The following is a 56,895-nucleotide window of genomic DNA, read 5'->3' as shown; positions in this document are numbered from 1 at the left end:
GCACGCGCGGCCCGATCGGGACGGCGACCATGTCCTGCTCAAGCCGCTCCTCGTAGCGGATGCCTGCGTCGCAGCCGATGGCCAGCACGTCGACGAATCCATCCTCGACCACGAGCTCTACGCGGATGTCGGGGTAGGCCTCCAGGAACGGCGGGAGGATGGCTGGCAACACCGTCCACGCGGCGCTCGATGGCACGTTCAGCTTGAGCGTGCCGGAGGGCTTGTCGCGGAAGGCGTTCAGGACGTCCAGCGCGGACTCCAATTCGCTGAACAGCGGCGTGAGCCGCTCAAGCAGGCGCAGCCCCGCTTCGGTCGGGGCGACGCTGCGAGTGGTGCGGTTGAGCAGGCGCAGGCCCAGCTTCGCCTCCAGGCGGCGCACGGCGATGCTCAGGCTTGACGCCGACACGCCGCTGATCCGCGCCGCATCCCGAAAGCCCCCGGCGCGGGCCACCGACACGAATGCGGCCAGATCATTGAATTCCATACCAGTGTTCAAATTTTGAAACAGCCCATTCAATCTAGGCCGGATTATCAAACACTGCAACGCCAACCATACTGGCGCCACCTGTTCAGCCAAACCGAATCAAGGAGAGCGCCATGTCCAACACGCACCAACCTCACCGCCCCGCCACCACCTACACGCTTGCCGGCCGCACCGTGAACCGCATGGGCTACGGCGCCATGCAGCTCGCCGGGCCCGGCGTGTTCGGCCCGCCGAAGGATCGTGACGCAGCCATCGCCGTGCTGCGCGAAGCCGTCGCGTCCGGCGTCAACCACATCGATACGAGTGATTTCTACGGCCCGCATATCACCAACCAGCTCATCCGCGAAGCCCTCCATCCTTACCCGGATGACCTAGTGATTGTCACCAAGGTAGGCGCCCGCCGCGGCGAAGACGCCTCGTGGCAGCCGGCGCTTGAGCCTGAGGCCATCCGGCAAGCGGTCCATGACAACCTGCGCAATCTGGGTGTGGAGGTGCTGGATGTCGTGAACCTGCGGCTCATGGGGGATATCCATGCGCCGACGGAAGGCTCGATCGAAAGGGAAGTCACTGCGCTGGCCGAGCTGCAAAGGCAGGGGCTGGTCCGCCACATCGGGCTGAGCAACGTGACTTCGGCGCAGGTGGCGCAGGCGCAGAAGATTACGCCGGTTATCTGTGTGCAGAACCAGTACAACCTGGTGCAGCGTGGCGATGATGCGCTGGTGGATGAACTGGCGGAGCAGGGGATTGCGTTCGTGCCGTTCTTTCCGCTTGGCGGGTTCACGCCGATTCAGTCGGCGGGGTTGTCAAAGGTGGCGGAAGGGATCGGGGCGACGGCGATGCAGGTGGCGCTGGCCTGGTTGCTGCATCGGGCGCCGAATGTGTTGTTGATTCCGGGGACTTCGTCGGTGGGGCATTTGAGGGAGAACCTGAAGGCGGGGGAGATTGTGTTGACGGATACTGTGCTGGCGGAGTTGGATGCGATTGGCGGAGCAATGCGCGGGCATGCGGTTGCGTGAGTCACTTGTAGCGAGCAGCGGCTGGATCTTGAGGAGGTATTGAGGCTTCAGCTTGCGGCACTTCACAGTGCCAGAAGCAGAACGGCGCGAGGCCAGTTGGCTCGCGCCGTTTTGCTTTCAGGCCCGCGTTGCGTGGGCCTGTCCTTCGTCAGGCAAGTGCCTGCAGGCGATCAGCGCACCGGTCGATCTGCCGCTTGAGCGGCGAAATCAGGGCGTGGAGGCCGATGCTATCGGGGATATCGCCGGCCTGCAGATCCAGCAAGGTCAGGACGGATTGGAAACCGGCGCTGACGCGCAGAAGGTCGTCGCTGACTTCGAGGATGTGGTCCTCGAGGGTGACGGCTTTGCTGGGTTGCGGTGGGGCGGCTTTGGCGCGGCGGCGGAACTGGGCGCGGTCGGCTTTGGCCAGGTTTTCGGCTAGTTGGGCTTGTTTTTGGGCTAGGGTGGGCTCTTGGGGAGCGGGGGTGGTGCTAGTCATTGCGACCTCCGGTACGTAGATGGTGGAGGCTCGTCGTCCGCTGTCAATCGGGGGGGCGAGCACGAGGCAGGGTTGACAGACCGGCACGTACCACCGGCGAGCCCTAAGGCTCCCCCGCCGCGGCTCGCCCATTAAGGGCGTACGTAGGCGAAAGACGAGAGGATATCGCTTCGCTGCTCGTCCGGGGTACGTGGATCAGGCTGTCAAACCTGGTCGACCATTTCTGTGGTGACACTGCCAGTTTCCAACGGCGGTCCGCACGGAACAATGCAGCGAACTCTCAAAGCGGCCTTCCGCCCGTCAGGTGTAAAGCCCAAGTACGGTCCTTCACATCCTTGCCAGGACGCCTCGAACTACCGAGTTCCTTCCGTCGTTACAAGGAATTTTGACACCCTTGCTGAGTTTGACGCGGATTCTGACAAGAGAATCTGCAGCAAGGAAATGATGATTCCTCGGAAGCCAGTGGAAATTTCCGATTCTGCCATCGGATTTCGCTATATCCTTAAGCTTTCTACGATGTCAAAAGAAGGCTGATGCGATCCCTGTCTGTGGTCATGGAGAACTATCTGGCGACTAAGTCCGCTCTTCGCGGTAAAGCTCGAAGCGTTAATACGCCGGATCAGATAAGTATTAGCAAGACGCTACCTCAGTTCTTCATTGATATATTGGAGAGATTGGAGCGGCGTAGAGCTTTCCAGGTCGAAGGTTCCTATGGTCAAGGGAATATCGCCGGCGTTCCTTGGATTGGCGTATTCAACCTCGAAATCACAACATCGGCACAAAACGGGTACTACATCGTCCTTCTCTTTTCAGAGGACATGAAGTCGTGTTATCTGAGCCTCAATCAAGGGGTTACGACTCTGAAGAACACCTATGGGCTGGAGGTGGCACTTCACAAGCTTAGGGGGGCAGCCGAGCTAGCCTTAGAGGCCTTTGTACCAGCCGCTGGCACGGTCAAAGGACCAATCGACCTAAAGGCCAGCAGGGCTTTGGGTAAAGGCTACCAGCGGGGTGCAATTGAGAGCTTTCGATACGACTTCTCCGCACTGCCAACGCCCGACAGCTTAGAATCAGACTTCAGATCACTGCTGGAGCACTACGATACGCTGGCGAATAAGGTCGGTCCGAGTCTGCAGGCATTGGTGCCGGTCAATGAAACCCAGTTTCAGCAAGCAGTGCTTGGAAAAGCAACAGCAACCACAAGAAAAGATAGTCCGCCATTTGTCGAACCTCCGGGAGGTGTACCCGCCTCGCTGAAGCGGGTAAACGGTGGCTCCTGGAAATATCCACGGGATCCATTGGTAGCAGCTGAGGCAGTCAAGAGTGCAGGATACCGGTGCGAGCTGTTCCCCGAACACCAAACATTCAAATCCAGCTCGAAGAACGTACCGTACGTCGAGGCACATCACCTTATACCCTTAAGTAGGCAGGGCGATTTTCAATTCTCTCTCGACATTACAGCGAATATCATTGCACTTTGTCCGACCTGTCATCAGCGCTTGCATCACGGGCATGCTTCTGAAAAACGTAGTCCTTTACGGAAACTACTATCACAACGAAAGGGGCGCCTTCTAGAGAAACAAATCTCCATCGAAGAGCAAGCGTTGCTTCGTATGTATAGCAAGGATCTACTCGACAATGAAGCCTGAGTGCGAAACTGATTCTGTCGACGGGCTCTAGGTGCAGTGCTCGATCGCCATGCGTACGGCTTGGCCAGTCGGCACGCCGTTCGGGCTCGTTGTCATACTGACAGATAAGCAAATAGGCGGCCCGAGAGCTTCGGTACCCATTCATCGATGTCCGCCTTGCTCAGCACGCCATGGGGCGCTGGCGAGCGGCCTGAAAAGCTTAAAATGCGCATCTGCAACCATCGAGCAATCCACGTTGCAAGTAATCTCGATTTGATGTGTCACGCAGCATGCGGGAGACAGATTTGGACCGCACACCGAAATTGCAGGGGCCTAAGAGACAGCACTACCTCCCACGCATGTATCAGAAGGGCTTCGCTACGGAGGGAGGCGTGGCCGTGTTTGATCGTCATACCGGCGAAACCAGGCGTCAGACGGTGGAGAACACTGGCCTAGAGACGCACATCTACACTTTCGAGGATGACCAAGGACGTCGACGGTATGAGATTGAAGAGATGCTCTCCCAGGTCGAAGCCGGGCTGGCAGATGCGATTCCTCGATTCGAAGCCGCAAAGGGCTACACGGACACCGATGTCGAGTTCTTGATCAGCTTCATCGCCTTCGCGGAGTTACGAACACCTGGCGCAATGGCCGAGGCCAAGCGAGTGAAAGCCGGCTTCGTCGATGTCGTGGCACAAGTCGCAACGGAATCCGTGGAACGGACCATGAAGCTTCTCGCCGCTATGTATCGTGACAAGGGGGAGCGCCGGACGCATGAAGAGCTGCTGGCGGAGGCAGAGGGGATCGTGAAGTTCGTTCGTGGCGGCCAGTACGATATCGAAGTGGACCCACAATCTGCGCTAATGGACAACCTCCGCTTGTGGAAGGCGGTCGTAGACTCGCTGATACACAGAGATCTGCAGATTATCAGACCGACCGACCCTCAGTCGCGGTTCATGACCTCCGATTCGCCTGTGGTGTTGGAATCCCGCTTCGGTGAGGACCGCGTTGGCTTCGGCTCAGACGAGGCCATGATCCTTTTCCCCCTCACGGCGACATGCCTGATCTTGCTAAGCGGCAACAGAGGGCGGCAAGGCGTCGGCACTGCGGACGCACGGCGCGTGGACCACATGAACGAGGTGCTCGCGCTCAACGCGCATCGGTACGTTATCAGCGGCGATGACGACGGCCTGCGACGCTTGGTGGAACGGCTTCAGATCGCGAGAACGAAGCGCGCTCCGAAGCATGTCGTCGGCCGGTTCCCAACTGAAGACGGCGCCATTGCATTCGTCCAACGCGTTCTGCCCCACCGATCACCACCGGTGAAAATCGATCAGAACGACCCTGCGTGAGCCTTCGGCTCGTCGTCCGCGTCTGGCTGCGCCACTAGGAACTGTTGATCGTATCCACTCTCCGCACTGCTCCACCCATCGCGCTCTCGGGAGTAGTCTGCCCAGAACTGTTGCAGGTCAGGCAACGTCTTGCTGAGGGCGAGCGGCGCATCCAAGTGCTGCGTTACGTGGTACTGCGGCGTTGCGACTACTTGGGAGCGATCGCTGTCGTAGAAGATCGCGGTCGAGATAAAGTTGCTAACTTGGCAGAGCGTTCTCAGCGACTCGTCGATGTCGTTGTAGGTAGGTAGCTCAATGGCATCGGTGAGATGCTCAGCGTGCGCAATCACTTTATCCGTGTACGTCGTCACGCGGCGGATCGCATCGGACGTTAGCGCCGCAGACAGCTTGTCCAGCACCGACAGACTGATTAACTGCACAGGATCACGCCCTTCGCCGTCGCTTAGTTGGTCGAATCGCTTATGCTTGTATTGCGAGTGAACCCAATCGATGTGGCCGCGGGGAACCGCGTCCGTATCATCAACGCTGGCCTCGATGACATCGCGGAAGTACTTCTCCTTCTCCCCTTCGTAGTCATACGGATCGCCGCCAACCTCGACATAGTGCCGCCGCGTTAGAAGCTCTTGGCCGCCGCGCAAACGCGCAATGATTCCGGCCAGTGAACCCGCGCGCTTGTCTTTATCGACTAGCCGCCTGATTCCGGTAGCGAGCAACACTGCATGACCTGCGGCCGTCAGGCGCCACGCTACGCCACTGACAGCCCTCCCCTCCTCAATACGCCTCGCCTCATTCAACATCCGGAAGACGGCGTCAGAGAGAAAAAGGCTTCTTAGCTGGGACGCGACGGAGCTGGCCTGCTTGCCGGACAGTTGCTCCAGGCACGCAGACCGGAGTTCGACGTAGAGTTTCATGCGGGCCTGCGCCTTGCGGTCATTCGTCATTGGAGCATACAACGAGATATATAAGGGTTCGGGAATCTATCACGCGACGCCTCGATCTCCTCGGCGTACCTGTATTCGCTGTACATCTCGGCCCGGAGATCGGTGATGTAGCACACTTGGATCGATTGGAGGTACGGCTGCTTCTCGCCGCTCCAAAGTCGTGGGCATAGTAGGATCGCAGCCTATCAGCCGAAAGCTCTTCCTGGTTAGACCTCTTCAGCTAATTGCTCGACCAACTCTCTGTCGAATCCCGCGCCAGCCTTACAGGAAAAGTGTTTGCAGGCTGCGAGCCACAGCACGCCTGAGCCCATGCGACCAGCTTGCTACCGGGCCCCGATCACGGGCAGAGACCGGCCAAAAGCGGTCATTTGATGGTCAGTTAGCTAACAGACTGTTGCGGCAAAGAACGGACAACGAGATGATGGATAAATGGGTCGAGTTTCTCCATCATCGCGTCTACAAACGCGGGCCACACATCCGATGGGATGATGTCGCCCTCATCAATCCCTAAGGACTGCGCCGCATAGTCGAACGCCTCCCGTACAGCACAGCTCATATGCCTCTCATCGTTCCTTCGCAGCAGGAGTGGCATGGTGTGATTCATAGCCGCTAAGTATCCCTGCTTCGTGTAACCATCACCGTCAAGAGTCGCGCCAATTTCCTCACCGGAAACTGACCAATCAATGTCCAACTTCAGCGCAATTCCGGTTGCGGGGTCAATGGCATAAGTTTCCTGGACACTGGCGCCAGCATAGGCAGCGCTAAGGCGTACCAGCATTCGAAACAGCCCGAAATACTCAATGTAGGAAAGCAGAAGCCCTGTTTTAGGGTCTCCCATCAACGAGACGCAATGAAAGACCTTGTCCGCTGGTCGATTTGACACGAAGTCGGTTTTGTATGCGAACCCGTACGGAGGCGGATAGCCCTCATCCGTCAGGTACTTTTTGGCCTCCTCGCAACTCCAATTAGGCAGTCCCACGTCAGAGGCATGCGCCCAAGCCGTCTTGACAACCGATCTACCCGCCGACGGTCCGCCGAATCCCAATGTCATATGAATTGGCGAATCGAGGTAGGTATGCTGTACCTCAAGTTGGTTATGGGCTTTTTGCTCATTAAAGCCAGGATGCTTGCGCTTAACGCCCTCGATCATTCTTGCGGCCTCGCGCCTATCTCGCGCGGTAAAGCTGATCTCGGTCTGGCCATCTACAAGCCTCTCATTGTATGAAGGTTTCTCCGGCGTCATCGTACCGTCGTTATTGAGCCAGAGCCGCCTGCCATCGATGGTCTGGACAATCTGCTTGGGTACTTCCCCCCGCTCCCTGCAGACCCCAACCGAAAGCGCGCACCAGTTCAATTGCTTTGCAAGCTCGGCATCCCAAGTCTCACCTAATTTGTTGTTGCACGTCTTGCAGATGAACGCCCTGGCCTTTCGTCGCCCGCCGATTGAGTTCGGAATGATGTGTTCTTTGGACTGGCTCTTGTTGTTCAAGACAGCGAGACAGAGCGCGCAATTCGCATGACGGGGTTCTCCGCCCATCTTACTATCCTCCAATGCATGAAGATGCACTGGATTCTATCTGCTCGCTCCCTCGCGAAGTAGACTTGGCACTGCAGCATGCACCTGCGGTGCAACAGATTTGCTACCAAGACGGGACAAGCCTCCCGTCCACACCTTAACCAACGTTAGCCATCACAGGAGACGACGTGCGCGTCATCGACAACCAAGAGCTCGACATGGAAGAGCCACTATGGCGGTATTTCAGAACCGAGAGGTTCCTGGAACTACTGCAGTCCAGCCAACTTTACTTCGCGTCAGCGCGACAATTCGACGATCCGTTCGAAGGAGCTGTCGCCGTGCTCTCGCCAGGCTTTCCTGTTGACCCCCGCTATGCCGAGCTTGAATACGGTGAAAGGGCCTTCGAGGAACTGCGTCGTCTTACAAAGATCAGCTGCTGGCACCGCGCTAGCTTTGAAAGCGACGCGATGTGGAAGCTGTACGCGAATTCAGGAAAGGGGGTTGCCGTGCGTACGAGCCCCAACAGAATTCGCGCAGCTGCCAAACCGTTTCGTCTGAAGCCCGAGTACGGCCATGAAGATCTCTGGGCAGGAAACGTGAAATACGTCAACCTGTTAAAGGAGCGTCTTCGCGTAAGCATGACGGACCGCTTTTGGTACAAGCACATGGCGTTCGCATGGGAGCAGGAGTTCCGGTTGGCTGTATCTGTGCGTATGGCAGAAGAGTTTGGTGTTCAAGTTCCCGAGCACGGAGTCAAGGTTGAATTCGATGTTCCGCAGCTCATCGAACGTATCTACCTCGGCCCATTTCTTCCCGAGGCCGATGCTACGGCCATTCGGGTCGCTGCGAAGGCCCATCGCCTTGAAGACCGTATAAGAGTTTCGAGCATGCTTGGTACCCCAAGGTATACCTAGTGCAGGCTTACCCTTCCTTCCACCGCGACCGTCTGCCGCGGCCACGGAAGTCAATTTAGGTTCGCTTTGACGCTCTGACTTTCGGCATGAGGGATGACTACTTCGGGTCGGGTACGGGCGTCACCGTTCGATCACGTCCGTCGCCCGTCGGCCAGGAGCGGACGCTCGACAGATGTGACTAGATTGTTGACAATCCTGTTGCGCGGAGCCTTATGGGTACTTTGAACCAGAATCATTGGTACCCCACAACTAGCCGCAAAATCATCTCGCACTGAGGGGAAACATGCTGGATTTCCGCACCACGAAGACTGGCGTCGATTTCGACTACCAGCCGGAGTTTGGCACTCAACATCAGTGGGTCTGGGAGGAAATGAAGAGTGGGAAGTCTACAGAGGTATCTCGCGTATTCTCCTTTCGAAAAGCGGATCTCACGAATCCGCCAACCAACAAAACGGACTTTACTGAGTACGTCTATACATTTCGCTTTGGCAAGTTTGAAGACGAGTACTTGCGGATCCCCGGCCGTATCTTTTCTATCGAGCGAGATGTCCTCGTAAGCCGCGAGCTTCGGCTCAAACGTTCGGTCTTTGTCGCGGAACGAAATGTCTCAATTATGAAGCGACTCTCCGATCTTCTCGATAACGACGAGCCTATTGTTATCGGGGGCAGCCGCGCCGGGAACATCCCACTGCCCGTCTATCAGGAGTTGCTCAGGAAATTCCCGACCACATACGAGCTTAATCGCTACGCTGCTGCACGCGCTCACACGATCCTCTCGCAGTATGTGGACGGCATGAAGGATGCACGGGGGATTTATGAGTCGTACCTCGATAAGAGGTCAGCGCTGAACGAAAGCATTCCTGCTGAAACACCGCCGGAACTCAAGGCGTTGAAGGAGCAGGAGGTTCTCAAGTACCGCGTTATCCATAACGAGATTCAACAGAGTCTGCTGACCGGTAAGAACCTATCCGAGAAAGAATGGCAGCAGCGGATGGTTTCATTCCTTCTGCTGCTGTTTCCAAAGTACATCAGGGTGCTTCAAAACATCACAATTAACGACTACTACAGCAAGTCTGGTAAAACGTCCAAGCGATATATCGATATCGGCCTAGTGGACGCGAGCGGGAACCTCGACGTCATTGAGCTAAAAAAACCCTTCGAAGACAAAATTCTTCGCCAAGGACTGTACCGAGGCAACAGCATTCCGACTGCCGAGTTGACCGGTAGCGTCATGCAGGCAGAGAAGTATCTCTTCCACTTGTCGAAATGGGGTGTCGACGGAGAGCGCGCTCTTACGAAGGCCTACGCCTCCGAGCTTCCTCCTGGATTGGATATCCGGATATCAAATCCGAAGGCTATCATTATCGTTGGCCGCGGCCAGATTGGCGGCAAGAAGATGACTGATAGCCAGCAACTCGATTTCGAAATCATCAAGCGCAAGTACGCGAACATGATGGACATCATCACTTACGATGACTTGCTGGACCGGCTCCAAAACACCATCTACGCGCTCGAACACTGACACGCTACTCCAGCCGGTGGCGTAGGCTTCCGGTGCCGGAGGGGGCGTCTCGCTGCTGACTACATCCAGAACGTAGAGGCTATCTCTGCCCAGACGCCGTCGTCCGCTGTTCGCAGGCTCAACGCCAAGCGCGAAACCCAACCGAATCGCCACTCACCCCACGTTGCCCCCGCGAACGTCCGCTTCGGAGCATATTTAGTGACCGCTTTGGGGTCGGAGCCGGTCGCTCAGGAAGTGCGGTGCCGTTCGGAGTGCTTCGGCGCGAGCTTCGTTAGCCAGCTTTGGGGCTACATCATTCGACCAGCCGTATCGGCCCTTTCTACCCCGGAAAACGCTGCAACAGCCCCGAGAACGTCTCGCCTTTTCTAAGATGACGGTCGCTACTCGCGTCAGAACTCTCCAGCAGACCGCTCGCCAGCGTCTAATTACGAAAAAACCGCCCGAAGGCGGTCCTTTCATTTACTGCGTCACAAAGTTTTCAGTAACTTGGCACAATTTTCACTTTCTGTGTCATCCGACAAGGTTAAACATCAATATTCCGCGCCACCAACGCATTACTCTCAATAAAGTTCCTACGCGGCTCCACCTCATCCCCCATAAGAGTGGTAAAGATCTGGTCAGCAGCAATAGCATCCTCTATCTGCACCTTCAACAACCGCCGCTGCGTAACGTCCAGAGTGGTTTCGAAGAGCTGCTCAGGATTCATCTCCCCCAGCCCCTTATACCGCTGCCTCGAAACCCCACGCTCCGCTTCCGAAAGCAACCACTGCATCGCCCCATGGAAGTCATTGACAGTCTGATCCCTCAGCTTGTCTCCTTCCCCGCGCTGCACCTTGGTCCCCTCAGGCGTCAGCCCCTGGAACGTCTTGGCCGCATTGGACAGCGCCGCATAATCCGCCCCGTGGACAAAGTCCGCATCCAGATGCGACAGCCGCACGTTGCCATGATGACGCCGAGCGATCATCAACCGATGCTTGTCAGTCTTTTCGTCGAACTGCGCGTACACGTCCGCGGTGCCGTCATCATTGACGGCAGCCCCAATCAAAGTCTTGGCATGCATCTCCGCCAACTTAGCCTTCAGCGCCACCGCCGAAGCCTCCGCCGCCGCAGCACTATCCAGATCCAGCGTCACGCCATCCGCAATGGCACGCAGCGCGTCGGTATCCACAACACGCGACAGACGACCAATCACGCCTTCAGTCAGCTGGTACTGACGAGCCAGCTCAGTCAGCGCATCCCCATTGATCTCCGACCCATCCGGCCGCACCAGCACAGCCTTCTCCATCGCCAGCTTCAACAGATAAGCATTGAGCTCGACATCATCCTTGATATACCGCTCTTCCTTGCCATGCTTGATCTTGTACAGCGGCGGCTGCGCGATATACACATAACCGCGCTCGATAATGTCAGGCATCTGCCGGTAGAAGAACGTCAGCAGCAGCGTGCGGATGTGTGAGCCGTCCACGTCCGCGTCGGTCATGATGATGATGCGGTGGTAGCGCAGCTTGTCCAGGTTGTAGTCGTCCTTGCCGATGCCGGTGCCCAGCGCGGTGATCAGCGTCAGCACTTCCTGGCTGGACAGCATCTTGTCAAAGCGGGCGCGCTCTACATTCAGAATCTTGCCCTTCAGCGGCAGGATGGCCTGGAACTTACGGTCGCGGCCCTGCTTGGCAGAGCCGCCTGCGGAGTCGCCCTCCACCAGGAAGAGCTCTGACAGGGCGGGGTCTTTTTCCTGGCAGTCGGCCAGCTTGCCGGGCAGGCCCATGCCGTCCATCAGGCCCTTGCGGCGGGTCATTTCGCGGGCCTTGCGGGCGGCTTCGCGGGCGCGGGCGGCGTCTACGATCTTGCCGCAGATGATCTTGGCGTCGCCGGGGGTTTCCAGCAGGAAGTCGTTCAGGGCCTTGCCGACGAGTTCTTCCACCGGCAGGCGCACTTCGGACGAGACCAGCTTGTCTTTGGTCTGCGAGCTGAACTTGGGCTCTGGCACCTTTACGGAGAGCACGCAGGACAGGCCTTCGCGCATGTCGTCGCCGGTGGTTTCCACCTTGGCTTTCTTGGCGACTTCGTTTTCTTCGATGTACTTGTTGATGACGCGCGTCATCGCGGCGCGCAGGCCGGTCAGGTGGGTGCCGCCGTCACGCTGCGGGATGTTGTTGGTGAAGCAGAGCACCTGCTCGTTGTAGCCATCGTTCCACTGCATGGCCACTTCCACGGCGATACCGTCTTTTTCGGTGTTGGCGTAGAAGATATTGGGGTGCAGCACGCTCTTGGAGCGGTTGATGTACTCGACAAAACCCTTCACGCCGCCGGAGAAGGCAAAGTCTTCTTCCTTGCCGGTGCGCTGGTCGACCAGCTTGATGTGGACGCCGTTGTTCAGGAACGAGAGCTCGCGGATGCGCTTGGACAGGATCTCGTAGTGGAACTCGACGTTGGTGAAGATCTCTTCGTCGGCCAGGAAGTGGACTTCGGTGCCGCGCTTGTCGGTGGCGCCGATGATCTTCATCGGCGAGACTTCAACGGGCTGGCCGTCGGGGCCGTTCACGGTCTCGACGATGCGGTTCTGCACGTCGCCCTTGGCGAATTCAATCAGGTGGACCTGGCCATCGCGGCGCACGGTCAGGCGCAGCCACTTGGACAGTGCGTTCACGCAGGACACGCCCACGCCGTGCAGGCCGCCCGATACCTTGTAGCTGTTCTGGTTGAACTTGCCGCCGGCGTGCAGCTCGGTCATGGCGATTTCCGCCGCGCTGCGCTTGGGTTCGTGCTTGTCGTCGAACTTGACCAGGGGCGGGATGCCGCGGCCGTTGTCGACGATGGAGATCGAGTTGTCGCTGTGGATGGTGACCTGGATCTCGGTGCAGTAGCCGGCCAGCGCTTCATCGATGGAGTTGTCCAGCACCTCGAAGACCAGGTGGTGCAGGCCGGTGCCGTCGGAGGTGTCGCCGATATACATGCCCGGACGCTTGCGTACCGCCTCCAGGCCTTCCAGGATCTGGATCGAGGAGGCTCCGTAGGTGTTTTCCTGCTGCGGGTTCTGCTGGTCGGTCATGTCTTTCCTACTTACGGCGAATGCGGAATCGGGGCCGGGCGGGCATGGCTGGCATGCCGGCGGCGGGGCGCGATGGGTCCGCATGGCGGGTTACTAAAAACGGCAAAAGGGGCGGATCGTCGTAACGATCCTGCCCCCGCGGCGGGATGATCATCCCCTGGACGTTCCGGCCGGGGCCGGGTGTCGTAGCGTGCCGTTTGCTGCTCCGGTTGTTGTCTGCGCTGGTTGTGGCACAGGTCCTGTCACCGGATCATCAGATGCGCATCGGCATGACGACGTACTTGAAGTTGTCGTCGTCCGGCACGGTGATCAGCGCGCTCGAATTCGAGTCGCCGAGGCTGACCTGCACTTGCTCGGTCTTGAGGTTGGCAAGCACGTCGAGCAGGTAGGTCACGTTGAAGCCGATATCGAGCGCGTCGCCCGAGTAATCGAGTTCCAGCTCTTCCTGCGCCTCTTCCTGGTCGGCGTTGGTGGAGCTGATCTTGAGCATGTGCGTGTCGAGGATGCAGCGCACGCCCTTGAATTTGTCCGTCGTCAGGATCGCGGTGCGTTGCAGCGCTTGCTGCAGCTGCACGCGGTCGATCGCGAAGGCGTTCTTGTAGCCCTTGGGAATCACGCGCTGGAAGTCGGGGAACTTGCCTTCGACCAGCTTGGAGATCAGTTCGATATTGGCGAACGTGAACTTGACCTGGTTGGCGGCCAGCTGCACCGTCACCGGATCGTCGTTGTCTTCCAGCAGGCGCTGCAGTTCCAGGATGGTCTTGCGCGGGATGATGACTTCCTGGCGCGAGCCGACGCCGCTGGCTTCCTGCTCCAGCTCCACGCCGCAATACGCCAGGCGGTGGCCGTCGGTGGCCACGGCCATGACCTTCTTGCCTTCCACCACCAGCAGCATGCCGTTCAGGTAGTAGCGGATGTCCTGCTGCGCCATGGCGAAGTGGACCATCGCCAGCAGGTGCTTGAAGGTCTTCTGCGGCAGCGTCACGCTGGCGTTGAATTCGCTGGCTTCGGCAACGGTGGGGAATTCTTCGGCGGCCAGCGTCTGCAGGGCAAAGCGGCTCTTGCCGGATTGCACCGTCATGCGCTTGTCGTTGAGCGACAGGGCCACGTCGCCGTCAGGCATGGCGCGCAGGATGTCCAGCAGCTTGCGCGCGGCCACGGTGGTGGCGACGCTGTCGCTGCCGACGCCGCATTCCGCATGCGTGGTGATCTGGATTTCGATGTCGGTCGACAGGAAGGAAACGTTCGACCCGGACTTGCGAATCAGCAGGTTGGCCAGGATCGGGAGGGTGTGGCGGCGCTCCACGATGCCGCTCACGATTTGCAGCGGACGCAGCAGGTTGTCTCGCGAGGTTTTGACCAATTGCATTGAATTTATCCTTCGTCGTTTGTAGTCGGCGACCGCAGAACGCAAACAACTCCAAATTCACTTAGGAATCAAGGAGTTAATATGCCATTGTACCAAGGATAAGCCGCTGCGGTGAAGCGGGGCGAGACCGGCTGGCGGGCCAGCTGTGCACAAAAAGCCACGCTGGCACTGAACGCGCCTGCCATCCCGGCCCGACTCACCGCAAAGCCTTATCGGTGGCCACTTTCCGGACTGCTGCTCCGGCGATGCTGACGTTGATTCCCCAGGCGCTACGGGTTGTCCGTGGCGCGCACCCTACAGTATGCCAGCCCCGGGGGGCCGACCCTTCAAAACCGACTTCCAGCCAGGGCTGCGCCCATCAGCCCTTGAGCGTCTGCTCCAGCACGTGCAGCTCATGGTTGAGCTGCGCATCCTTGCTGCGTTCGTCGGCGATCTTGCGCACGGCGTGCAGCACGGTGGTGTGGTCGCGGCCGCCGAACAGCTCGCCGATCTCGGGCAGGCTCTTCTGCGTCAGCTCCTTGGCCAGGTACATCGCAATCTGGCGCGGACGTGCAATATTGGCAGGCCGCTTTTTCGAATACATGTCAGCGACCTTGATGTTGTAGAAATCCGCGCAGGTCTTCTGGATGTTCTCGACAGAGATCTGGCGGTTCTGCACCGTCAGCAGGTCCTTCAGCGCTTCGCGCGTCACCTCGATGGTGATGTCCTTGCCATGGAAGTTGCTGAACGCCAGGATCTTGCGCAGCGCGCCTTCCAGCTCGCGCACGTTGGAGCGCAGGTGCTTGGCGACGAAGAAGGCGACTTCTTCCGGAACGTTGACGTTCTCGGCGGCGGCCTTCTTCATCAGGATGGCCACGCGCATTTCCAGCTCGGGCGGCTCGATCGCCACGGTCAGGCCGGAGTCGAAGCGCGAGATCAGGCGGTCGTCGATGCCGGTGATTTCCTTGGGGTAGGTATCGCTGGTGATGATCACCTGCGCCCGGTTGGCAATCAGGGCCTCAAAGGCATAGAAGAACTCTTCCTGCGTGCGGTTCTTGCCGGAGAAGAACTGGATATCGTCGATCAGCAGCAGGTCCAGCGAGTGGTAGTAGCGCTTGAACTCGTCGAACGCCTTGCGCTGGTACGCCTTCACCACGTCGGACACGTATTGCTCGGCGTGGATGTAGCGGATGCGCGCGCGCGGGTTCTCCATCAGCATGTGGTTGCCGATGGAGTGGATCAGGTGGGTCTTGCCCAGGCCGACGCCGCCATAGAGATACAGCGGGTTGTACGACTTGCCCGGGTTGTTGGCGACCTGGATCGCGGCGGCCCGCGCCAGCTGGTTGGCTTTACCGGTGACGAAGTTGTCGAACGTCAGGATCGGGTTCAGGCGCGAGCGCTCATGCACCGTGTCGCTGGGCTGGTGGCCAGGCATCGGCGTGGCGCCGTGGCCCATCGCGGCATGCGGATGCTGGGCTTGCTGCGGCGCGCGGTAGGAGCGGGCGCTGGCTTCGGCGGGGTCCATGTGGACCACGTCGACCTCGCCCAGGTCGGCGTTGTGCTGCGGGTGGTGCTGGCCGGGATGCTGCCCGCCCATGCCGCGCGCGCCGGCCGGAACCGGGGCGGCGGACGGCATGCCGGCCGGGTTGCCGTACTGCGGCTGGCCCAGGCCATACGCGGCGGCAGGGTATTCGCCATAGCCGGGCTGGCCCGGCTGGCCAGGCATGGCAAACGGGGGCTGGCCACCTGACGATTGGTTAGGCTGGGCGCCGGGATAACCGCCCATGCCCGTACCCGGTGCTGCGTGATGCTCCATGCGGTCCATGCCGCCCGCGCCCATGCCGGGCTGGGCCGGCTGCATGTAGGCAGCGGCGCGCCCCGACGCGGCGGGATCGAGCACGAACTGGACGCTGACCTGCGCCTCCCAGTATTCGCAGGCGAGGGCGGTGATGCGCCCCGAAAACTGACTCTTGACCCAGTCGAGCTTGAAACGGTTGGGCGCGGCAATCCGCAGCGCATGCGTTTCTTCATCGAACGCAACGGGCGCCAGCGGCTTGATCCACGTTTTGAACTGTTGCGGCGTCAGCTCGCGCTCGAGTTGCGCGGCTGCCGCCTGCCAGAAATCTTGCATTGTTTGTTGTTGGGTAATCGCACCCGGCGCCGCTGGTTCAGCGGCGAAGGTACGCCACGGGCGGCGTATGCGCCGCGTTATCCGGGCCGCCTCGACCGAATTGGGAATCAATACCCTTGGTCCAGGCCTCCGCGACATGCCATGCCGCCGCCAGCGAACCTTCAGGTTCGCCGCACTGGCGTGCGTAAAGTCATGCGTTGCCGCGGTGGGAGCCCGGGTTGCGCCTGCGCCACGCAGCCCGTGTTGTGTTTGGACCCGGATTGTACCCCCGCCCCTGAGTTATCCACAAAGGATAAGTCTGTGGACAACTTGTGCAAATGCAGTGGATTGATGTGCACAACCCCTGCTGTGGCGCGGCTTTCCGGGGTGCGGAAACGGGCGAAAACTCAGGCAAAACAGGGACTTCGCCTGTGGATGAGTGCGCCAGAGGTGGCGTGCCGGACGCTTTCGGTTACCCACTGGCTGTTGTGGACAATGGCGCACCAGGGCCTCCGCGGCGGTGTGGCAATTGTGCCGTTGCACACAGAGTTCCGCCTTGACAGGGCCGCGGAAAATCGTTTAAATGGCGGGTTCTGCGATGCGGCAGGGGATCACGTATGCGCATCGCCGGTCTGGCCTGTTCGTGCCGTCCGCGCTAACAGGTTAGCTACCTGCACACGCGTCAGCACGGCCGGCAGCAAGACAGAACCAGAATCGTCGGATTCGCCGCTGCAGTTCCTCGCAAGCGGCAGCCCCATGCGAACCATACGCGGCGGCCACGGCACCCCGGCACCGGCCGGAAGCGGGCAAGCCAAGATCAACCAGAGAGTGCAACATGAAACGTACCTACCAACCTTCCGTTACCCGCCGCAAGCGTACCCACGGTTTCCGCGTGCGCATGAAGACCCGCGGCGGCCGTGCCGTCATCAACGCACGCCGCGCCAAGGGCCGCAAGCGCCTGGCCATCTGAGGCCCGGGCGACCGGCCTGACGGCGCGCCTGGCGCCGGCTGCAGCATACCGCAGCCGTGCCGCGCGCCTGTCAACGCCCACCGCCCCGGCTTCAGGTCGGCCAGGAGCTTGCCGCAGGGCGCCGCTTTGCGCCAGCAGTCTTATTTGCCAGCGCTTGCCAGTGTCCCCCAGCGTGTCAGCCCATGCCTTCCCCAAAGCCGCGAGGCTTACAAAGACGGATGAGTTTTCATCCGTTTTTGCTTTGCGGCCCCGGCGGCGCAGCCCCCATTTCGTGCTCTACGTGCGCGCCAATGACCGGCCGGAAGGCCGCCTTGGCGTGGTGGTGGGCAAGAAGTTCGCGCCGCGCGCGGCCGAGCGCAACCTGGTGAAGCGCATGGCGCGCGAGCTGTTCCGCCAGCGCCGTGAGCACCTGGCGGGGCGCGACGTGCTGCTGCGGCTGCAAGCCAAGTTTCCGCGCGCGGAATTTGCGACGCGCGCGGCGGTCCGAAGGGCATGCGCGGCGGAAATCGCCAGCCTGCTCGACGTAGCGGCGAAACCATTGCCGCCACCCGCGCCGCCTGCCTCGCCCCCGGCACCGCCCACCGCGGCGCCACCGGCGAGCCCCTCGCAAAGCCAGCCACCAGGCCAGCCAGCCTGACCACCCCGCCATGAAGCGCATCCTGCTAGCCCTGCTGCGAATCTACAAGATCGCCCTGAGTCCCTACCTGGGCTCGCAGTGCCGCTTCCTGCCGACCTGTTCCGACTACGCCCGCGACGCCGTCGTCCATCATGGCGCCGCGCGCGGCAGCTGGATGGCCGCCTGCCGGCTGTGCCGTTGCCATCCTTTCGCCCAAGGCGGGTATGATCCCGTGCCGGGCACGGAAGCTGACACATCCGTCCATGCCGCCACAGGCCATGCGCCCGTGGCGATCCGTCTGCCCAGACCCTGATTTCTCCGACCACAGCCAGACATGGATATCAAACGCACCATCCTCTGGGTCATCTTCTCGATGTCCCTCGTGCTGCTCTACGACAACTGGCAGCGCGCCAACGGCCATGCGTCGATGTTCTTCCCGAGCACGACGCAACAGGCCGCCTCGGCGCCGGCCGCCAGCGGCGCTGCCGCGCAGGGCGACGTGCCCAAGGCCAACGTCCAGCCGGGCGCAGCCGCACCGGCCGCCGGCCCGGGCGCCGCGCCGCAGGCCGCGGCCCAGCCCACCGGCGAGAAGATCGTGGTGACCACCGACACGGTGCGCGCCGAGATCGACACCGCCGGCGGCATCGTGTCGCGCCTGGAGCTGCTCAAGGAGCATGAGAAGGACGGCAAGCCGGTGGTGCTGTTCGAGCGCGACAACGTGCGCACCTACATGGCACGCTCGGGCCTGATCGGCGGCGACCTGCCCAACCACACCACGGTGTTCACCGCGGCCCCGGGCCCGCGCAACCTGGACGGCGCCGAGCAGGTGCAGGTGGTGCTGAGCGCCGAGAAGAGCGGCGTGAAGCTGGTCAAGACCTACACCTTCCGCAAGGGCAGCTACGTGGTCGACAGCAAGTTCGACGTGACCAACGCGGGCACCGCGCCGGTCTCGCCGACGCTGTACCTGGAACTGGCGCGCGATGGCAGCAAGGTGGAGCAGTCGCAGTTCTACAGCACCTTCACCGGCCCGGCCATCTACACCGACGCCGACAAGTACCACAAGATCAGCTTCGAAGACGTCGCCAAGGGCAAGGCCAGCGTGCCGGCCGCCACCAACAGTGGCTGGGTGGCGATGGTGCAGCACTACTTTGCCTCGGCCTGGATCCCGCAGACCGGCAAGGAGCACAGCTTCTACGTCCAGCAGATCGACCCGAACCTGTACCGCGTGGGCGTGCAGCAGCCGCTGGGCCAGCTGGCCCCGGGCGCCACGGTGAGCACCGATGCGCGCCTGTTCGCCGGCCCGCAGGAAGAGCACATGCTCGAGAAGATCGCGCCGGGCCTGGAGCTGGTGAAGGACTATGGCTGGCTGACCATCCTGGCCAAGCCGCTGTTCTGGCTGCTGGAGAAGCTGCACGGCTTCCTGGGCAACTGGGGCTGGTCGATCATCGCGCTGACGGTGCTGATCAAGCTGGTGTTCTTCCCGCTGTCGGCGGCGAGCTACAAGTCCATGGGCAAGATGAAGGACCTGCAGCCGCGCATGACCTCGATCCGCGAGCGCTACAAGGGCGACCCGCAGAAGATGAACCAGGAGATGATGGCGCTGTACAAGACCGAGAAGGTCAATCCGCTGGGCGGCTGCCTGCCCATCGTGATCCAGATCCCGGTGTTCATTGCGCTGTACTGGGTGCTGCTGTCGTCGGTGGAAATGCGCGGCGCACCGTGGCTGGGCTGGATCCATGACCTGTCGGTGCCGGATCCGTTCTACATCCTGCCGATCGTGATGGCCGTGTCGATGTTCGTGCAGACCAAGCTGAACCCGACCCCGCCGGACCCGGTGCAGGCCAAGGTGATGATGATCATGCCGCTGGTGTTCTCGTTCATGTTCTTCTTCTTCCCGGCCGGCCTGGTGCTGTACTGGGTGGTGAACAACATCCTGTCGATCGCCCAGCAGTGGCAGATCAACCGGATGCTGGGCAAGGGCAAGGCCGTGGCGGTGGCCAAGAGCTGAGCCTGTTGCAAGATGCGGTAATCGGGAAGCCCGGCAGCGATGCCGGGCTTTTTGTTTGGTGGAAGCCAGGTGCCGATGGCCTCAAACCCGCCAGCGGTTTGCTCCGCTCTCCCGCGCGCGGGAGAGGGGAGCCTCGTTCCCGCGGTGCTGGCTACGGCTGGCCTCTGCTTTCTGCGGCAGGCGTATCCTACTGGCCTGCCCTTACCGTCAGGAGATCCCCATGAGCTGGTCCGCCCACCAATACGTCGCCTTCGAAGACGAACGCACCCGCCCGGTCCGTGACCTGGTGGCTGCCATCCCCAACGAAATCGCGCGCAGCGCCGTGGATATCGGTTGCGGGCCGGGCAATTCCACCGAAGTGCTGCTGGCGCGCTACGCCGGTGCATCGGTGACCGGGCTGGACAGTTCGCAGGACATGATCGACGCCGCGCGCAAGCGCCTGCCCGACGTGCAGTTCCGCGTGGCCGACATCGGCGCCTGGGACGATGCCGGCCCGTACGACGTGATCCTCGCCAACGCGGTGCTGCAGTGGCTGCCCGACCACGCCAGCCTGTTCCCGGCGCTGGTGTCGAAGCTCACCACCGGCGGCACGCTGGCCGTGCAGATGCCCGACAACCTGGAAGAACCGGCGCACCAGCTGATGCGCCGGGTGGCGGCGGAAGGCCCCTGGGCCGACAAGCTCGCCGGCGCCAGCAAGGCCCGCGCCGAGCGCGCGCCGGCGCGCTGGTACTACGAACTGCTGCGTCCACTGTGCCAGCGCGTGGACGTGTGGCTGACCACCTACCACCATCCGCTCGCCGGCGGGCCGGCCGCGGTGGTGGAGTGGTTCAAGGGCAGCGGGCTGCGTCCGTTCCTGCAGCCGCTGGATGAGGCCGAGCGTGCCGCCTACCTGGCGCGCTACCAGACCGAAATTGCCAAGGCGTACCCGGCGCTGCCGGATGGGTCGGTACTGCTGCCATTCCCGCGCCTGTTCATCGTGGCGACGCGCTGAAGCCGCGCTGATGGGTCGTCAGGCGGGCTTGTGGCAGACCGCCTCGATGTTGTGCCCGTCCGGGTCCAGCACGAAGGCGCCGTAGTAGTCGGGGTGGTAGTGCGGGCGCAGGCCCGGGGCGCCGTTGTCACGCCCGCCGGCGGCCAGGGCCGCGCGATGGAACGCGTCGACGGTCGCGCGGCTGTCGACGCGGAACGCCACGCGCACTGGCGGCTGGTTGGGCGTGCCGCGGTGGATCCAGAAATCGGGATGGCCCGGCGTGCCGAAGCCGGCCACGTCGGTGCTGCCGGTGACGCTGGCCGGGAATTCCTTCTCCAGCACGTAGCCGATGGCGCCCAGTGCGGCCTGGTAGAACGCGCGGCTCTTGGCGTAATCGCTGACGCCGACGCCGGTGTGGTCGATCATGGATGGCTTCCTTTCAGGTTCAACGGAAAAGGTTTCAGGCCAGGTCCAGCACGCTCATGGTGGCGTTGAGCCGGCTGACCAGCACGGATTCGCCATGGACGTCGGCAAACACGTCGGCTTCGACCACGATGATGGAGCGGCCGGACTTGAGCACGTCGGCACGGCAGCGCAGCCGTTCGCTGCGCACGGCCCTGAGCAGGTTGATCTTGAATTCCGCGGTGACCACGTGCTGGCCCGCTTCAAGGATCGTGGTGGCGGCCGCGCCGGCGGTGTGGTCGGCCATGGTGGCCTGCACGCCCGCATGGACGAGGCCGCCATCCTGCAGGTGGCGCGCCGTGACCGCCAGCGTCGATTCGCACCAGCCCGGCCCGCAGTCCGCCAGGGCGATGCCGACATCGTTGACGAAGGCGGCCTGGCGGAAGCCGGCCTCGATGGTGTCGCGCAGCAGACGCCGTTCCTGTTCGGTGGTCATGGCGGTTCCTCGTGGGGCGGGGCGCTGGGCCCGGCGATCTGCGCATTCCAGCGTGAAGGGCCGGGCGTGTCAACCGTCTAAGCGGCTTTGGCGCCGCATTCCGCCCAGGCGCGTGCTGTCGCCTACACTGTAGCCATCTGCGTCCCGCGTGCGCGCCTGACCGCATGCAGACCGCCATGAACGCCGACGCCAATTCCCCCCGACTGCGCCGCAAGACACGGCCCGCCGCTGCCTTTGCCGCGCTGGCGCAAGCCAGCCTGGCGCGCATCGACGCGTGCCTGGACCCGCTGCAACACCGCGACGACCCGGAAGACCTCCACCAGCTGCGCGTCGCGCTGCGCCAGGCGCGCGCGGTCGTGTGGGCCATGGGTCCGGCCTTGCCCCGGGAGGAGCGCGACCGCTGGAAGCGCGACCTGCGCACGCTGGCGCGCGCCACCAGCGAAGTCCGCGACTGGGACGTGTTCCTGGCCGAGACCATCGGCGCGGCGCGCGAACGGGAGCCGCACGACCCGGTGCTGGCCGCCATCGCCGACACCGCCCGGGAGCGCCGCGACGACGCACGCGACACCATGCTGGCGGCGCTGGCCGCCTACCGCAACTGGCCGCTGCCGGCGTTGCATCGCGACCTGGCGCACCTGGCCCACCTGGCCGCCCGCGCCCGCAATGACAGCGCCCGCCTGGCGCCATTTGGGCGCAAGCGCGTGCGCCGTGGCCGCAAGCAATTACGTGCGCTCGCCAGTGCCGCACGCGGGGGCGACCCGCGCGCGGTGCATGCGCACCGCATCGCCAGCAAGCGGCTGCGCTATGTGATCGAGGCGCTGGCACCGGTGCTGCCGGCGCGCTATACCAAACGCCTGCATCGCAAGCTGGTCAAACGCCAGGGCAAGCTGGGCAGGCTGGTCGACGGCATCGTCGCGCGCCGCCTGCTGGCGGAATGCCTGGACGTGCAATCGATGCCGGACGATGTGCCGCTGCCCGGCGCCGGCTGACCCCCGCCCGCCAGCCCCGGCGGCCCGCTTACCGCGTACCACGGCGTGCCACGCCGAGCGCACCCGATCTGCGACAATACCGCCATGATTGCTCCCCAGCTTCCCATTGCCGCCATCGCCACCGCGCCCGGCCGCGGCGGCATCGGCGTGGTGCGCGTGTCCGGCCCCGATGTCGGCCCCGTGATGCGCGCCGTCTGTGGCCAGGCACTGAAGCCGCGCCACGCCACCTACCTGCCGTTTCTCGATGGCAACGGCAAGGTCATCGACCATGGCCTGGCGCTGTATTTCCCGGCGCCCAACTCCTATACCGGCGAGGAAGTGCTGGAGCTGCAGGGCCACGGCGGCCCGGTGGTGATGCAGATGCTGCTGACGCGTTGCCTGCAGGCGGGCGACGGCATCGGCCTGCGCCTGGCCGAGCCCGGCGAGTTCACGCGCCGCGCCTTCCTCAATGACAAGCTCGACCTGGCCCAGGCCGAGGCCGTGGCCGACCTGATCGAAGCCAGCACCGAGGCCGCGGCGCGCTCCGCCGCGCGCTCGATGGAGGGCGAGTTCTCCAACGCCATCCGCCAGCTGGTGGACAAGGTCATCCACCTGCGCATGCTGGTGGAAGCCACGCTCGACTTCCCCGAGGAAGAGATCGATTTCCTCGAGCAGTCCGACGCGCGCGGCCAGCTTGCCGCGATCCGCGCGGAACTGGGCGCGGTGCTGGCGCAGGCGCGCCAGGGCGCGCTGCTGCGCGAGGGGCTGTCGGTGGTGCTGGCGGGCCAGCCCAACGTGGGCAAGTCGTCGCTGCTGAACGCGCTGGCCGGCGCGGAGCTGGCCATCGTCACGCCGATTGCCGGCACCACGCGCGACCGCGTGCGCGAGACCATCCAGATCGACGGCATCCCGCTGCATATCATCGACACCGCCGGCCTGCGCGAGCACGCCGCCGACGAAGTCGAGCGCATCGGCATCGAACGCACCTGGGACGCCATCCGCCGCGCCGACATCGTGCTGCACCTGGTCGACGCCACCGACTACCTGCGCCACGGCCTGTCCGAGATCGACGACGCCATCGACGACAAGCTCAGCGGCCAGTTGCCGCCGGGCGCGCCGATCGTGCGCATCGTCAACAAGATCGACAAGGCCCCCGCGGTGGGCGAGCTCATGTTCGCCGGCAACCGCCCGCACGTGGTCGCCGCCAACGGCCCCAATCCGACCGAGATCTGGATCTCGGCCCGCACCGGCGCCGGCATCGAACTGCTGCGGCGCGAACTGCTGCGGCTGGTCGGCTGGCAGTCCGGCAACGAAGGTACCTTCCTCGCGCGCGAGCGGCACCTGACCGCGCTGCGGCAGGCGCAATCGCACCTCGACGTCGCCGCCGACCAGAGCGAACGCCAGGCGCAGGCGCTGGACCTGTTTGCCGAAGAGCTGCGGCTGGCGCAGGAGCACCTGAACAGCATTACCGGCGAGTTCACCAGCGATGATCTGCTGGGGACGATTTTTACGCGGTTTTGCATCGGGAAGTAGCGCAGGCGCCGTGTACGCGGACACACCTCTGACCAAGGCACCCGCCACGATGCGCCTGACCCTCATTACTTTCGGCACCCAGGGCGACTGCCGCCCCGTCGTCGCGTTGGCCGTGGGCCTGCGTGCCGCCGGCCACGATGTGCTGATGCTGGGCGAACGCTCGGCCGCGCCATTGGCTGCCGAGCACGACGTCCCGTTCGCGCCCATGGCCGGCGATATCCAGCAGACGCTGGCGCCCGGCGGCGCGCTGCACAAGCTGATGACCGAGGGCGGCAACGTGGCCGAGGCGACGCGCGCGTTCGGGCGCATTGCCGAGGACAACACCGAGGCGTGGATGGCGCAGCTGGCGCAGGCGGCGCGCGATGCGGACGGCATCGTGTTTTCGGGGCTGACGGCATACGTGGCGCTGTCGGTGGGCGAGCAGCTCGGCAAGCCGGTGATCGGCGCGGGCATGTTCCCGATCTCGCCGACGCGGGCGTTTCCGTCGGCGCTGCTGCCGCCGCTGAGCATGCCGGGATGGGCAAACCGTGCCAGCCATCACCTGGTCAACTTCGTGCTATGGCGGATGTTCCGCAACGCCACCAATGCGGCGCGCGCCAGGCTGTTCGGCGTGCCGGCGCGCAAGGCGATGTGGCCGGCGTTTCCGACGCTGTATGCGATGTCGCCGCACTTGGTGCCGCGTCCGCCCGACTGGCATGACGACTGGCTGGTGACCGGCGCGTGGACCGTGCCGCCGCAGCCGGACTGGCAGCCGGACCCGGCGCTGCGCGCGTTCCTGGCGGCGGGCGAGGCGCCGCTCTATATCGGCTTCGGCAGCATGGCGGGCTTTGACCGGCAGAAGGTGGTGTCGGCGCTGGTGCAGGCGGTCGATGGGCGGCGGGCGCTGTTCTATCCGGGCTGGAGCGGCATCGACGTGGCGGCGTTGCCGGCCAGCTTCCATGTGGTGGGCCCCACGCCGCATGACTGGCTGCTGCCGCGCGTGGCCGCGGCCATCCATCACGGCGGCGCGGGCACCACGCATGCGGCGGCGGCGGCGGGGGTGCCGTCGATTGTGCTGCCGTTCGCGGGCGACCAGTTCTTCTGGGCGGGCCGGCTGGCGTCGCTGGGGGTGGCGCCACGGCACGTGGCCGGGCACAAGATCGATGCGGCGCGGCTGGCCTCGATGATCGCCTTCACCGAGCGGCCGGACACGCGCGCACGGGCCGCCACGCTGGGCCGCGCGGTGGCGGCCGAGCACGGCGTCGACCATGCCGTGGCGGCGATCGAACGCTTTTGCCGGAAGCAGGGCGCATAATCCGCCTTTCGCCTTCCGCTTTCACTGACGCAGGACTTTCCCGATGTTGAACCGTACCCAGCAAATCCTTATTGCCATCGTCGCCGTGGCTGTCCTTGGCATGTTGTGGTTTGCCGGCAATGACCGCCGCGACGATGTCGGCGGGGCCGTGTCCGAAGCACCGGCCGAAGTGCCGGCTGAAGCGCAGGCGGCGGCCAGCGACGTGCGCGGCGTGCCGCGCGACGGCACGCTGGATCCGGTCAGCATCGACCCGCAACGCCCCGCCGACCGCCTGCCGCAGCTGCAGGCCGATGCGCTGCTGAATGCGTACCGCGACAATGCCGGCCAAGCCGACCGCGACTACCTGAACCAGTACCTGATCGTCGAAGGCGTTGCCAGCGGCATCCGCCGCGAGGGCGAGCAGGTCTTTGTCGATATCCGCACCAACGACCCGGGCGCCAATGTGCGCGCGCTGCTGCTGCCGCGCCAGATCTGCGGCCCGGCTGGACGCGAGTGCGGAGTGGAAGCCCGCGCCACCATGGTGCGGCGCGGCCAGAAGGTGGCGGTAGAGTGCAATGGCGCCGGCCTGGCCGACGGCATGCCGCTGCTGCGCGACTGCCTGCTGCGCGGCGGCGCCAACTGATCGCCCGCGACGATTCCGGAGTTTCCCGCCATGCAATCCGTGCTGTCCGTCCTTGCCATCCTGATCATGGTGGCCACCCTTGTCGGCGTGATCTCGCCCGCCTGGCTCAGCCAGACGCTGTTCGGCGGCAAACCCGTGACGCGCGTGCAGGTGGCGGTGGTCGGGGTCTGCCTGGCTGCGCTGTGCCTGGTGCTGGTGGGCCGGCTGGCGGGCGGCTGAGGCGCCATCCGCCGCGCCAGAAGCGGCCGTTTTGCGCTTCTGTTTGGCCGATTGGATCGGCATGCCGGCGCCTACAGTGTGACGGTATGCGGTGGCCACTGCGCCTTGCCTGGCACGCCGCCCAGCCATCCAGGACCTTCCATGCATAAAGCACTGCTGGCGGCCGGCCTCGGCCTGCTGCTGACCGGCTGCTCGACCTACCAGGCCGTGACGCCGGTCGACCGCCCCGACCGCACCGATCCCTTAGTCGCGTTCCAGGTGCCGGCCGGCGGCGGCCCGCTGGGCCACTACGGCGCCAACGGCACGCTGCTGTGCGTGGTGGTGAACCCGGTCACCGGCAATGACTTTGTCGAGAATTTCCTGTCGTCGCTGCGCCGGCGCAATTTCGAGGTGAAGGTGCTGCAGGCGCAGAGCTCGATCGCGGCGTGCCCGATGGTGGCGCTGTACACGGCGCGCGGCGCCTGGTACTGGACGGCGTACCTGAACAACGCCGACATCACCGTGTTCCGCAATGGCGACCGGGTCGGCAAGGCGGTCTACAACGCCAACCGCAGCGCGGGCGGGCTGAACCTGAGCAACTTCGTGCAGCCGTCGTCCAAGCTCGATGAACTGGTCGAGCAGCTGTTCCCCGGCATGCTGCCGCCGCCCCCGCCGCCCGCGGGCACGGGGCCCACGCCGGCCGCATAGCCGATCTGCAGTCAACCGTAGGGCCGCGCCATGTCCCTGTGCGCAGCATCCTGCCGGGCGCAACCGCGCCCGGCCCAGCGTACCCGGGTCAGCGTTCCAAGCGCCCCAGGCGCACCACGGTCACGCCCGGGCGCAACTGGCGCAGCGACGGCATCACCAGCACGCAATCCGGATACGGCGTCACCACCGGCTCGCCGTCGCGCCAGCCGATAACGGTCCCGGCCTCGGTGAAGGTCTCCAGCCCGGTGTAGGGGCCGGCAAAGCGGAAGTCCATGCTGGTGGCGACCACCGGCTCGGTCACGCGCACCACGCGCTGCGCGGCCGGCAGCGGCTGCAGCCAGCCGGCCGGCAGGTCGCTTTCCGCGACGATGCCGGCATGCAGCAGGAAGCGCGCGGTGCTGTCGCGCGCCACCGTCACGGCGGCCGGTTCCCAGTGCTGGCCGCATTCGACCAGCAGCGCGTTGCGCGGGCTGGCGGGATCGCCAAAGCCATCGTAGTCGCGCATGCGGCGGCCTTCGGGGTGGCCTTCGTCGACGATCACGTCGGCCGGCGCACCGAGCGCGCGCGACAGCGCGATGCCCTTGTCGAGCGGGCCGGAGACGATCAGCGGCCGGCTTTTTTCATGCATCGAATGCAGATCCAGCAGCAGGTCGACAGTGTCGATCACCGGCCGCATGGCGCGCGCGCGGCGCAGCTCCGATGAATCGAGCCTGGCGTCATCCAGCACCTTTGCGGTCCAGACGCGGTTGAAGTCCTGGTCGACAAAGCGCGACGCATCGGGCCTGGCGGGATCGAAGCGGTGATACGCGTCGACGTTGGCAAACGCCAGCGTCAGGCGGCCGCGGCGCGGGCGCAGGCCGTGGTCGAGCAGCGCCTTGACGGCGATGGCGCCGCAGACCTCGTTGCCGTGGGTCAGCGCGTTGACCATCACGTGCGGGCCGGGCTGGCCGCTGTCGAAGGTGTACAGGTAGGGGATGCCGGTGTTGCCGGCGGCGCAGGGGCGGATGTCGGGGAAGGCGACGTCGACGGGGTAGGCGTCGATCGGTGTGGGCTGGTGGGTCATGGGAGTCGGTGCGTTCAGGGTGCCTGGCGGGTCGGTGCCGGCCGGGTCGTGTGATGTGGACAAAGAGTGGGTGGGGCGGCGGCAGGCATGGCGGGCGCTGGCCCTCTCCCCCAACCCCTCTCCCGCTTGCAGGAGAGGGGCGGGGGAGAGGGCCGGGATGCAAGAGCGACGCCGCCTCGCCATCCCGCTTACTGCTGAATCCCCGCCGTCTGCACAATCGTGCGGTAGCGCCCGGTCTCGCGCTTGATAAAGCTGCCGAACTGCGCCGGGTTGGCGGGCGCCACTTCCACGCCGGCCTCGGCCAGCTTCTTCTTTACGTCAGGCATGGCCAGAACGGCCAGCATCTCGGTGTTCAGGCGCTCGACCACCGGCTTGGGCAAGCTGGCCGGACCCATCAGGCCGAACCACACGCCCATGTCCACGCCCTTGAGCGCGGGGGTCTCGGCCAGCGCGGGCACGTTGGGCGCCACCGGCGAGCGCTTGGCGCCGGTCACGCCGTAGGCCTGCACGCGGTTGGCCTGGATATGCGGCAGCGCCGACGACAGCACCATCACCGCCAGGTCGATCTGGCCGCCGAGCAGGTCGGTGGCCATTGCCGATGCGCCCTTGTACGGCACGTGCGTGATCTCGACCTTGCCCTGCTGCTTGATCAGCTCGCCGGCCAGGTTCAGCGGCGTGCCGACACCGGACGAGGCATACGACAGCTTGCCGGGCTGGGCCTTGGCCAGCGCGATCAGCTCGGCCGCGTTCTTCGCCGGCAGGCCGGGCTTGCCGACCAGCACCATCGGCTGGGTGCCGACAAAGGTCACCGGCGCCAGGTCCTTCTCGCCGTCATAGCGCACCGCCGGGTTGGTCAGGCGGGCGATCGACACTTCACTGCCCGAGCCCATCAGCAGCGTGTAGCCGTCGGCCTCGGCCTTGACCACCTTGGCCGCGCCGATGGTGCCGCCGGCGCCGCCCAGGTTTTCGATCACCACGCTCTGGCCCAGGCGCTTGCCCAGTTCCGGCGCGATGGTGCGGGCCACCAGGTCGACGCTGCCGCCGGCGGTGTAGCCCACCACCAGCGTGATCGGCTTGGTGGGCCAGGTGGCGGCCGCGGCCTCGGTGATGGCGCCGACGGATGCGGCAAGGCAAAGTGCGGCAGCGGCCGCGCGCAGGGTGGTCTTCATGGTCTTGGCTCTGGGTCCCGGAATAATGGTTGTGGACCGATGGTAGAAGCGCGGAACCGGGGCCGACGTGCGGCTTTGGCAACTGCGGTTGCCAATTCGGCAAGGGGCGCCGGCGCGGTTCAGCGTGGTGACTGCAGCGCCGCCTGCCAGAAGGCCTCGGCCAGCGGCCGCATCGGCGCGCGCGGGCGGTACAGGCGGATATCGAGCGCCAGGTCGCCGCCATCGTCCTCGCGCGCGGCGGCGATGGCGCGCACCAGCCGGCCGTCGCGCAGGTCGTCGGCAATCAGCCGCGCGGGCAGCCAGGCCAGGCCCATGCGCTGGCGCACCATCTCGTGCACGGACTCGGCAAAGTCGCTGACCGCGATCACGTCCAGCCGCGGCGCCAGCTTGCGGCGCGCGATCTCCTGGTTGACCATGCGGCCCAGCGTCAGGGTCTCGGCGTAGGCGATCATCGGCACCGGCCTGGCCGCGGTCTTGCCCGTGACCTTTCCCGTTCCCAGCCGGTGCAGCGGCGCGCCGCGCGCATCGGCGGCGCTGACGCACACCAGCCGCTCCACGCCGGCCAGGTGGAACTGGTAGCGCGCGTCGTCCAGCATCACCGGCAGGTCGGGCGGGCTGTAGCACAGCAGGAAATCGGCATCGCCCTCGGCGAACATCGCCAGCGCGTCGTGCATCGGGAAGGTCGACAGGCGGGTGCGGAAGCCAGCCGCGGCGGGGTCATGGCGCAGCGCCTCGCGCAAGCCCGCCAGCCACGCCGGCACCATCGAGCGCGCCAGCGTCTTGCCGGTGGCAATGCTGATGGTGCTGGCGTCGGCGCGGTGCGCGGCGCGCAGCGCCAGGCGGGTGTCCTCGAGCGTGCGCAGCGCGCTCTGCGCGGCTTCCAGGAACTGGCGCCCTTCGGCGGTCAGCCGCACCGGGAACGCGCTGCGGTCGATCAGCGGGGCGCCGGCCCAGACCTCAAGCGCCTGCATGCGCCGGCCAAAGGCGGGCGGGGTCACGTTGCGCAGTTCAGCGGCGCGCGCGAGGCTGCCGGCCTGGGCCAGGCAGACGAAGTCTTCGAGCCAGCGGATATGCATGGGAAGCGGACGGTCGCGGTGGGGGCAATGCCTGCATTATCGGCAAAACCTGCGGCGACTTTGCCTGCCGCGTTCGTCGGTTAGAATTTTTCGCATGACACTGACCCGGCGCCGCCCATCCTCGTCCCCGACCCGTACGGCGTCCGCCACATCCGGACCGCCGCCCGCGCCGGAATACACCATCGACGAACTGGCGCGCGTGGCCGGCACCACGGTGCGCAACGTGCGCTCGTACCAGGACCGCGGCCTGATCGACCCGCCGCAGCGGCGCGGGCGCGTGGGCATCTACACGCAGGTGCACCTGGGGCGGCTCAAGCTGATCCACCACCTGCTGGCGCGCGGCTACACGCTGGCCAATATCACCGAGCTGCTCAAGGCCATCGTCGAAGGGCACGACCTGCGCTCGATCCTGGGGCTGGAGACGGCCATCAGCAGCCCGTGGACCAACGAGACCCCGCGGCACTACTCCTACCTCGCGCTGGCGCGTCTGTTCGGCCGCGCGATCTCGCGCCCGGCGCTGGCCAAGGCGATTTCGCTGGGGCTGCTGGAACCGGATGGCCTGGGCTACCTGGCACGCAGCCCGCGCGCCCTCGCCGCGGGCGCGGAGATCGCCCATGCGGGCTTTGCGCTGGAAGACGTGCTGGAGATCATCGCGCAGTCGCGCGCGCATTTCCAGGCGGTCTCGGACCAGATTGTCGCCACCGTGGTGCGCGAGCTGGACCGCTTCGGCGAAGGCAAGCTGCCGCCACCGCAGGACGTGCCGCGGCTGGTCGACATCCTGTGGCGCATCCGCCCGCTGGCACTGGTGATGGCGGAGACAGAGATGATGCGGGCGCTGGAGATCTCGGCCAACAAGTACCTGGGGGACAGGGTGGCGGCGATCATCGAGCATTTGCATGATGAGGAGGGTGGCGGGCCCACAAAGCCCTAGCGTGCCACGGGTTTGCTCCCCTCTCCCGCAAGCGGGAGAGGGGAGTTACGCCGGCGGTTTGCTAAATCCCTCAGCTCTCGCCAGCCTCACCCCCGCGCCTAAACCGCAACCATGTCGAAATCCGCTTTCGCCATGCCGCAGTCCGGGCAGCGCCATTCCGGCGGGACCGCGCCCCACGGTGTGCCGGGCGCGATGCCGTGCTCGGGCATGCCGAGCGCTTCTTCATAGACGAACCCACAGATTTGGCACTGCCAGATGGTCATGCCGTCCCCCGCAACGACGGGGCACGGGTGGAGACGCCGGCGGCGCGCGCGGTGTCTTCGATCTCGCGAACCAGCGGCTCTATACGGGCCAGCTCGGCGCGGTTGTCGTCGTCCCACGGATGGAAGCCGGGGCGGAAGTAGCTGAGCCACTCGGGAATCATGCGCGGCAGCGCGCCGGGCGAGACCCACAGGAAGCGCAGCGCGCTGCCAAACCCGCGCAGCTTGTTGCGGCAGCCCTTGTCGCCCATCACCAGCGCGAGATGGAACACGAACACCATCGCCCAGAACGTCACCGTGGTGGTCAGCATGGTGAAGGTGCGCACGAAGTAGCGGTACGGCCCCGGCTTCATCACGGTGTTCCAGACGTCGTAGGCGACCGCCTTGTGCTCGGTTTCCTCCAGCGCGTGCCAGGTCCACACCTGCCGGTAGCCGGCCTGCGAGTTCGCGCCCAGGTGGCGCGCATCCTTGAGCACGCCGTCGGCCAGCATGGCCGTGTAATGCTCCAGCGCGATGGTATGGGCCAGCTGCCACGAGTGGGGCAGGATCTTGCGCAGCAGGTCCAGCAGCTTCCATACCGCGCGGTCCAGCGCCGCGGCGGGCAGGCCGGCGTCTTCCATCAGCCGGTTGTAGAGGATGTGCTCGCGCGTGTGCATCGCCTCCTGGCCGATAAAGCCGGCGATGGCGCGGCTCAGTTCGGGATCCTTCACCTGGTCGCGGTAGTTGCGCACGCTGTCCATGAAGAAGCGCTCGCCGGCCGGGAAGAAGATCGACAGCGTGTTGAGGAAATGGGTGACGTGGCGGCCCCGCTCGTGCCAGTCGCTGATGCGCTCCGGCGGCAGGTGGGGATGCACGTCGCGGCGGACTGGCATCATGACGGTCTCCTCAGTTGGCAAAAAAGGACAGCAGGTCCGCGGCCACGCGTTGCGGGTCTTCTTCCATCGGCACGTGGCCCAGCCCCGCGTAGCGGCGCAGCTGCGCGCCCGGGATGCGCGCGGCGAAGGCCTGCGCGTGCGCGGGCGGGATCCAGCGGTCGCGCTCGCCCCACAGCACCAGCGTGGGCGCGCGCACGCTGCCGAGCAGGTGGGTGTCGAGCTGGGCAAAGTCGAGCTTCGGCACCATCTTGCCGACGGCCTCTCGGCTGCCCTCGGCGTAGAAGAAGTCCACGTAGCGGCGGAAGGTGGCTTCCGGCACGCGCGAGGCGTCGCCGTAGACGTCGCGGGTGGCGGCGCGGATGATGAATTCGGGCAGCAGCCACGGCGCCGACCAGCGCACCGGCGCATGGCGGAACAGGTCGATGTAGACCGGCAGCTTCATCGGGAAACCCGCGGCATCGATCAGCACCAGCTTGTCGACCGCACCGGGCCGCCGCACCGCAAGGTCCCACGCGATCAGCCCGCCCAGCGAATTGCCGATCACGCTGGCGCGGCGCACGTTGACCGCCGCCAGGAAGGCATCGATGAAGTCGCGGTAGCGGTGCACGTCCATGGTCTCGATGCGCCCGCGCGCGTCGCGCAGCGGCCCGGTCAGACCGAACGGAGCCAGGTCCAGACGCAGCACGCGATAGCGTTGCGCCAGCGCCGGCACGATGCCCTGCCACGTATGCAGCGACGCGCCGAAGCCGTGGATCAGCACCAGCGTCTCGCCGTCGGCGGGCCCTTCGTCGGTGTAGTGGACCATCGCATCGAGCACGCGCACCCAGCGCGACGCCGGCAGCGCATGGCGCTGCGCCAGCGTGGCGCGCGACAGGCTGAACAGGCCCATGCGGCCCTGCCCGAACCAGCGCGTCAGCACGCCCGGCGGCGCCAGCAGCGCCGCGTCGGCTTCCATCGCCACGCGGTTCACGGGCGCTCTCCCTGGCGCACCGGAGCGGGCGCCACCACGTTGCCGAGAGTGCGCTTGCGGCGCGTCTCGCGCACCACCAGCGACTGGTAGGCGGCGGGCAGCAGCCGCGCCATGGCGTCGGCGGCGTAGGCGTCGGGCCCGATCAGCACACGCCGGCGGTTGCGCCGCACGCCCTCCAGGATCACGCGCGCGGCCTTGTCGGGCGAGGTGATGAAGAATTTCTCGAACTCGTCCTTGCCGTGCTGCGCATCGCGCACCAGGAAGCCGTTGACGCTGGCCGACACGCGGCTGGCCTGCGCGATATTGGTCTTGATGCCGCCGGGGTGCACGGTGGTGGCCGACACGCCGCAGTCCATCAGGTCCAGTTCCTGCCGCAGCGATTCGGTAAAGCCGCGCACCGCGTACTTGCTGGCGTTGTAGGCGCCCATGCCGGGCTGGGCAAAGATGCCGAAGATGCTCGAGGTATTGACCACGTGGCCGTCGCCGCTGGCCTTCAGGTAAGGCAGGAAGGCCTTGGTGCCGTACACCACGCCCCAGAAGTTGATGCCGATGATCCATTCCAGGTCGTCGTAGCTCATGCCCTCGACGGTGCTGGACAGCGCCACGCCGGCGTTGTTGAAGATCAGGTTGACGCGGCCGTGCGCCTCAGCCGCGGCGGCGGCCCACGCATGGACCGCGGCGCGGTCGGCCACGTCGACGGTGTGCTGCGTGATGCGGGCATGCGGCGCCGCGGCCATGGCCTGCGCCGCGGTCTGCGCCAGCCCGGCCTCGTTGCGGTCCGACAATGCCAGCTGGCAGCCCTCGCGGGCCAGCGCCAGCGCCAGTGCGCGGCCGATGCCCGAGCCGGCGCCGGTGATCGCGGCAACCTTGTTGCGGAAGTCCTTCATGTCCGGTCTCCTTCCGGTGTGTGTGTCGTTCTTCTGGGCGGAATCAGGGGAAATATCCGGTGCGTCACGCACCCGCGGCGCTGGCGATGTCGGCAGACGGCGGCATCGCGGCCTCGTCCGGCACCGCGCGCCGCACCGGGTACAGGTCGTAGTCGGTCATGCGGAAGCTGGCCGTGGCGCGGCGGAACTGCCAGGTGAAGCCCGGCCACAGCGTGGTGTTGCGGCCGCTGCGCGGGTCGATGTACCAGCTGGCGCAGCCGCCGGCGGACCAGATCGCATGGCCCAGCCGGGCCTGCAGCCGTTCGTTGAAGCGGCGCTGCACCGGCTCGCGCACGTCCACCGCCTGCACGCCTTCGCGGCGCATCTGGCGCAGCGCGTCGGCGATATAGGCCACCTGCGACTCGATCATGAACACCATCGAGCTGTGGCCCAGGCCGGTGTTGGGGCCGACCACGAAGAACAGGTTGGGAAAGCCCGAGACCGTGGTGCCCAGGTAGGCCTGCGCGCCGTCGCGCCACGCGTCGACCAGGTCCACGCCGCCGATCCCCGAGATCACGCCGCGCGGCAGCGGGTCGGTGGCGTGGAAGCCGGTGCCCAGGATGATGCAGTCCGCCGGCCGGCGCGTGCCGTCGCGCAGCACCACCGCGTCGCGCTCGACGCGTGCGATGCCGGTCGTGATCACGTCGACGTTGTCGCGCGTCAGCGCCGGGTAGTAGTCGTTGGAGATCAGCACGCGCTTGCAGCCGATGGTGTAGTCCGGCGTCAGCGTCGCGCGCAGCGCGGGGTCGCGCACCTGCCGCGCCAGGTGGCGGCGCGCGACGCGCTCGACCACCTTCATGATCTTCGGATGCAGCACGAAGCCCAGCACGCGCGACTCCAGCATCCAGTAGATGCCGGTGCGCACCAGCGTCTGCGTGACCGGCAGCCGGCGGAACAGCCAGCGCTCGGCGGCGCTGACCTCGCGGTCGGGCTTGGGCATGATCCACGGCGGGGTGCGCTGGTACAGGTCCAGCTGCGCCACCTGCGGGGCGATCTGCGGCACGAACTGGATCGCGCTGGCGCCGGTGCCGATCACGGCCACGCGCTTGCCGGCGAGCGCATAGGCGTGGTTCCAGTGCTGCGAGTGAAAGCACTCGCCCGCGAACGCATCCAGTCCCGGGATATCCGGATACGACGGCCGGCTCAGCCCGCCCATGCCCGACACCAGCACGCGCGCCCGCACCACCTTGCCGTCGGCCATCCGCAGCCGCCACAGCTGCGCGGACTCGTCCCAGGCGGCGTGGCGCAGCGCATGGTGCAGACGCAGGTGCGGGCGCAGGCCGAAGCGGTCGGTGCAGTCCTCCAGGTAGGCGCGGATTTCCGGCTGGGTGGAGAACATGCGCGACCAGTCCGGGTTGGGCGCGAAGGAAAAGGAATACAGGTGCGACTGCACATCGCAGGCGCAGCCCGGGTAGTGGTTGTCGCGCCAGGTGCCGCCGACCGCGCCGGCCTGCTCGAAGACCAGGAAATCGTGCTCGCCGCGCTCGCGCAGCCGGATCGCCATGCCCAGGCCGGCAAAGCCGCTGCCGATGATGGCAATGTCGGTGTGCTCAGGGGCAGGGGGGGCCTGTTGCGGCAACTCCGCGGGTGCATGCATGCGCGCTCCTCACCGTATCGACAGTGTTTATTGTGACATTGATGGATGTCATCGTAGGAAGCGCGCGCCGGGCGGTCAATGCCGTGAGTCGAAGGATGGTTCTAATTTTTGGGGATTTCCAGCGGCTTCCGGCGCACATGAAACGGGCATAAGCGGCGGCTACGCCCTTGCGGCATGGCAGGGCGCGGTGCGTTTGAAACTCCAGGAATTTTTTGTGGCGTCGCGTGTTGCGAAGGCGCGCTTGCAACAACGCGGCGCTAGGCGGCTCGACCCTTGCGCCAGCCGTGCGGCGTTTCACCGGTCCAGCGCTTGAACGCGTGGGTGAACGCGCTCTGCTCGGAATAGCCCAGCCGCAGCGCGCACTGCGCCAGGCTGGTGCCCGGTTCCGCAAGGTACTGCTGCGCCAGCGCGCGCCGGACGTTGTCCACAAGCTGTGAATAACTGATGCCCCGCGCCTGCAGCCGCCGCTGCAGCGTACGCACCGGCAAGCCCAGGTGCGCGGCGACGTCGGCGATCGGCACCTCGCCCTGCGGCAGCCGCGCGCGGATGCAGGCACGCGCCTGCGCCAGCGCGTCGGCACCCGCGGGCACGATCTGCTGCAGCTGCGCATCGGCAATGCGCGTCATCTGCGCCTGCATGCCGGCATCGGCCTGCAGCGACGGCAGGTCCAGCAAGGCGCGTGCGATATGCATGGCATGGCGCCCGGCGTTGAAGACCACGGGGCAGCCGAACACCTCGGCATGCAGCCGGGTATCGGCGGGCGCGGCGTGGGGAAACTCCACTTGCGTCGCCACATGCTGGTTGCCGATCAGCCAGCGCGCGAACACCACCCACGTGGCCATATGCAGCTCGTGCGCATGGCGCGACAGCGGGCCATGCCGCGCCGCCCAGGTCATGCATGCGGCCTGCGGGGTTTCGATCAGGCGGGTGGCGCCGATGTCGTTGGCCAGCACTTCATAGCGGATGCCCTGCACGATGGCGTCGCGCACGGTGGGCGTGGTCAGCACCACGTAGCCCATCTCGGCATAGTGGCGCGGCGCGAAGGCGGCGCCGGCGCGCAGGCCGACATCGGCATCGCCGGTGGCCTGCTCCAGCCAGTCGAGCAGCGCGAGGTAAGCCGCACCGGGAATGCGCGTGGCGGTCTGTGCCTGCGTGCCCGCGTCGAGCAACGCCGGCGGCACGCCGACGGCGCGCAGCTGCTCGGCCGGGGCAATGCCCAGGCGCTGGCCGTGGTCGAGCACGGCGCGAAGGTAGGCGAGCGAGACGGTGCCAGTCTCTGTGCCGTCCTGCATACCACCGGCACCGCCATCGGACGGGTTGGCGCGTGGCATCAAATCACCTGTCATGCGGGATCAAGACCGGGCACCGATCTTTATCCAAACTCCGGGGAGCGTCAATGCGGGCCTGCCCGCCCGCACAGCAGAACGAAGACAAGAGACTGGCGCAAGGAGACCCGATGCACCCCAACCCTCATCCCCGCCGTGCGGCGGCCGATGCCGATGCGCTGCACGCGCTGACGCGGCGCGGCTTCCTCAAGGTCGGCCTCGGTTTTTCGGCCGCGCTGGCGTGTACCGCGCTGGTGCCGTCGCTGGCCGGCTGCTCGTCTGCCGAAACCGCACCGCAGGCCGGCCTGTCGTTCCTGCGCCCGGACGACGTGGCGCTGTTCCGCGCGCTGCTGCCGGCCATCGTCACGGAGCTGGCCGAGGCGCCGCCGCCGCGCCAGGCCTTGCTGGCGCACGACGCGCTGCGCAATATCGACGCCACCTGCGCCGCCATGGGCGCGGGCGCGCAGGCCGAGCTGCGCAAGCTGTTCGGCCTGCTGGCCACCATGCCGCTGCGCTGGGCGCTGACCGGCATCCGCCCGGAATGGAGCGCCGCCACGCCGGCGCAGGTGCAGGCCTTCCTGGCGCGCTGGCGCGCCAGCCGCCTGGCCACGCTCAATGCCGGCGCGGTGGTGCTGGTCAAGCTCGCCAGCGTGGGCTACTACGCGCTGCCGGCCGCATGGGCCGGCTGCGGCTATCCCGGCCCCAACGCGGCCGTCTACCAGGCGCTGCACGCCTGAACCCGACATGGCCATCGACAATCTCTACGATGCCGGCATCGCCGCCGGCTGGAAAGTCCTGGACGCCAGCAGCTTCACCGCGCCGCGCACGCTCGATGCCGACGTCGCCATCGTCGGCAGCGGCGCGGGCGGCGGCATCAGCGCCGAAGCCCTGAGCCGCGCCGGCCTGCGCGTGGTGTTGCTGGAAGAAGGGGCGCTGCGCACCTCGGACAGCTTCCGCGACATGGACGAGCAGCGCGCCTACCGCGAGCTGTACCAGGAGGCCGCGGCGCGCACCACGGCCGACGGCGCCATCGCCATCCTGCAGGGCCGCGCGGTCGGCGGTAGCACCACCGTCAACTGGTCGTCGAGCTTCCGCACGCCGCCGCGGACGCTGGCGCACTGGGCCACGCACCACGCCGTCACCGGCCACAGCGAGGCCGAGATGGCGCCGTGGTTCGACAAGGTGGAAGCGCGCCTGGGCATCGCCCCCTGGGCGATGGCGCCCAACCCCAACAACGACGTGCTCAGGCGCGGCTGCGAGACGCTGGGCTGGGAATGGCACGTGATTCCTCGCAACGTGAAAGGCTGCTGGAATTCCGGGTATTGCGGCTTCGGCTGCCCCGTCAATGCCAAGCAGTCGATGCTGGTCTCGACCATTCCCGCCGCGCTGGCCAGCGGCGCGACGCTGGTGCACCGCGTGCGCGTGCGTACCGTGGACCATGACGGCAAGCGCGTGCAGTCGGTCACCGGCGAGGCGCTGGGCGCGGACGGGTACACGCCCACCGGGATCGGCGTAGTCGTGCGCGCCCGGCACGTGATCGCCGCCGGCGGCGCCATCAACACCCCGGCATTGCTGCTGCGCTCGCGCGTGCCGGACCCGCATCAGCGGCTAGGATTACGCACGTTTATCCATCCGGTGAATATCAGCATCGCAAAGATGCCTGAGCGCATTGATCCCTATTATGGCGCGCCGCAGTCGATTGCCTCCGACCACTTCCAGTGGCGGGACGGCGCGACCGGGCCGATGGGCTACAAGCTCGAGGTGCCGCCGATGTTCCCCGGCATCAGCGCCGGCGTGGTCAATGGCGTGGGCGCGGCGCTGCGCCGCGATATGGCGCAGCTGCCCCACACCAACGCCATGCTGGCGCTGCTGCGCGACGGCTTCGTGCCGGAAAGCCCGGGCGGGCGCGTGCGCCTGGCCTCCGACGGCAGCCCGCTGCTGGACTACGCGATGAATGACTACGCCTGGGACGGCGTGCGGCGCGCCTGGCTGAGCATGGCGCAGGCCCAGTTCGCGGCCGGCGCCGAACGGGTGCGGCCCGCGCACCTTGATGCCACCGAGTACCGCAGCTGGCCCGAAGCGCGTGCGGCCATCGCGCGGCTGCCGCTCAAGCCGTTCCGCACCGCGCTGTTCACCGCGCACCTGATGGGCGGCTGCGGCATGAGCGACGACCCGCGCGGCGGCGTGGTCGACAGCCATGGCCGCCATCACCAGCTGGCCAATTTGTCGGTGTTCGACGGCTCGGTGTTCCCCACCAGCGTGGGGGCGAATCCGCAATTGTCGGTGTTCGCGCTGGCCGCGCAGAATGCCGACGCGCTGGCGCGAAACCTCACGTCATGATGTATTTGCGCGAGGCAGGCGAGCCCCGGTTGTCTGGCTGCCCAGGCATGCGGCAAGCCTGCCCGCTGCACGGCACCGCGGACAATGTGGTGCGATTCCCCACACGATCCGCGCTTTTAGAATGTCCATTCCAATTCAGCGCTTGTGAAACGCCCGAAGCGGTGGATAGGCTTCGTACAGCTGTTTCAAGCATCCGTATGCCGCCAGAGCAGGGAGCGGACAGCGCAGCGCATTGCACAGGGGTTTATCGCGGTACAGAAGAGAGAAGCGCCCCCATGAAGACCGGCAAAAGCTCGGCAGGAGACACCAAGGCCCGGATTCTCGACGCCACGGAAAAGCTGTTCACGGAGGTCGGCTACGAAGCCACCTCGCTCAGGCAGGTCACGTCGCGCGCCATCGTCAACCTGGCCGCCGTGAACTACCACTTCCGCAGCAAGGACATCATGATGCACGCCGTGCTGAGCCGGCGCCTGGACCCGCTCAACGCGCGGCGCCTGGCGCTGCTCGATGCGTGCGAGGCGCGCTGGCCCGGCCACGCCATCCGCTGCGAGCACGTGATGGGCGCGCTGTTCGTGCCCGCGCTGCAGCTGGCGCGCGATCCGTCGGTGGGCGGGCCGTCGTTCCTGCGGCTGCTGGGGCGCGTGTATTCGGATACCTCGCCCTTTATCCAGCAATACCTGCTGGAGCACTATGCGCCGGTGTACGGCCGCTTCTTCGACGCCTTCGCGCGCGCCATTCCGGCGCTGCCGCGGCATGAGCTGGGCTGGCGCCTGCAGTTCGCGCTCAAGGCGCTGGCCGGCGTGCTCGCCGGCCAAGAACTGGCCAGCCTGCTGCCCGCGTTCACGCAGGGCCGCCAGATGAGCGATGCGCACGTGCTGGCGCAGCTTACCGCGATGGTCGAGGCCGTGCTGAACGTGGCGCAGCCCAGTGCGGAACAACGCTCGGCGCTGCAGTCGGTGTTCGAGCTGGGTGAGCAACAACAGCAGCAGCAGATCGCGCAGCGCGCCGCCTGCGTGGCGGCGCAGCCCGCCGATACCCCGGATGCCAGCGTGGCCGCGATCGCGGCCACCATGGGCGAAGCGGCCAGCCATGCCGCCGCCCTCGGCAAGGCCCGCACCAGCGCACGGACCGTGCGCAATGCGGGCACCAAGCGCGCCGCCGTGACCAGCGTGCCGGTGCGCGCGCGCGAGCACACCGCGAGCTTTCCCAGCAACCCGCTGGATGACTGGATGCGAATGCGCTCCAGGACATAGCGGCGCGCACCGCCGCCGGTTACCGCCGGCACGGTGCCGTCACGCTCGCGCAACCTGAACCGTCGATCCACCAGCGAGGCCGCGCCCCGGCCCGTGGACCCCGTGCGCCCGGCCGGCATGCCCGCAGGCGCCGCGGCGGCCCCGTTCGCTCTGCCCGTCCTGAGGAGGAAGCTGCCGTGTCAATCCAAGCACCGATCCAGCCATCGATCCCACTGCACAAGCTTGCCGCCGTTGCCGGCATCATCATCGGCTTGGTGGCCGCGCCGCTGGCGCTGCCACCCCTGGCCATGGCCCAGCCGGCCAGCGCCCCCGCTGCCGCCGGCACGACGTATGACGGCCTGCCCGCGGCACAGCAGGCGGCGCTGTTCTCGCGCCAGGTCGCCAGCGGCGAACTGGCGCGCCTGTCCGATGCCCAGGTACTGGCCGTGTTCCAGGCGCTGCAGCCCGATACGCTGCTGAAATGGGCGCGCGCCGAGATGAACCGTTATCCCGAATACGAGTACTGGATGTCGCGCCAGGAACGGCTCAACGGCCAGTGGCAGGAACAGCCCGCGAAGATGCAGATCCGCTACCGCCATGCGCCGCGCCAGCTCTATGCGAAGTGGCTGCCGGGCGGCGCGCAGGCGGGCCAGGAAATCCTTTACGACGAGACCCGCCGCAAGGACGAGATGTACGGCCACCTGGGCGGCATGCTGGGCTTCACCTCGATGTGGATCGCGCTGGACGGCTCGCTGGCGCGTTCGCAGTCCAACCATACCGTGCGCGACCTGGGCTTCCAGTACGTGCTGTCGATGCTCGAGCGCGATGCCAGGTCATTGCGCGCCGCCGGCCTGTCCGAGAAATACGCCAAGGCCGAGATCGTGCAGGAGCAGGGCGTGCGCATGGTGGCGCTGACCTGGGACCTGCCGGCCGGCGCGCCGCAGTACTACGCCAAGAAGGTGCAGCTGATGCTGGACCTCAAGCATCCGTATATCCGCGTGGAAACCGCGTGGGATGCCGACGGCAACATGGTCGAGAAGATCGTGTTCGACAAGCTGGTGCGCAAGACCTTCGAGGCCGCGGTGTTCGAGCCGGCCAATCCCGAGTATCGCTTCTGACACGGCGCGGCGGCCGCGCCGTTTGGAACGGCCGCTCTATTGACGCTGAAACCCACGCGCGGCGACAGTCGCCGCACACGACAGGATCCGGACGCAGAGCCGGACCGCCGATCCGAAAACTGGGGTCGCCAGCAAAATTCAGGAGACAGGCAATGACCATGTCGACGCTTTGGCGCAGGACTTTGGTTGTGACAGGGGTGAGCATGGCCGCGGCGCTGGCCGGCTGCGGAGGCGGCGGCGGCGATGAGGACGCGCCGCGCGCCGGCACGCAGGCGCCGCCGCAATGCGCGGACAGCGGCACGTGCCCGGCGCAGGGGCCGGTCACCCTCGGCGGCCCGCCCGGATCGCTGTGCCCCGCGGCGCTCGACTACGGCACCACCTTCACCGGCGGCTCGGGCGCCGGCGAACTGGTGAAGCTGCGCTTCGATACCGCGGCGCGCACGTACCAGCTGGAGATCATCGAATCGCCGGTGCCGAAGCAGCCCGGCAGCGTCAGTCCGACGCGCGCGGGCGTGACCTTTATCGGCACCTTTGCCAACCTGACCTCGCTGCCGACCGCGGAGCAGAACCGCTGCGCGGTCGCATTGCAGACCGCCACGGCATCGGACGGCGTCTCGCAGGCCAATATCGACAGCGCCAAACCGCCGGTGATCTTCCTGGGCAACGGCGTTGCCGGCGGCGGCATCCCGGGCGCCACCATTTCCTACGCGGGCGTGCTCGGGCTGGGCGCGATCCCGGCCACCACCTTCCCGTTCTACCCGGTGCTGGCCTTCGCCCAGACCGAAACCGACTTCAGCAAGGTGGCTGGCCGCTACAACCTGCTGGGCTACCACCAGGTGCCATCCGGCGGCGCGCTGACCGCATCGAGCCACTTCACGCCCGCCACCGCGCAGACCACCGAGACCTTGAACGCCGATGGCAGCTGCACCGCCGCGGCCGGCAGCTGCCTCAGCACCGGCAACAACTGGAAGCTGCGCAGCGCCGATGGCGCGTTCGAGAGCGGCAATGCCGACGGCAGCCGCCGCTATCCGTCGTTCCAGAGCCAGGCCATCACCGCCAGCAATGCCAGCCGCGCCAAGGGCCTGATGGTGGTGGGCAAGCTCGGCGGCGCGCTGGTACCGCTGGTGGTGCGCACCGGCTATGCGCAGATCTCGCTGCTGCCGCTGACGGTCAATGTCGACGATGAATCGGGGCTCGCATTGATGGCGCCGGCCACCACCGTTGCCAATGGCCAGCTCGATGGCGGCTATATCGGCTCGGGCAGCGACTTCGCCTACACGGCCTCGCTGGTCAGGGGCGCGCGCGTCGACCTGCTCGACCCGATGACGATGAACCAGACCGGCGGCTTCCAGCTCGACTTTACCCAGGCCGCGCCGGGCATGGTGGCCACCACCGACAACAGCGGCACCACCGGCGCGCTCGTCGCCAGTGGCCGGGTGTTCAGCCATTTGTCCGGCACCGGCGGCGCCAGCCCGACCTTCCGCGTGGGCGTGCTCGCCGCCCCCTGATTGCAACGCAGACCAAAACAACGAGGAGACAACGCCATGCAGCCCCAACGAAACAGCATGCCGCGGGCACCGCGCCCATCGACCCTGCCGGCGCGCGCGCTGGCCGTGGCCGCCACCGCTCTGCTTGCCGCCTGCGGCGGCGGCGGCGGCGACGACGCCCCGGCCACGCCGACGGCCGCGCAGACGCGCCTGTGCCCCGCATCGCTGGACTACAACACCACCTTCACCGGCGGCACCGGCTCCGGCGAACTGGTCAAGGTGCAGATCGACACCACCCGCAAGACCTGGCAGGTGACCTTCCTCGATTCGTCGGTGCCGCGCCAGACCGGCACCGTGCAGCCCACGCGCAGCGATCCCACCAACGGGCAGAACGTGATGCGCGGCACGCTGAAGGCGGAGACGGGGTTGCCCACCGAGAAGCTGAACCAGTGCGCGTTCGAGCTGAGCGGCGCCAGCCTCGATCCGAACCGTCCGGCCAAGCTCTTTGTCGGCGAAGGCGTGGTTGGCGGCACCATCCCGGGCGCGCGCATCCAGTTCAACGGCGTGCTCGGCGCCGGCGCGGTGCCCGATACCACCTTCCCGTACTTCCAGTTCATCGGCTTCGCGCAGACCGAAACCGACCTGTCGAAGATCGCGGGGCAGTACAACGGCACGGGCTTCCATGAAGTGCCATCGAAGCAGTTCCAGCTGGTGGCGCAGGACTACCGCATGGCCCTCGCCGCAGATGGTTCGTTCACGGTATGCGATAACGCCACCAACACGTGCGAGCGCAAGGGCAACAACTTCGTGCCGCAGGCCAACGGCGCGCTGCTGTCGACCAACTACAAGGCCGAGAGCCAGCCGCCCACGCTGGGCAGCACGCTGGGCAAGGCCTACCTGATCGTCGGCAAGCTGCGCGGCCAGCTGGTGCCGATCATGATCCGCGTGGGTTATGCCAATGACTCGCTCGCCAACGGCCCGCTCGGTGCCGACGACGAGATCGGCATCGGCATGATGGCGCCCGCGGTGGCGATCACCGAGGGCACGGTCAACGGCGAATACGTCGGCGTCGACAGCAACTTCAACTACCGCGTGACGGCACTGGTGGGCGCCGCCGCGACCATGATGGATCCGTTCCGGCCATCCGATGCGTCGCTGGCGATTCCGTACCGTCTGGACTTCTCGCAGCAGGTGCCCGGCGTGGTCCGCACGTCGCGGCGCGAGGCGCCTGCGGGATCGGCGCCGACCGGCAAGCTGATGTTCACCGGCGGCGTGTTCGGCTTCCTGGAGCAGCGCGACAGCGGCCCGTACTTCACCGTCGGCGCGTTCGTGCAGTAAGCCCGTCCAGCCCCCGGGCCATCGCAGCCCGGGGCCACCATCGATTGCACCACCAGTGATTTCACTGCTCCGGGGACACAACATGAAGACCGTACGCATCACGCTGATGCTGATGCTGGCCACGCTGGCCGCATTCGCCCTGCCTGCCCATGCCCAGAAGAAGGGCGACAACGTGGTCTCGGCCGGCTGGTTCCATATCCGGACCCACGGCCAGAGCGACCCGCTGACGACCACGCTGCTGGACGTGCCGATCAACTATCCGCTCGGGCTGCCGTCGAGCTTCACGGCGCCAGGCAGCAGCATCTCGTCGTCCAACGCCAATACGCTGGGGCTGACCTTCAGCCACTTTGTCACCGACCATATCGCCATCACCGCGGTGGGCGGCATCCCGCCCGAGTTCAAGCTCTATGGCCACGGCGAGCTGATCCCGCCCGGCCCGGCCGGCGCGCTCGGGCGCCAGAGCCTGGGCGACCCGTCGCTGAACCCGATCGTCACCAAGGCGCGCCAGTGGAGCCCGGCGGCGATGGTGCAGTACCACTTCCTCGATCCGGGCACGCGCTTCCGGCCGTTCCTGGGGCTGGGGGTCTCGTACAACTTCTTTACCAACATCGAGGTCAATCCGGCCTTTGCCAGCTCGGTCAACAACAACCTCGGCGCCATCCTGGCGGCGGGCGCGGGCATTCCGGGGCCGACCTCGGTCAGCGCGGATGCGTCGTCGTCGTGGGCGCCGGTGTTCAATGTCGGCGGCACCTATAACTTCGACGAGCACTGGGGGCTCACGGCGGCGGTGACGTACATCCCGCTGAAGACCACGTCGACGATGACGATCAAGGCGGCCAACGGCACGGTGCTGTCGACCTCCAAGACCAAGCTGGAGCCGAATCCGCTGGTGTTCTTCCTGGCGGCTTCGTACAAGTTCTGAGGCAGAAAGAAGAAGAGCCAGCGGCAGTACCGCTGGCTCTTGATTGACCGCTTGTGGTCTCCCTCGTCCGCTTGCGGGAGAGGGGAGCAAACCCGCAGCGCTGGAAGCGCTGCAGGCTGACGTTACTGCGTCACCACGCCTTGCGCGGCCGGCGTGCCCTGCTGCGCCACCGCGCTGCTCTCCTGCAATCCGCCGCCCAGCGACCGGTACAGATCGATCGCATTGTTGAGCCGCAATTGCCGCGCCTGGATCAGCGCCTGCTCCGCGGTGAACAGCTGGCGCTGCGCATCGAGTTCGTCCAGGTAGCTGGCGATGCCACTGCGGAAGCGCAGGCGCGCCAGTTCATAGCGTGCCTGTTCCGCGTTGCGCACCTCTTCCTGGCCGGTGACCTGATCTTCCAGGGTACCGCGCGCCACCAGTGCATCGGCCACTTCCGCGAAGGCTGTCTGGATGGTCTTCTCGTAGTTGGCGATCTGGATGTTCTTGCGCACATTGGCCAGGTCCAGGTTCGACAGGTTGCGGCCATAGTCGAAGATCGGCAGCACCAGTTGCGGCGCAAACGACCACGCGCGCGTGCCGGCATCGAAGAGCCCCGAGAACGACGGGCTGATGGTGCCCGCGCTGGCGGTCAGCGTGATGCGCGGGAAGAATGCTGCGCGCGCCGCGCCGATATTGGCGTTGGCCGACAGCAGCAACTGCTCGGCCTGGCGGATATCGGGACGCTGCTCGAGCAGGTCCGACGGCAGGCCGGCCGGGATGTCGCTGATGATGTGCTCGTCCGACAGGCGCACCGGCGCGGGAAGATTCTCGATGGTGCCGATGGGCTTGCCCACCAGCACTTCAAGCGCGTTCTGCGCCTGCGCGCGCTGGCGCGCCAGCTGCGCCGCGGCCACGCGGGCCTGCGCCACCAGCGATTCGTTGTCGCGCAGGTCCAGCGCCGAGGTGGCGCCCGCCTCGAAACGTTGCTTGGCCAGGCCGTAGGTGCTTTCACGCGCCTTCAGCGTGTCGCGCGCCAGGTCGTACTGCTCGGCGAAGGAACGCTCGGCCAGGTAGGCCTTGGCAACTTCCGACACCAGCGAGATCTGCGCCGAGCGGCGTGCCTCTTCGGTGGCGAAGTACTGCGCCAGCGCGGCATTGGACAGGCTGCGCACGCGTCCAAAGAAATCCAGCTCATAGGACGAGATGCCCAGGCCCACCTGGTAGACCTCGGTCACGCCGGCCTGGCCGAGCACCGTTGCCGCCTGGGCGGCGGTGGTACGGGCACGGGTGTAGCTGCCGTTTGCGTTCACCGTCGGCAGCAGGTCGGCGCGCTGCACCTGGTACAGCGCGCGCGCTTCCTCGATGCGCAGCGCCGCGGTGCGCAGGTCGCGGTTGTTTTCCAGCGAGGTCGCGATCAGCGCCTGCAGGCGCGGGTCGCGGAAGAACTCGCGCCAGCCGATGTCGGCGGCGCGGCGGGTTTCGCCGCTCTTCACCTCGGCCGTGGCATAGCCTTCGGGCGCGGTCGGGAAGCTGTCTGCCACCGGCGGGGCAGGGCGATCATAGTGGGGCGCCAGCGTGCATCCCGTCAGAACGCCGGCCACCAGCAGCAGTGTGGTCAGAGTCTTGGTCATGTTCAGATTTCCTCTTGGGGGTCGTGCCACTTCTGGTCCAGCATGCGCTGGCGGGCACTGCCCTTGAAGCGCTTGCGCACCACGACGAAGAACACCGGCACCAGGAAGATCGCCAGCACCGTGGCCGTGATCATCCCGCCCATCACGCCGGTACCGATGGCGCGCTGGCTGCCCGAGCCCGCGCCGGTGGCGATCGCCAGCGGCAGCACGCCCAGGATGAACGCCATCGACGTCATCAGGATCGGGCGGAAGCGCAGGTGCACCGCTTCCAGCGTGGCTTCGATCAGGCCCTTGCCCTGCGCCTGCAGGTCCTTGGCGAATTCCACGATCAGGATGGCGTTCTTCGCCGACAGGCCGATGGTGGCGATCAGGCCCACCTTGAAGTACACGTCGTTGGGCATGCCGCGCAGTGTCACGCCGAGCAGCGCGCCGAGCACGCCCAGCGGCACCACCAGCAGCACCGAGAACGGGATCGACCAGCTTTCATACAGCGCGGCCAGGCACAGGAACACGATGATCAGCGACAGCGTGTACAGGATCGGTTCCTGCGAACCGGCCAGCCGTTCTTCGTACGACTGTCCGGACCACTCGAAGCCGAAGCCCGGCGGCAGCTTGGCGAAGTTCTCTTCCATCACGCGCATGGCTTCGCCGGTACTGCGGCCCGGTGCGGCCTGGCCCGCCAGCTTCACCGCCGGCATGCCGTTGTAGCGCTCCAGGCGCGGCGAGCCCATCACCCACTTGGACGTCGCGAACGCGGCAAACGCCACCATGTCGCCGTTGCTGTTGCGCACGCGCAGCTTGGTCAGGTCGTCCGGCAGGCGGCGGTCAGCGCCGTCGGCCTGCACGATCACCTTGCGCACGCGGCCTTCATAGATGAAGTCGTTGATGTAGTTCGAGCCGAACGCGATCGACAGCGTCGAGTTGATGCTTGCCACCGTGACGCCGAGCGCCTTGGCCTTCTCGCGGTCGATGTCGATCTGCAGCTGCGGCGCGTCTTCCTGGCCTTCCGGGCGCACGCCCATCAGCACCGGGTTCTGCGCGGCCATGCCGAGCATCATGTTGCGCGCTTCCATCAGCTTGGCGTGGCCCTGGCCGGTGCGATCCTGCAGGCGGAAGTCGAAGCCCGAGGAGTTGCCCAGCTCGGAAATCGCCGGCGGATTGAGCGGGAAAATGATCGCGTCCTTGATGAACGAGAGTGCGCCGAAGGCACGGCCGACCAGCGCCTGCGCGGTCTCGTTGGCCCCGGTGCGCTCCTTCCAGTCCTTCAGGCGCACGAAGGCGATACCGCCGTTCTGGCCGCGGCCGAAGAACGAGAAGCCCGCCACCGTGATCATCTGGTCGACCACCTTGCTTTCCTTCTGCAGGTAGTAGTCCTCGATCTGCTTGAGCACGCCGATGGTACGGTCCTGGGTGGCACCGTTGGGCAGCTGCACCACGGTGATCATGTAGCCCTGGTCTTCGTCGGGCAGGAACGACGACGGCAGGCGCTTGAACAGTACCACCACGCCGACGATGATCACCGCGTAGATGATCAGGTAGCGGCCGGTGCGCTTGAGGATGCGCGCCACCACGCCCTGGTAGCCGGTCGACGCGCGCGCGAAGGTGCGGTTGAACCAGCCGAAGAAGCCGGTCTTCTCATGGTGATGGCCGGCTTCGACCGGCTTGAGCAGCGTCGCGCACAGCGCCGGGGTCAGCGTCAGCGCCAGCAGCGCCGAGAACGCCATCGAAGCGATCAGCGACAGCGAGAACTGCCGGTAGATGTTGCCGACCGAGCCCGAGAAGAACGCCATCGGGATGAACACCGCGGTCAGCACCAGCGTGATGCCGACGATGGCGCCGGTGATCTGGCCCATGGCCTTGCGCGTGGCTTCGCGCGGCGACAGGCCTTCCTCGCTCATGATCCGCTCGACGTTCTCGACCACCACGATGGCATCGTCCACCAGGATACCGATGGCCAGCACCATGCCGAACATGGTCAGCACGTTGATCGAGAAGCCGAATGCCAGCAGCGCGCCGAACGTGCCCAGCAGCGCGATCGGCACCACCAGCGTCGGGATGATGGTGGCGCGGAAGTTCTGCAGGAACAGGAACATCACCAGGAACACCAGCACCACGGCTTCGAGCAGGGTCTTGATGACTTCCTCGATCGAGATCTTGACGAAGGCCGAAGTGTCGTACGGCACCGAGTACTCGTAGTCCGCCGGGAAGTTCTTCGACAGCTCTTCCATCTTGGCGCGCACCGCGGTGGCGGTAGAGAGCGCGTTGCCGGTCGGCGCCAGCTTGATGGCGATGGCGGCCGAAGGCTTGCCGTTGGTGCGGGCCTGCGTCGAGTAGTCGGCGCCGCCCAGTTCCACGCGGCCGACATCCTTGATGCGCACCGACGAACCGTCGGGGTTGGTGCGCAGCAGGATGTTGCCGAACTGCTCCGGCGTGGTCAGCCGGCTTTCGGTGGTGACGGTGGCGTTGAGCTCGGTGCCCTTGGGCGACGGCGTGCCGCCCAGTTCGCCCACGGCGACCTGGATGTTCTGCTCGCCGACCGCGGCGGTGACGTCGGTCGGGGTCAGGTTGAAGCCGGTCAGCTTGGCCGGGTCCAGCCAGATCCGCATGGCGTATTCGGTGCCGAACAGGTCGGCCTGGCCCACGCCGGGCACGCGGCGGATCGAGTCGATCACCTGCGCCGAGACGTAGTTGCCGAGCTGGATCGCGCTGGCCGTGCCGGACTTGGACGACACGGTCAGGAACATCATGTAGTTGTTCCCGGCCTTGTCGACGCGCACGCCCTGCTGGCGCACCTCCGCCGGCAGGCGCGCTTCCACGCGCTTGAGGCGGTTCTGCACCTCGACCGAGTTCAGGTCGACGTTCGAACCCGGCGCAAAGGCGATGGTGATGCTGGCCAGGCCGGACGACTCGCTGGTGGAGCTGTAGTAGAGCAGGTTGGGGGCGCCGTTAAGCTCCTGCTCGATCACCGAAGTGACGGAATCCTCCAGCGTCTTGGCCGACGCACCCGGATAGGTGGCGGTGACCGAGATCGTCGGCGGGGCGATGTTCGGATATTGCGCGATCGGCAACTGCAGGATCGACAATATGCCGCCCAGCACGATGATCAGCGCGAGCACCCACGCGAACACCGGCCGGTCGATAAAAAACTTGGCCATAAGACTGGCTCCCTCTTTGTCTAGCCCTGTGTGCCGCGGCGGCTGGCTTCAGCCAACCGCGGCCCGGCGGTGTTCAGCCTTGCTTGCCCTCGGCCTTCACTTCCTGCTTCGCTTCGGCCTTGGGCGCCGAGGCGGGAGCGGCGGAAGCCGAAGCCGGGGTGGCGGCCGGTGCCGAAGCGCCGGCCTGCACGAACGGCACGGCCTTGGCGGGCGCGCCCACCTTGACCTTCTGCAGGCCCTCGACGATCACCTTCTCGCCGCCCTTCAGGCCTTCGGTCACGATCCAGCGGTCGTCGATCGCCTGCGGCGCCTTGACCGGCACCGCCGCAACCTTGCCGTCGGTGCCCACCACCATCACACTGGCACCCTGGGCGCCGCGGATCAGCGCGCGCTGCGGCACGGTCAGGGCGTTCTCATCCACGCCCTGCTCGATCTTCACGCGCACGAAGGTGCCCGACAGCAGTTCGCGGTTCGGGTTCGGGAACTGCGCGCGCAGCGTGATCGCACCGGTGGTCGGGTCCACGGTCATGTCGGAGAACAGCAGCTTGCCGGTCTGCGCGTACTCGCGCCCGTCTTCGACGTACAGGTGCACCTTGGCGCCGCCATTCATGCCCTTGACCGCGCCGGATTCGATGGCGCGGCGCAGCCGCGTGACTTCGGCGGCCGGCTGGGTAAAGGTGACCCACATCGGGTCGACCTGCTCCACCAGCGCCAGCTTGGTTGCCTCGCCCTTGCCCACCAGCGCGCCCTCGGTCACCAGCGCGCGGCCGGCGCGGCCGCTGATCGGCGCGGTCACGGTGGTGTAGCCCAGGTTGATCTGGGCAGTGCGCACCGCCGCCTTGGCCGAGGCCACGTCGGCATTGGCCTGGCCGGCGGCGGCCACGGCGTCGTCGTACTCCTGCTTGCTGACCGCGTTGACGGCCACCAGCGGCTTGTAGCGGTCGGCCTTCAGGCGCGCCGACACGGCGTTGGCTTCGGCGCGCTGCAGCGCAGCCTGGGCCGAGGCCAGCTCGGCCTGATAGGGCGCGGGGTCGATGCGGAACATGACCTGGCCGGCCTTCACTTCGCCGCCTTCGGTGTAGTTGCGCGACAGCACGATGCCTTCGACGCGCGCGCGCACTTCGGCCGTGCGCACGCCTTCCAGGCGACCCGGCAGTTCATTGACGACGGCGACCGGCGACGGCGTCACGGTGACCACGCCCACTTCAGGCGGCGGCGGGGGGCCGCCCTCGGCCTTCTTGTCGCCGCAGGCGGACAGCGCCACGACCGACAGGGCCGCTAGTGCATAGGCTGCAACGCAACTGATACGTTGGGACTTCCTCATCGATAACCCCATGATGGCAATTTGAGATCCGCCGTACCGCTCCGGCCTGTCATCGGACAAACAGGAACGACACGGCGCGCCGCAAGGCTTTGCGGCGGACAAAAGCGTGATGCTAGCCACAAATCGCGGCGTCGCGGTGACGAATGCGACGAACGGTGGCTTTTATGTAACGACTGGATAAATTGACCGGCTGGCCAGCGGCAGGATCGCCCGTCGTGCTGGGTAGGTCACAGAGGGGCGGCTGGCCGAATGCCGGGCAAGCGCGTATTATATATACATTCAAGCATGTATGTTAAGTTGATGTTGCGAAAGGGCCTTTGGGCGCACAACCTGCGCGAAAAGGCACGGCAAGACGCAAAACCATGCCGTTCCCGTGATCGGATCGGTACGAAATGCGTCCCAACCACCCGGGATCAGGGCGCCAACCGCCGGCTCGGGTTAGGATGCGCGCCGTCGTGTCGGCTCGCAAGCCTGGCAATGCCTTTCATGTGACGACAACGACCCACCGGAGCCACGCTGCCGGCATGTGCGCCTGCCGTGGCAGCCGCACCGGGGAGAATCAACCAGACCGGCCATGACCGCCAGACGTCATGCCGCCGGCACCAGAGACAATCATGGTCAGACGCACCAAGGAAGAGGCGCTTGAAACGCGCCACCGGATACTCGACGCGGCCGAGGCCGTGTTCCACGCCCGCGGCGTGGCACGCCCGTCGCTGGCCGACATTGCCGAGGCGGCGGGGGTCACGCGCGGCGCGATCTACTGGCACTTCAAGAACAAGAGCGATGTGTTCGCCGCCATGTGCGACCGCGTCCACCTGCCGGTGGAAGCGCTGTGCGAGCCGGAGCGGCTGGCGCGCCAGGAAGACCCGCTGGGCGGCATCCGCGACATCTGCGCCTACGTGATGCGCCAGACCGTGATCAACCCGCGCTGGCGCCGCGTCTTCGAGATCATCTTCCACAAGTGCGAAATGGTGCAGGACAACGGCGCCATCTTCGAGCGCCAGCGCCAGTCGCACCAGGACGGCCTGGTCAAGATGCGCGAGCACCTGCGCCTGGCGCTCGAGCGCGGCCAGTTGCCCGCCGACCTCGACCTGGACCTGGCCGTCAACGCCTTCCATGCCGCCATCGGCGGGGTGCTGGCGCACTGGCTGTTTTCGCCGCAGGACTTCAATCTCGACGCCAATGCCGAGCGCCTGTCGGACGCCTTCATCGATACCCTGAAATTCTCGCCGGCGCTGCGCCACGGCTACGTGCCGCGCCCGATGGCAGAGCTGGACCAGGAACTGTCCACGCTGTGCCAGCAGGCCTGCCCCGAGGTCCGGCAGGGCGCGCTCGATGCCGACGGCCTGGTACCCTGAGCGGTGCCGCGCGGCTAGCCGCGCATGGCTTCACGCCAGCGCGCCAGGAAGGCGCGCTTGCGCATTGCGTCCTGCGCCGCCAGCAGCCCGGGGCCGACACTGATCGGCTTGAGCGCGTAGCCGAGCCGCTCCGACAGCGCCGCGGCGGTATGCACGCTGTCGGTGTCGGTGCGGATGGTATAGAGCTGCGAGGTCGACTTGGCCAGCAGCGCCTGGCCCGCGCGCGACAGCAGATAGTCCAGCCACAGCCGCGCCGCATTGGGGCGCGGCGCGTGCCGCGCAATAAAGGCCACCCGCGACATCACCAGCGTGTAGTCGCTCGGCGCGATCACGTCGATGGCGGCGCCGCGCTGCATCAGCGACAGCGCGTACGACCCCAGCAGGTTGTAGCCCATCACCAGCTCGCCGCTGGCAATGCGCTCGATCATCTCCGCGGTGGACGCCGACAGCAGCACCCCGGCCCGGCCCAGCGCCTGCGCCAGGTACCAGAACTCGCTGCCCATGCGCGCGTCCTGCTGCGCCAGCAGGTAGCCCACCCCCGAACGCTCCACGTCGTAGGTCACGATCTTGCCGTGCCAGCGCGGCGCATGTTCCTGCAGCAGCCGCGCCAGGCCGCTGCGGCTGCGCGGCGGGCGCATGCCGGCCAGGTGGTGGCGGTTGTAGACGATCACCGCGGGCTCGAAGGTGGTGCCCCAGGCCTCGTCGCGCCACACCGCCCAGCCCGGCAGGCCGGCGCGCTCGGGCGACAGGTAGCGCTGCGCATGGCCGTCGTTGACCAGCTTGATCTGCAGGTCCATCGCGGTGCTCCACAGCACATCGGCAAAGACCGCGTTGGGCGCCGGCGGCCGGCCCGACAGCGCAGCGCTCTCGGCCAGGAAGCGCTGGTTGAGTTCGACCGTGTTGAGATCCTGGTAGTGCACGCGGATGCCGGGGTAGCGCGCTTCGAACGCGGCGATCAGCGGCCGCGCCACCTCCAGGTCGGTCGAGGCGTACACCGTGACCATGCCTTCGCGCAGCGCGCCGGCAATGGTGGCGTCATACCCCGACGGATACCCCGGCGGCGGTGTCGGCGGCCTAGACTGGGCATGAAGGGGCCATGCCGCCGGCAGCGCAGCGCCGCCGAGCAGCGCGGCGCCCAGCAGGCGGCGGCGCTGCCCCGAGGCGGGCGGCTCGCAAGCGGACTGGGGATATTGCCGGGACGGCTGCGACGGACGCGGAGACACGATGCTGGGGACGGAGGGACTGCCGGTGGAAGACGCGAGCGCGCCGGGACCGGCGGGGCGAGGGTATTATAGGCGCCCGCGGCGGGCACGCTCCGTCGGTGCCGCTCCCTGTTTCCGGGACGACATCGGGCGCTTTCCGCCGCCGCAACAGAATCTGGACCTAACCGGCAGAGAAGGAGACCGGCATGCGCATCCTGCTGGTGGAGGATGAAGTCGAACTGGCACGCTGGGTCGCCCGCGCGCTGGAGCAGGGCGGCTTTGTGATCGAGCACGTTGCCGATGGCCTGCAGGCCGAGACACGGCTGCAGGCCGAGGAATACGACGCCGTGCTGCTCGACCTGCGGCTGCCCGGCAAGGACGGCCTGGCCGTGCTCAAATCCATGCGCGGGCGCGATGACCGCACCCCGGTGCTGATCCTGACCGCGCAGGACACCCTCGACGAGCGCGTGCGCGGCCTCAACCTCGGCGCCGACGACTACCTGCCCAAGCCCTTTGCCATCGCCGAGCTGGAAGCGCGGCTGCTGGCGCTGATCCGGCGCAGCCGCGGGCGCGCGCATCCGCGCCTGCAGTGCGGCACGCTGGTGTTCGACGGCGAGACCCGCAGCTTCACGCTGGACGGCGCGCCGCTGGCGCTGACGCCGCGCGAATCGACCCTGCTGGGCGCGCTGCTGGCGCGCAGCGGCCAGCCGCTGACCAAGGCGCAGCTGCTCGACAAGGTGTTCTCGCTCGACGCCGACGTCTCGCCCGATGCGATCGAGGTGCTGGTCTACCGGCTGCGCAAGAAGCTGGCCGGCCACGGGGTCACCATCGTCACGCTGCGCGGCTTCGGCTACCTGCTGGAGCCGGAGGCCAGGGGCTGAGATGCGGCACCCGGTGCTGCTGTGGCGCCGCGGCAGCCTGCGCCGGCAATTGCTGTTGCTGCTGGTGCCCGCGCTGGCGGCGATGATGGCGATCGACACCTGGCTCACCTACGGCACCCTGCGCGACGCCGCCAACACCGCCTACGACCGCTCGCTCTACGGCTCGATCCGCGCCATCGACAACGCCATCGGCATGGCCGGCGACAACGTGCAGTTGACCCTGCCCGACGCCGCCATGGAGATCTTCGAGACCGCGGCGCAGACCCACGTGTTCTACCGGGTGTCGACCGAGCGCGCCGGCCAGGTCGACACCGTGACCGGCTATAGCGACCTGCCGCTGCCGCGCGGCCCGCTGGTCAACAACCAGCCGCGCTTCTACGACGCCGAATACCTGGGCGAGGCGGTGCGCATCGCCGCCATGGCGCGGCCGGTGTACCGGCCCGATGCGCGCATGCGCGTGATCATCCAGGTGGCCGAGACCGCCGAGCCGCGCAGCGCGCTGATCGGCTCGGTATGGCGCAGCGCGCTGGCGCGTGACCTGCTGCTGATCCTGCTGAGCGCCACCATCCTGGTCGGCGGCATCACGTACGTGCTGCGCCCGCTCGCGCGCGTGCGCGACGACGTCGAGGCGCGCTCGCCCGAAGACCTGACCCCGCTCGCGTTCGAGCGCGTGCCCGCCGAGGTGCGCCCGCTGGTCGATGCGGTCAACCTGCATGTGTCGCGCTCGGCCGCGATGGCGCAGTCGCAGGCGCAGTTCATCGCCGATGCCGCGCACCAGCTGCGCACGCCGCTGGCCATCCTCAAGACCCAGGCCGAGTACGCCCAGCGCCAGCTGAGCGCCCCCGACCCCGAAGCCGCGCGCGCCGCCGCCGGCGAAGCCGTCGCCGGCATCGTCACCCAGCTGGAGCAGGCCGCGCGCCTGACCAACCAGCTGCTGGCGCTGGCGCGGGTCCGCCAGCATCGCGCCGACGCCCTGCAGCCGGGCGAGTCCGGCGAGAGCGTGGACGTCATCGATGCCGTCACCGTGGCCGAGCAGGTGGCACTGGACTACCTGCCGCTGGCGCGCGGCAAGCAGCAGGACTTCGGCTGGGAACCGGTGCCGGGGCTGGCGCTGCCGGTACGCGCCGACCCCGCGCTGCTGCGCGAGGCGCTGGCCAACCTGGTGCACAACGCGATCCAGTATTCGCCGCGCGGCAGCCGCATCACGCTGTCGGCCACGCGCGCCGACCAGTGCGCCTGCCTGGTGGTGGAGGACGATGGGCCCGGGATTCCGGCCGAGGAACGCGAGAAGGTGTTCGCGCGGTTCTACCGGCGGGTGGGGAATGCGCAGCCGGGCTCCGGGCTGGGGCTGGCGATTTCGCGCGAGATGGCGGCGCGGTTTGGGGGGACGGTGGAGCTGGGGGAAGGGGGACAGGGGGCCGGCGTGCGGGCGGTGTTGAGGTTGCCGGTTGCGGGTTAGCGCTACGAGGTTGTCGTGCTTGGCGTGGCTATTTCCCAGTGGAATGCCTGACTTCGTGGGCCTGTCAGCGTTTTTGTGTTCAGGGCAGATAAAGGCTCACCGTGGATTTGACCGGTGAGCCAGCATTATCTCAA

The 56,895-nt window shown here is 66.3% G+C and carries 49 protein-coding genes (1 of these 49 only partly in view); 27 read left to right on the top strand and 22 right to left on the bottom strand.

The window, feature by feature from the left end:
* A protein-coding gene (locus tag E5S69_RS20890) for a LysR family transcriptional regulator (protein ID WP_171516537.1) crosses the window boundary here: on the bottom strand, window positions 1–484 show its 5' portion. The gene continues 416 nt to the left of window position 1, outside the view; only the first 484 of its 900 coding nucleotides appear in the window; the start codon lies at window positions 482–484; its stop codon lies off the left edge, out of view.
* Between the two features lie 113 nt (window positions 485–597).
* Between E5S69_RS20890 and E5S69_RS20885 the strand changes: the two genes are divergently transcribed.
* The gene (locus tag E5S69_RS20885) at window positions 598–1,500 is read left to right on the top strand and encodes an aldo/keto reductase family oxidoreductase (protein ID WP_171516536.1); all 903 of its coding nucleotides are present in this window, start codon (window positions 598–600) and stop codon (window positions 1,498–1,500) included.
* Window positions 1,501–1,648: 148 nt separating this feature from the next.
* On the opposite strand, the gene E5S69_RS20880 is transcribed toward E5S69_RS20885, so the two are convergent.
* The gene (locus tag E5S69_RS20880; protein ID WP_116381631.1) at window positions 1,649–1,978 is read right to left on the bottom strand and encodes a DUF1484 family protein; all 330 of its coding nucleotides are present in this window, start codon (window positions 1,976–1,978) and stop codon (window positions 1,649–1,651) included.
* 554 nt (window positions 1,979–2,532) lie between these two features.
* Here E5S69_RS20880 and E5S69_RS20875 point away from each other — a divergent pair.
* Both E5S69_RS20875 and E5S69_RS20870 read left to right on the top strand, forming a co-directional pair.
* Window positions 2,533–3,627 carry an MrcB family domain-containing protein gene (locus E5S69_RS20875; protein ID WP_171516535.1) on the top strand — a complete coding sequence of 365 codons (1,095 nt, stop codon included), beginning with the start codon at window positions 2,533–2,535 and terminating at the stop codon, window positions 3,625–3,627.
* Window positions 3,628–3,896: 269 nt separating this feature from the next.
* Window positions 3,897–4,958, top strand: coding sequence for a DUF4238 domain-containing protein (locus E5S69_RS20870; protein WP_272871731.1), 1,062 nt, complete (start codon window positions 3,897–3,899; stop codon window positions 4,956–4,958).
* On the opposite strand, the gene E5S69_RS20865 is transcribed toward E5S69_RS20870, so the two are convergent.
* Window positions 4,940–5,869 carry a hypothetical protein gene (locus tag E5S69_RS20865; protein WP_171516533.1) on the bottom strand — a complete coding sequence of 310 codons (930 nt, stop codon included), beginning with the start codon at window positions 5,867–5,869 and terminating at the stop codon, window positions 4,940–4,942. The genes E5S69_RS20870 and E5S69_RS20865 overlap by 19 nt on opposite strands.
* 409 nt (window positions 5,870–6,278) lie before the next feature.
* Window positions 6,279–7,436 (bottom strand): HNH endonuclease, encoded by a 1,158-nt coding sequence (locus E5S69_RS20860; RefSeq protein WP_171516532.1) that lies wholly within the window; start codon window positions 7,434–7,436, stop codon window positions 6,279–6,281.
* 167 nt (window positions 7,437–7,603) lie between these two features.
* Between E5S69_RS20860 and E5S69_RS20855 the strand changes: the two genes are divergently transcribed.
* Both E5S69_RS20855 and E5S69_RS20850 read left to right on the top strand, forming a co-directional pair.
* On the top strand, window positions 7,604–8,329 hold the full coding sequence (locus tag E5S69_RS20855; protein WP_171516531.1) for a DUF2971 domain-containing protein: 726 nt from the start codon (window positions 7,604–7,606) through the stop codon (window positions 8,327–8,329).
* A gap of 283 nt (window positions 8,330–8,612) precedes the next feature.
* Window positions 8,613–9,851 carry a Shedu immune nuclease family protein gene (locus tag E5S69_RS20850; RefSeq protein ID WP_171516530.1) on the top strand — a complete coding sequence of 413 codons (1,239 nt, stop codon included), beginning with the start codon at window positions 8,613–8,615 and terminating at the stop codon, window positions 9,849–9,851.
* Between the two features lie 523 nt (window positions 9,852–10,374).
* Here the strand turns inward: E5S69_RS20850 and gyrB are convergent.
* The 3 genes from gyrB to dnaA all read right to left on the bottom strand — a co-directional run bounded on the left by gyrB (window position 10,375) and on the right by dnaA (window position 16,379).
* A complete protein-coding gene (gyrB, locus tag E5S69_RS20845; protein ID WP_171516529.1) occupies window positions 10,375–12,900 on the bottom strand; it encodes a DNA topoisomerase (ATP-hydrolyzing) subunit B in 2,526 nt (841 codons plus the stop codon).
* 253 nt (window positions 12,901–13,153) lie between these two features.
* Window positions 13,154–14,269, bottom strand: a complete 1,116-nt coding sequence (dnaN, locus tag E5S69_RS20840) for a DNA polymerase III subunit beta (protein WP_171516528.1) — start codon at window positions 14,267–14,269, stop codon at window positions 13,154–13,156.
* 358 nt (window positions 14,270–14,627) lie between these two features.
* Entirely contained in the window at window positions 14,628–16,379 is a 1,752-nt protein-coding gene (gene dnaA / locus E5S69_RS20835; protein ID WP_171516527.1) for a chromosomal replication initiator protein DnaA, read from the bottom strand.
* A gap of 814 nt (window positions 16,380–17,193) precedes the next feature.
* Between dnaA and rpmH the strand changes: the two genes are divergently transcribed.
* The 5 genes from rpmH (at window position 17,194) to tam (ending at window position 20,943) form a co-directional block, all read left to right on the top strand.
* A complete protein-coding gene (gene rpmH / locus E5S69_RS20830; RefSeq protein ID WP_008650850.1) occupies window positions 17,194–17,328 on the top strand; it encodes a 50S ribosomal protein L34 in 135 nt (44 codons plus the stop codon).
* 172 nt (window positions 17,329–17,500) lie between these two features.
* Window positions 17,501–17,965, top strand: a complete 465-nt coding sequence (gene rnpA / locus E5S69_RS20825) for a ribonuclease P protein component (protein ID WP_171516526.1) — start codon at window positions 17,501–17,503, stop codon at window positions 17,963–17,965.
* Window positions 17,966–17,975: 10 nt separating this feature from the next.
* A complete protein-coding gene (gene yidD, locus E5S69_RS20820; protein ID WP_171516525.1) occupies window positions 17,976–18,257 on the top strand; it encodes a membrane protein insertion efficiency factor YidD in 282 nt (93 codons plus the stop codon).
* Between the two features lie 21 nt (window positions 18,258–18,278).
* Window positions 18,279–19,952: a membrane protein insertase YidC gene (gene yidC / locus E5S69_RS20815; protein ID WP_171516524.1), complete on the top strand. Its 1,674-nt coding sequence runs from the start codon at window positions 18,279–18,281 to the stop codon at window positions 19,950–19,952.
* Window positions 19,953–20,172: 220 nt separating this feature from the next.
* Window positions 20,173–20,943 carry a trans-aconitate 2-methyltransferase gene (tam, locus tag E5S69_RS20810; protein WP_171516523.1) on the top strand — a complete coding sequence of 257 codons (771 nt, stop codon included), beginning with the start codon at window positions 20,173–20,175 and terminating at the stop codon, window positions 20,941–20,943.
* An 18-nt stretch (window positions 20,944–20,961) separates the two neighbouring features.
* On the opposite strand, the gene E5S69_RS20805 is transcribed toward tam, so the two are convergent.
* Both E5S69_RS20805 and E5S69_RS20800 read right to left on the bottom strand, forming a co-directional pair.
* Window positions 20,962–21,348 carry a VOC family protein gene (locus E5S69_RS20805; RefSeq protein ID WP_171516522.1) on the bottom strand — a complete coding sequence of 129 codons (387 nt, stop codon included), beginning with the start codon at window positions 21,346–21,348 and terminating at the stop codon, window positions 20,962–20,964.
* 34 nt (window positions 21,349–21,382) lie between these two features.
* Complete coding sequence (locus E5S69_RS20800) at window positions 21,383–21,820, bottom strand: PaaI family thioesterase (protein ID WP_171516521.1); 438 nt, start codon at window positions 21,818–21,820, stop codon at window positions 21,383–21,385.
* A gap of 176 nt (window positions 21,821–21,996) precedes the next feature.
* On the opposite strand from E5S69_RS20800, the gene E5S69_RS20795 reads away from it, so the two are divergent.
* From E5S69_RS20795 to E5S69_RS20770, 6 genes are all read left to right on the top strand, one after another.
* Window positions 21,997–22,809: a CHAD domain-containing protein gene (locus tag E5S69_RS20795; protein ID WP_171516520.1), complete on the top strand. Its 813-nt coding sequence runs from the start codon at window positions 21,997–21,999 to the stop codon at window positions 22,807–22,809.
* A gap of 84 nt (window positions 22,810–22,893) precedes the next feature.
* Window positions 22,894–24,321 carry a tRNA uridine-5-carboxymethylaminomethyl(34) synthesis GTPase MnmE gene (mnmE, locus tag E5S69_RS20790; protein WP_171516519.1) on the top strand — a complete coding sequence of 476 codons (1,428 nt, stop codon included), beginning with the start codon at window positions 22,894–22,896 and terminating at the stop codon, window positions 24,319–24,321.
* Window positions 24,322–24,370: 49 nt separating this feature from the next.
* A complete protein-coding gene (locus tag E5S69_RS20785; RefSeq protein WP_171516518.1) occupies window positions 24,371–25,615 on the top strand; it encodes a glycosyltransferase in 1,245 nt (414 codons plus the stop codon).
* Window positions 25,616–25,658: 43 nt separating this feature from the next.
* The gene (locus tag E5S69_RS20780; RefSeq protein ID WP_171516517.1) at window positions 25,659–26,237 is read left to right on the top strand and encodes an OB-fold putative lipoprotein; all 579 of its coding nucleotides are present in this window, start codon (window positions 25,659–25,661) and stop codon (window positions 26,235–26,237) included.
* Between the two features lie 30 nt (window positions 26,238–26,267).
* Window positions 26,268–26,456: a hypothetical protein gene (locus tag E5S69_RS20775; protein ID WP_171516516.1), complete on the top strand. Its 189-nt coding sequence runs from the start codon at window positions 26,268–26,270 to the stop codon at window positions 26,454–26,456.
* 141 nt (window positions 26,457–26,597) lie between these two features.
* Entirely contained in the window at window positions 26,598–27,143 is a 546-nt protein-coding gene (locus E5S69_RS20770) for an Sbal_3080 family lipoprotein (protein WP_171516515.1), read from the top strand.
* An 88-nt stretch (window positions 27,144–27,231) separates the two neighbouring features.
* On the opposite strand, the gene E5S69_RS20765 is transcribed toward E5S69_RS20770, so the two are convergent.
* The 3 genes from E5S69_RS20765 to E5S69_RS20755 form a co-directional block, all read right to left on the bottom strand.
* Complete coding sequence (locus E5S69_RS20765) at window positions 27,232–28,206, bottom strand: M14 family metallopeptidase (RefSeq protein WP_171516514.1); 975 nt, start codon at window positions 28,204–28,206, stop codon at window positions 27,232–27,234.
* A gap of 188 nt (window positions 28,207–28,394) precedes the next feature.
* A complete protein-coding gene (locus E5S69_RS20760) occupies window positions 28,395–29,375 on the bottom strand; it encodes a Bug family tripartite tricarboxylate transporter substrate binding protein (RefSeq protein WP_171516513.1) in 981 nt (326 codons plus the stop codon).
* 119 nt (window positions 29,376–29,494) lie between these two features.
* Entirely contained in the window at window positions 29,495–30,451 is a 957-nt protein-coding gene (locus E5S69_RS20755; protein ID WP_171516512.1) for a LysR family transcriptional regulator, read from the bottom strand.
* A 94-nt stretch (window positions 30,452–30,545) separates the two neighbouring features.
* On the opposite strand from E5S69_RS20755, the gene E5S69_RS20750 reads away from it, so the two are divergent.
* Window positions 30,546–31,382 carry a MerR family transcriptional regulator gene (locus E5S69_RS20750; RefSeq protein WP_171516511.1) on the top strand — a complete coding sequence of 279 codons (837 nt, stop codon included), beginning with the start codon at window positions 30,546–30,548 and terminating at the stop codon, window positions 31,380–31,382.
* 98 nt (window positions 31,383–31,480) lie between these two features.
* On the opposite strand, the gene E5S69_RS20745 is transcribed toward E5S69_RS20750, so the two are convergent.
* The 6 genes from E5S69_RS20745 to E5S69_RS20720 form a co-directional block, all read right to left on the bottom strand.
* Window positions 31,481–31,645 carry a rubredoxin gene (locus E5S69_RS20745; RefSeq protein WP_171516510.1) on the bottom strand — a complete coding sequence of 55 codons (165 nt, stop codon included), beginning with the start codon at window positions 31,643–31,645 and terminating at the stop codon, window positions 31,481–31,483.
* Window positions 31,642–32,517, bottom strand: a complete 876-nt coding sequence (locus E5S69_RS20740; protein WP_171516509.1) for a metal-dependent hydrolase — start codon at window positions 32,515–32,517, stop codon at window positions 31,642–31,644. Before E5S69_RS20740 ends, E5S69_RS20745 begins: the two co-directional genes overlap by 4 nt.
* A gap of 10 nt (window positions 32,518–32,527) precedes the next feature.
* Window positions 32,528–33,487 carry an alpha/beta fold hydrolase gene (locus E5S69_RS20735; protein WP_171516508.1) on the bottom strand — a complete coding sequence of 320 codons (960 nt, stop codon included), beginning with the start codon at window positions 33,485–33,487 and terminating at the stop codon, window positions 32,528–32,530.
* A complete protein-coding gene (locus tag E5S69_RS20730; RefSeq protein ID WP_171516507.1) occupies window positions 33,484–34,374 on the bottom strand; it encodes an SDR family NAD(P)-dependent oxidoreductase in 891 nt (296 codons plus the stop codon). The genes E5S69_RS20735 and E5S69_RS20730 overlap by 4 nt, the downstream gene beginning before the upstream one ends.
* A 64-nt stretch (window positions 34,375–34,438) precedes the next feature.
* Window positions 34,439–36,010: a flavin-containing monooxygenase gene (locus tag E5S69_RS20725; RefSeq protein ID WP_171516506.1), complete on the bottom strand. Its 1,572-nt coding sequence runs from the start codon at window positions 36,008–36,010 to the stop codon at window positions 34,439–34,441.
* A 257-nt stretch (window positions 36,011–36,267) separates the two neighbouring features.
* On the bottom strand, window positions 36,268–37,341 hold the full coding sequence (locus tag E5S69_RS20720; protein ID WP_171516505.1) for an AraC family transcriptional regulator: 1,074 nt from the start codon (window positions 37,339–37,341) through the stop codon (window positions 36,268–36,270).
* A gap of 125 nt (window positions 37,342–37,466) precedes the next feature.
* Here E5S69_RS20720 and E5S69_RS20715 point away from each other — a divergent pair, with 125 nt between their 5' ends.
* From E5S69_RS20715 to E5S69_RS20685, 7 genes are all read left to right on the top strand, one after another.
* Window positions 37,467–38,072: a hypothetical protein gene (locus tag E5S69_RS20715; protein ID WP_171516504.1), complete on the top strand. Its 606-nt coding sequence runs from the start codon at window positions 37,467–37,469 to the stop codon at window positions 38,070–38,072.
* Window positions 38,073–38,079: 7 nt separating this feature from the next.
* The gene (locus E5S69_RS20710) at window positions 38,080–39,675 is read left to right on the top strand and encodes a GMC family oxidoreductase (RefSeq protein WP_171516503.1); all 1,596 of its coding nucleotides are present in this window, start codon (window positions 38,080–38,082) and stop codon (window positions 39,673–39,675) included.
* Between the two features lie 275 nt (window positions 39,676–39,950).
* Window positions 39,951–40,928 (top strand): TetR/AcrR family transcriptional regulator, encoded by a 978-nt coding sequence (locus E5S69_RS20705; protein WP_171516502.1) that lies wholly within the window; start codon window positions 39,951–39,953, stop codon window positions 40,926–40,928.
* 176 nt (window positions 40,929–41,104) lie between these two features.
* On the top strand, window positions 41,105–42,025 hold the full coding sequence (locus E5S69_RS20700) for a DUF1571 domain-containing protein (RefSeq protein WP_423766657.1): 921 nt from the start codon (window positions 41,105–41,107) through the stop codon (window positions 42,023–42,025).
* A 152-nt stretch (window positions 42,026–42,177) separates the two neighbouring features.
* Entirely contained in the window at window positions 42,178–43,533 is a 1,356-nt protein-coding gene (locus tag E5S69_RS20695; protein ID WP_171516501.1) for a DUF2957 domain-containing protein, read from the top strand.
* A gap of 36 nt (window positions 43,534–43,569) precedes the next feature.
* Window positions 43,570–44,850 (top strand): DUF2957 domain-containing protein, encoded by a 1,281-nt coding sequence (locus tag E5S69_RS20690; RefSeq protein WP_171516500.1) that lies wholly within the window; start codon window positions 43,570–43,572, stop codon window positions 44,848–44,850.
* Window positions 44,851–44,932: 82 nt separating this feature from the next.
* Window positions 44,933–45,772 (top strand): OmpW/AlkL family protein, encoded by an 840-nt coding sequence (locus tag E5S69_RS20685; protein WP_171516499.1) that lies wholly within the window; start codon window positions 44,933–44,935, stop codon window positions 45,770–45,772.
* A 122-nt stretch (window positions 45,773–45,894) separates the two neighbouring features.
* Here E5S69_RS20685 and E5S69_RS20680 read toward each other — a convergent pair whose 3' ends face one another.
* The 3 genes from E5S69_RS20680 to E5S69_RS20670 all read right to left on the bottom strand — a co-directional run bounded on the left by E5S69_RS20680 (window position 45,895) and on the right by E5S69_RS20670 (window position 51,861).
* Window positions 45,895–47,382 (bottom strand): efflux transporter outer membrane subunit, encoded by a 1,488-nt coding sequence (locus E5S69_RS20680; protein ID WP_171516498.1) that lies wholly within the window; start codon window positions 47,380–47,382, stop codon window positions 45,895–45,897.
* 2 nt (window positions 47,383–47,384) lie between these two features.
* Window positions 47,385–50,537 (bottom strand): efflux RND transporter permease subunit, encoded by a 3,153-nt coding sequence (locus tag E5S69_RS20675; RefSeq protein ID WP_171516497.1) that lies wholly within the window; start codon window positions 50,535–50,537, stop codon window positions 47,385–47,387.
* Between the two features lie 73 nt (window positions 50,538–50,610).
* A complete protein-coding gene (locus tag E5S69_RS20670) occupies window positions 50,611–51,861 on the bottom strand; it encodes an efflux RND transporter periplasmic adaptor subunit (RefSeq protein ID WP_171516496.1) in 1,251 nt (416 codons plus the stop codon).
* A gap of 614 nt (window positions 51,862–52,475) precedes the next feature.
* Between E5S69_RS20670 and E5S69_RS20665 the strand changes: the two genes are divergently transcribed.
* Window positions 52,476–53,219, top strand: coding sequence for a TetR family transcriptional regulator (locus E5S69_RS20665; protein WP_171516495.1), 744 nt, complete (start codon window positions 52,476–52,478; stop codon window positions 53,217–53,219).
* A 14-nt stretch (window positions 53,220–53,233) separates the two neighbouring features.
* Here the strand turns inward: E5S69_RS20665 and E5S69_RS20660 are convergent, their stop codons facing one another.
* Entirely contained in the window at window positions 53,234–54,328 is a 1,095-nt protein-coding gene (locus tag E5S69_RS20660) for an ABC transporter substrate-binding protein (protein WP_171516659.1), read from the bottom strand.
* A gap of 299 nt (window positions 54,329–54,627) precedes the next feature.
* Between E5S69_RS20660 and E5S69_RS20655 the strand changes: the two genes are divergently transcribed.
* Window positions 54,628–55,302, top strand: coding sequence for a response regulator (locus E5S69_RS20655; RefSeq protein ID WP_171516494.1), 675 nt, complete (start codon window positions 54,628–54,630; stop codon window positions 55,300–55,302).
* A gap of 1 nt (window position 55,303) precedes the next feature.
* Window positions 55,304–56,761, top strand: coding sequence for a sensor histidine kinase (locus tag E5S69_RS20650; RefSeq protein WP_171516493.1), 1,458 nt, complete (start codon window positions 55,304–55,306; stop codon window positions 56,759–56,761).
* Window positions 56,762–56,895 lie beyond the last annotated feature (134 nt).

The sequence above is a fragment of the Cupriavidus necator genome, assembly GCF_013141915.1.
Taxonomy (GTDB): Bacteria; Pseudomonadota; Gammaproteobacteria; order Burkholderiales; family Burkholderiaceae; genus Cupriavidus; species Cupriavidus necator_B.
Note: the sequence above shows the minus strand (reverse complement) of the source record. Positions and strands in the feature narration are given on the sequence as shown.

What these genes read in the sequence shown, in the direction of transcription:
- mnmE (WP_171516519.1), top strand. Translation starts at nt 22,894, where the DNA reads ATGATTGCTCCCCAGCTTCCCATTGCCGCCATCGCCACCGCGCCCGGC.
- E5S69_RS20680 (WP_171516498.1), bottom strand. Translation starts at nt 47,382, where the DNA reads ATGACCAAGACTCTGACCACACTGCTGCTGGTGGCCGGCGTTCTGACG.
- E5S69_RS20685 (WP_171516499.1), top strand. Translation starts at nt 44,933, where the DNA reads ATGAAGACCGTACGCATCACGCTGATGCTGATGCTGGCCACGCTGGCC.
- E5S69_RS20655 (WP_171516494.1), top strand. Translation starts at nt 54,628, where the DNA reads ATGCGCATCCTGCTGGTGGAGGATGAAGTCGAACTGGCACGCTGGGTC.
- E5S69_RS20800 (WP_171516521.1), bottom strand. Translation starts at nt 21,820, where the DNA reads ATGACCACCGAACAGGAACGGCGTCTGCTGCGCGACACCATCGAGGCC.
- E5S69_RS20860 (WP_171516532.1), bottom strand. Translation starts at nt 7,436, where the DNA reads ATGGGCGGAGAACCCCGTCATGCGAATTGCGCGCTCTGTCTCGCTGTC.
- E5S69_RS20740 (WP_171516509.1), bottom strand. Translation starts at nt 32,517, where the DNA reads ATGATGCCAGTCCGCCGCGACGTGCATCCCCACCTGCCGCCGGAGCGC.
- E5S69_RS20765 (WP_171516514.1), bottom strand. Translation starts at nt 28,206, where the DNA reads ATGACCCACCAGCCCACACCGATCGACGCCTACCCCGTCGACGTCGCC.
- E5S69_RS20745 (WP_171516510.1), bottom strand. Translation starts at nt 31,645, where the DNA reads ATGACCATCTGGCAGTGCCAAATCTGTGGGTTCGTCTATGAAGAAGCG.
- yidD (WP_171516525.1), top strand. Translation starts at nt 17,976, where the DNA reads ATGAAGCGCATCCTGCTAGCCCTGCTGCGAATCTACAAGATCGCCCTG.
- E5S69_RS20785 (WP_171516518.1), top strand. Translation starts at nt 24,371, where the DNA reads ATGCGCCTGACCCTCATTACTTTCGGCACCCAGGGCGACTGCCGCCCC.
- E5S69_RS20795 (WP_171516520.1), top strand. Translation starts at nt 21,997, where the DNA reads ATGAACGCCGACGCCAATTCCCCCCGACTGCGCCGCAAGACACGGCCC.
- E5S69_RS20705 (WP_171516502.1), top strand. Translation starts at nt 39,951, where the DNA reads ATGAAGACCGGCAAAAGCTCGGCAGGAGACACCAAGGCCCGGATTCTC.
- E5S69_RS20720 (WP_171516505.1), bottom strand. Translation starts at nt 37,341, where the DNA reads ATGCCACGCGCCAACCCGTCCGATGGCGGTGCCGGTGGTATGCAGGAC.
- E5S69_RS20650 (WP_171516493.1), top strand. Translation starts at nt 55,304, where the DNA reads ATGCGGCACCCGGTGCTGCTGTGGCGCCGCGGCAGCCTGCGCCGGCAA.
- E5S69_RS20730 (WP_171516507.1), bottom strand. Translation starts at nt 34,374, where the DNA reads ATGAAGGACTTCCGCAACAAGGTTGCCGCGATCACCGGCGCCGGCTCG.
- gyrB (WP_171516529.1), bottom strand. Translation starts at nt 12,900, where the DNA reads ATGACCGACCAGCAGAACCCGCAGCAGGAAAACACCTACGGAGCCTCC.
- E5S69_RS20780 (WP_171516517.1), top strand. Translation starts at nt 25,659, where the DNA reads ATGTTGAACCGTACCCAGCAAATCCTTATTGCCATCGTCGCCGTGGCT.
- E5S69_RS20725 (WP_171516506.1), bottom strand. Translation starts at nt 36,010, where the DNA reads ATGCATGCACCCGCGGAGTTGCCGCAACAGGCCCCCCCTGCCCCTGAG.
- E5S69_RS20875 (WP_171516535.1), top strand. Translation starts at nt 2,533, where the DNA reads ATGGAGAACTATCTGGCGACTAAGTCCGCTCTTCGCGGTAAAGCTCGA.
- E5S69_RS20695 (WP_171516501.1), top strand. Translation starts at nt 42,178, where the DNA reads ATGACCATGTCGACGCTTTGGCGCAGGACTTTGGTTGTGACAGGGGTG.
- E5S69_RS20760 (WP_171516513.1), bottom strand. Translation starts at nt 29,375, where the DNA reads ATGAAGACCACCCTGCGCGCGGCCGCTGCCGCACTTTGCCTTGCCGCA.
- E5S69_RS20805 (WP_171516522.1), bottom strand. Translation starts at nt 21,348, where the DNA reads ATGATCGACCACACCGGCGTCGGCGTCAGCGATTACGCCAAGAGCCGC.
- rpmH (WP_008650850.1), top strand. Translation starts at nt 17,194, where the DNA reads ATGAAACGTACCTACCAACCTTCCGTTACCCGCCGCAAGCGTACCCAC.
- E5S69_RS20755 (WP_171516512.1), bottom strand. Translation starts at nt 30,451, where the DNA reads ATGCATATCCGCTGGCTCGAAGACTTCGTCTGCCTGGCCCAGGCCGGC.
- tam (WP_171516523.1), top strand. Translation starts at nt 20,173, where the DNA reads ATGAGCTGGTCCGCCCACCAATACGTCGCCTTCGAAGACGAACGCACC.
- E5S69_RS20770 (WP_171516515.1), top strand. Translation starts at nt 26,598, where the DNA reads ATGCATAAAGCACTGCTGGCGGCCGGCCTCGGCCTGCTGCTGACCGGC.
- E5S69_RS20715 (WP_171516504.1), top strand. Translation starts at nt 37,467, where the DNA reads ATGCACCCCAACCCTCATCCCCGCCGTGCGGCGGCCGATGCCGATGCG.
- yidC (WP_171516524.1), top strand. Translation starts at nt 18,279, where the DNA reads ATGGATATCAAACGCACCATCCTCTGGGTCATCTTCTCGATGTCCCTC.
- E5S69_RS20750 (WP_171516511.1), top strand. Translation starts at nt 30,546, where the DNA reads ATGACACTGACCCGGCGCCGCCCATCCTCGTCCCCGACCCGTACGGCG.
- E5S69_RS20670 (WP_171516496.1), bottom strand. Translation starts at nt 51,861, where the DNA reads ATGAGGAAGTCCCAACGTATCAGTTGCGTTGCAGCCTATGCACTAGCG.
- E5S69_RS20870 (WP_272871731.1), top strand. Translation starts at nt 3,897, where the DNA reads ATGCGGGAGACAGATTTGGACCGCACACCGAAATTGCAGGGGCCTAAG.
- E5S69_RS20865 (WP_171516533.1), bottom strand. Translation starts at nt 5,869, where the DNA reads ATGAAACTCTACGTCGAACTCCGGTCTGCGTGCCTGGAGCAACTGTCC.
- E5S69_RS20880 (WP_116381631.1), bottom strand. Translation starts at nt 1,978, where the DNA reads ATGACTAGCACCACCCCCGCTCCCCAAGAGCCCACCCTAGCCCAAAAA.
- dnaA (WP_171516527.1), bottom strand. Translation starts at nt 16,379, where the DNA reads ATGCAAGATTTCTGGCAGGCGGCAGCCGCGCAACTCGAGCGCGAGCTG.
- E5S69_RS20675 (WP_171516497.1), bottom strand. Translation starts at nt 50,537, where the DNA reads ATGGCCAAGTTTTTTATCGACCGGCCGGTGTTCGCGTGGGTGCTCGCG.
- E5S69_RS20885 (WP_171516536.1), top strand. Translation starts at nt 598, where the DNA reads ATGTCCAACACGCACCAACCTCACCGCCCCGCCACCACCTACACGCTT.
- E5S69_RS20710 (WP_171516503.1), top strand. Translation starts at nt 38,080, where the DNA reads ATGGCCATCGACAATCTCTACGATGCCGGCATCGCCGCCGGCTGGAAA.
- dnaN (WP_171516528.1), bottom strand. Translation starts at nt 14,269, where the DNA reads ATGCAATTGGTCAAAACCTCGCGAGACAACCTGCTGCGTCCGCTGCAA.
- E5S69_RS20775 (WP_171516516.1), top strand. Translation starts at nt 26,268, where the DNA reads ATGCAATCCGTGCTGTCCGTCCTTGCCATCCTGATCATGGTGGCCACC.
- E5S69_RS20690 (WP_171516500.1), top strand. Translation starts at nt 43,570, where the DNA reads ATGCAGCCCCAACGAAACAGCATGCCGCGGGCACCGCGCCCATCGACC.
- E5S69_RS20665 (WP_171516495.1), top strand. Translation starts at nt 52,476, where the DNA reads ATGGTCAGACGCACCAAGGAAGAGGCGCTTGAAACGCGCCACCGGATA.
- E5S69_RS20850 (WP_171516530.1), top strand. Translation starts at nt 8,613, where the DNA reads ATGCTGGATTTCCGCACCACGAAGACTGGCGTCGATTTCGACTACCAG.